Origin of the sequence: Methylobacterium litchii, assembly GCF_038442315.1 — a bacterium.
Lineage (GTDB): Bacteria > Pseudomonadota > Alphaproteobacteria > Rhizobiales > Beijerinckiaceae > Methylobacterium > Methylobacterium litchii.
This window is the reverse complement of the sequence record NZ_JBBXMY010000007.1, coordinates 1-57,671: the sequence shown is the minus strand read 5'-3', so window position 1 is coordinate 57,671 and position 57,671 is coordinate 1. Positions and strand designations below refer to the sequence as shown.

40 protein-coding genes and 4 pseudogenes (1 of these 44 running past the window's edge) are annotated in these 57,671 nt (G+C 66.3%); 30 read left to right on the top strand and 14 right to left on the bottom strand.

Features of this window, described 5'->3' with window-relative positions:
* The 4 genes from tssK to AAHF99_RS14295 form a co-directional block, all read right to left on the bottom strand.
* Nucleotides 1-554 carry the start of a type VI secretion system baseplate subunit TssK gene (gene tssK / locus AAHF99_RS14310; RefSeq protein ID WP_342165058.1) on the bottom strand. It extends 784 nt beyond the left edge of the window, so the window shows 554 of its 1,338 coding nt (coding positions 1-554); the start codon lies at nucleotides 552-554; its stop codon lies off the left edge, out of view.
* 203 nt (nucleotides 555-757) lie between these two features.
* Complete coding sequence (gene tagH, locus AAHF99_RS14305) at nucleotides 758-2,164, bottom strand: type VI secretion system-associated FHA domain protein TagH (RefSeq protein ID WP_342165057.1); 1,407 nt, start codon at nucleotides 2,162-2,164, stop codon at nucleotides 758-760.
* Nucleotides 2,165-2,398: 234 nt separating this feature from the next.
* Complete coding sequence (locus AAHF99_RS14300) at nucleotides 2,399-2,941, bottom strand: DUF6931 family protein (protein WP_342165056.1); 543 nt, start codon at nucleotides 2,939-2,941, stop codon at nucleotides 2,399-2,401.
* Between the two features lie 7 nt (nucleotides 2,942-2,948).
* On the bottom strand, nucleotides 2,949-4,778 hold the full coding sequence (locus AAHF99_RS14295) for a type VI secretion system Vgr family protein (protein ID WP_342165055.1): 1,830 nt from the start codon (nucleotides 4,776-4,778) through the stop codon (nucleotides 2,949-2,951).
* A 96-nt stretch (nucleotides 4,779-4,874) separates the two neighbouring features.
* Between AAHF99_RS14295 and AAHF99_RS14290 the strand changes: the two genes are divergently transcribed.
* From AAHF99_RS14290 to AAHF99_RS14230, 13 genes are all read left to right on the top strand, one after another.
* On the top strand, nucleotides 4,875-5,408 hold the full coding sequence (locus tag AAHF99_RS14290) for an OmpA family protein (protein ID WP_342165054.1): 534 nt from the start codon (nucleotides 4,875-4,877) through the stop codon (nucleotides 5,406-5,408).
* Between the two features lie 167 nt (nucleotides 5,409-5,575).
* A complete protein-coding gene (locus AAHF99_RS14285) occupies nucleotides 5,576-6,886 on the top strand; it encodes a type VI secretion system protein TssA (RefSeq protein WP_342165053.1) in 1,311 nt (436 codons plus the stop codon).
* A 248-nt stretch (nucleotides 6,887-7,134) separates the two neighbouring features.
* Nucleotides 7,135-7,674, top strand: coding sequence for a type VI secretion system contractile sheath small subunit (gene tssB / locus AAHF99_RS14280; protein ID WP_342165052.1), 540 nt, complete (start codon nucleotides 7,135-7,137; stop codon nucleotides 7,672-7,674).
* 113 nt (nucleotides 7,675-7,787) lie between these two features.
* Nucleotides 7,788-9,299 (top strand): type VI secretion system contractile sheath large subunit, encoded by a 1,512-nt coding sequence (tssC, locus tag AAHF99_RS14275; protein WP_342165051.1) that lies wholly within the window; start codon nucleotides 7,788-7,790, stop codon nucleotides 9,297-9,299.
* A 316-nt stretch (nucleotides 9,300-9,615) separates the two neighbouring features.
* On the top strand, nucleotides 9,616-10,101 hold the full coding sequence (locus tag AAHF99_RS14270; RefSeq protein WP_342165050.1) for an Hcp family type VI secretion system effector: 486 nt from the start codon (nucleotides 9,616-9,618) through the stop codon (nucleotides 10,099-10,101).
* Nucleotides 10,102-10,253: 152 nt separating this feature from the next.
* Nucleotides 10,254-10,760: a type VI secretion system baseplate subunit TssE gene (locus AAHF99_RS14265; protein WP_342165049.1), complete on the top strand. Its 507-nt coding sequence runs from the start codon at nucleotides 10,254-10,256 to the stop codon at nucleotides 10,758-10,760.
* A complete protein-coding gene (tssF, locus tag AAHF99_RS14260) occupies nucleotides 10,757-12,718 on the top strand; it encodes a type VI secretion system baseplate subunit TssF (protein ID WP_342165048.1) in 1,962 nt (653 codons plus the stop codon). The genes AAHF99_RS14265 and tssF overlap by 4 nt, the downstream gene beginning before the upstream one ends.
* On the top strand, nucleotides 12,715-13,782 hold the full coding sequence (gene tssG / locus AAHF99_RS14255; RefSeq protein WP_342165047.1) for a type VI secretion system baseplate subunit TssG: 1,068 nt from the start codon (nucleotides 12,715-12,717) through the stop codon (nucleotides 13,780-13,782). Before tssF ends, tssG begins: the two co-directional genes overlap by 4 nt.
* Nucleotides 13,763-16,441: a type VI secretion system ATPase TssH gene (gene tssH, locus AAHF99_RS14250; protein ID WP_342165046.1), complete on the top strand. Its 2,679-nt coding sequence runs from the start codon at nucleotides 13,763-13,765 to the stop codon at nucleotides 16,439-16,441. The genes tssG and tssH overlap by 20 nt, the downstream gene beginning before the upstream one ends.
* A 27-nt stretch (nucleotides 16,442-16,468) precedes the next feature.
* Nucleotides 16,469-17,329 carry a hypothetical protein gene (locus AAHF99_RS14245; RefSeq protein ID WP_342165045.1) on the top strand — a complete coding sequence of 287 codons (861 nt, stop codon included), beginning with the start codon at nucleotides 16,469-16,471 and terminating at the stop codon, nucleotides 17,327-17,329.
* Between the two features lie 80 nt (nucleotides 17,330-17,409).
* Entirely contained in the window at nucleotides 17,410-17,805 is a 396-nt protein-coding gene (locus AAHF99_RS14240; RefSeq protein ID WP_342165044.1) for a DUF4087 domain-containing protein, read from the top strand.
* 68 nt (nucleotides 17,806-17,873) lie between these two features.
* A complete protein-coding gene (locus AAHF99_RS14235; RefSeq protein ID WP_342165042.1) occupies nucleotides 17,874-18,173 on the top strand; it encodes a hypothetical protein in 300 nt (99 codons plus the stop codon).
* A gap of 4 nt (nucleotides 18,174-18,177) precedes the next feature.
* On the top strand, nucleotides 18,178-18,564 hold the full coding sequence (locus AAHF99_RS14230; RefSeq protein ID WP_342165041.1) for a hypothetical protein: 387 nt from the start codon (nucleotides 18,178-18,180) through the stop codon (nucleotides 18,562-18,564).
* Between the two features lie 78 nt (nucleotides 18,565-18,642).
* Here the strand turns inward: AAHF99_RS14230 and AAHF99_RS14225 are convergent, their stop codons facing one another.
* Nucleotides 18,643-18,930 carry a PAAR domain-containing protein gene (locus tag AAHF99_RS14225; RefSeq protein WP_342165263.1) on the bottom strand — a complete coding sequence of 96 codons (288 nt, stop codon included), beginning with the start codon at nucleotides 18,928-18,930 and terminating at the stop codon, nucleotides 18,643-18,645.
* A 297-nt stretch (nucleotides 18,931-19,227) separates the two neighbouring features.
* On the opposite strand from AAHF99_RS14225, the gene AAHF99_RS14220 reads away from it, so the two are divergent.
* From AAHF99_RS14220 to AAHF99_RS14205, 4 genes and pseudogenes are all read left to right on the top strand, one after another.
* Entirely contained in the window at nucleotides 19,228-20,457 is a 1,230-nt protein-coding gene (locus tag AAHF99_RS14220; RefSeq protein WP_342165040.1) for a M23 family metallopeptidase, read from the top strand.
* 166 nt (nucleotides 20,458-20,623) lie between these two features.
* Nucleotides 20,624-23,050, top strand: a complete 2,427-nt coding sequence (locus AAHF99_RS14215; RefSeq protein WP_342165039.1) for a caspase family protein — start codon at nucleotides 20,624-20,626, stop codon at nucleotides 23,048-23,050.
* Between the two features lie 152 nt (nucleotides 23,051-23,202).
* Nucleotides 23,203-24,236, top strand: a pseudogene (locus tag AAHF99_RS14210) (IS3 family transposase); the annotation flags it as partial.
* Nucleotides 24,237-24,258: 22 nt separating this feature from the next.
* Nucleotides 24,259-24,783 (top strand): annotated as a pseudogene (locus AAHF99_RS14205) (transposase); the annotation flags it as partial.
* Between the two features lie 30 nt (nucleotides 24,784-24,813).
* Here AAHF99_RS14205 and AAHF99_RS14200 read toward each other — a convergent pair.
* Nucleotides 24,814-24,942 (bottom strand): annotated as a pseudogene (locus AAHF99_RS14200) (transposase); the annotation flags it as partial.
* Nucleotides 24,943-25,260: 318 nt separating this feature from the next.
* Between AAHF99_RS14200 and AAHF99_RS14195 the strand changes: the two are divergent.
* The 6 genes and pseudogenes from AAHF99_RS14195 to AAHF99_RS14170 all read left to right on the top strand — a co-directional run bounded on the left by AAHF99_RS14195 (nucleotide 25,261) and on the right by AAHF99_RS14170 (nucleotide 31,347).
* Nucleotides 25,261-26,216 (top strand): IS630 family transposase gene (locus tag AAHF99_RS14195; protein ID WP_342165038.1). Its coding sequence is split into 2 segments (ribosomal slippage): nucleotides 25,261-25,600 and nucleotides 25,600-26,216, totalling 957 coding nucleotides; the frame shifts between segments, so codons are not numbered across the junction.
* An 86-nt stretch (nucleotides 26,217-26,302) separates the two neighbouring features.
* A protein-coding gene (locus AAHF99_RS14190) for an IS5 family transposase (RefSeq protein WP_342165036.1) occupies nucleotides 26,303-27,060 on the top strand; the annotation gives its coding sequence in 2 pieces (ribosomal slippage) (nucleotides 26,303-26,627 and nucleotides 26,627-27,060; 759 coding nt in all).
* Nucleotides 27,061-27,152: 92 nt separating this feature from the next.
* Nucleotides 27,153-28,454: an IS701 family transposase gene (locus AAHF99_RS14185; RefSeq protein ID WP_342165262.1), complete on the top strand. Its 1,302-nt coding sequence runs from the start codon at nucleotides 27,153-27,155 to the stop codon at nucleotides 28,452-28,454.
* Between the two features lie 468 nt (nucleotides 28,455-28,922).
* Nucleotides 28,923-29,594 (top strand): hypothetical protein, encoded by a 672-nt coding sequence (locus AAHF99_RS14180; RefSeq protein ID WP_342165035.1) that lies wholly within the window; start codon nucleotides 28,923-28,925, stop codon nucleotides 29,592-29,594.
* Between the two features lie 261 nt (nucleotides 29,595-29,855).
* Nucleotides 29,856-30,406: pseudogene (locus AAHF99_RS14175) on the top strand (IS5 family transposase); the annotation flags it as partial.
* Nucleotides 30,407-30,855: 449 nt separating this feature from the next.
* Nucleotides 30,856-31,347, top strand: coding sequence for a hypothetical protein (locus AAHF99_RS14170; RefSeq protein ID WP_342165034.1), 492 nt, complete (start codon nucleotides 30,856-30,858; stop codon nucleotides 31,345-31,347).
* A gap of 418 nt (nucleotides 31,348-31,765) precedes the next feature.
* Here the strand turns inward: AAHF99_RS14170 and AAHF99_RS14165 are convergent, their stop codons facing one another.
* From AAHF99_RS14165 to AAHF99_RS14155, 3 genes are all read right to left on the bottom strand, one after another.
* On the bottom strand, nucleotides 31,766-33,328 hold the full coding sequence (locus tag AAHF99_RS14165) for an ISL3 family transposase (protein ID WP_342165033.1): 1,563 nt from the start codon (nucleotides 33,326-33,328) through the stop codon (nucleotides 31,766-31,768).
* 645 nt (nucleotides 33,329-33,973) lie between these two features.
* Nucleotides 33,974-34,969, bottom strand: coding sequence for an ADP-ribosylglycohydrolase family protein (locus AAHF99_RS14160; RefSeq protein ID WP_342165032.1), 996 nt, complete (start codon nucleotides 34,967-34,969; stop codon nucleotides 33,974-33,976).
* A 101-nt stretch (nucleotides 34,970-35,070) separates the two neighbouring features.
* A complete protein-coding gene (locus tag AAHF99_RS14155; protein WP_342165031.1) occupies nucleotides 35,071-35,577 on the bottom strand; it encodes a hypothetical protein in 507 nt (168 codons plus the stop codon).
* Nucleotides 35,578-36,045: 468 nt separating this feature from the next.
* Here AAHF99_RS14155 and AAHF99_RS14150 point away from each other — a divergent pair, with 468 nt between their 5' ends.
* The 4 genes from AAHF99_RS14150 (at nucleotide 36,046) to AAHF99_RS14135 (ending at nucleotide 49,623) form a co-directional block, all read left to right on the top strand.
* Nucleotides 36,046-36,339, top strand: a complete 294-nt coding sequence (locus AAHF99_RS14150; protein ID WP_342165030.1) for a helix-turn-helix domain-containing protein — start codon at nucleotides 36,046-36,048, stop codon at nucleotides 36,337-36,339.
* A gap of 668 nt (nucleotides 36,340-37,007) precedes the next feature.
* Nucleotides 37,008-46,247 (top strand): beta strand repeat-containing protein, encoded by a 9,240-nt coding sequence (locus AAHF99_RS14145; RefSeq protein ID WP_342165029.1) that lies wholly within the window; start codon nucleotides 37,008-37,010, stop codon nucleotides 46,245-46,247.
* A gap of 275 nt (nucleotides 46,248-46,522) precedes the next feature.
* Nucleotides 46,523-48,280: a type I secretion system permease/ATPase gene (locus AAHF99_RS14140; RefSeq protein ID WP_342165028.1), complete on the top strand. Its 1,758-nt coding sequence runs from the start codon at nucleotides 46,523-46,525 to the stop codon at nucleotides 48,278-48,280.
* Nucleotides 48,280-49,623, top strand: coding sequence for an HlyD family type I secretion periplasmic adaptor subunit (locus AAHF99_RS14135; RefSeq protein ID WP_412759886.1), 1,344 nt, complete (start codon nucleotides 48,280-48,282; stop codon nucleotides 49,621-49,623). The genes AAHF99_RS14140 and AAHF99_RS14135 overlap by 1 nt, the downstream gene beginning before the upstream one ends.
* 216 nt (nucleotides 49,624-49,839) lie before the next feature.
* On the opposite strand, the gene AAHF99_RS14130 is transcribed toward AAHF99_RS14135, so the two are convergent.
* Entirely contained in the window at nucleotides 49,840-50,460 is a 621-nt protein-coding gene (locus AAHF99_RS14130) for a tyrosine-type recombinase/integrase (protein WP_342165027.1), read from the bottom strand.
* A 261-nt stretch (nucleotides 50,461-50,721) separates the two neighbouring features.
* Here AAHF99_RS14130 and AAHF99_RS14125 point away from each other — a divergent pair, with 261 nt between their 5' ends.
* From AAHF99_RS14125 to AAHF99_RS14115, 3 genes are read left to right on the top strand one after another with little or no spacing between them, the layout of a single operon-like run.
* A complete protein-coding gene (locus AAHF99_RS14125; RefSeq protein WP_342165026.1) occupies nucleotides 50,722-51,627 on the top strand; it encodes a hypothetical protein in 906 nt (301 codons plus the stop codon).
* 10 nt (nucleotides 51,628-51,637) lie between these two features.
* Nucleotides 51,638-52,111 (top strand): hypothetical protein, encoded by a 474-nt coding sequence (locus AAHF99_RS14120; RefSeq protein ID WP_342165025.1) that lies wholly within the window; start codon nucleotides 51,638-51,640, stop codon nucleotides 52,109-52,111.
* Nucleotides 52,112-52,124: 13 nt separating this feature from the next.
* Complete coding sequence (locus AAHF99_RS14115) at nucleotides 52,125-54,191, top strand: hypothetical protein (RefSeq protein WP_342165024.1); 2,067 nt, start codon at nucleotides 52,125-52,127, stop codon at nucleotides 54,189-54,191.
* A gap of 458 nt (nucleotides 54,192-54,649) precedes the next feature.
* Here AAHF99_RS14115 and AAHF99_RS14110 read toward each other — a convergent pair whose 3' ends face one another.
* From AAHF99_RS14110 to AAHF99_RS14095, 4 genes are all read right to left on the bottom strand, one after another.
* The gene (locus AAHF99_RS14110) at nucleotides 54,650-54,859 is read right to left on the bottom strand and encodes a hypothetical protein (protein WP_342165022.1); all 210 of its coding nucleotides are present in this window, start codon (nucleotides 54,857-54,859) and stop codon (nucleotides 54,650-54,652) included.
* A 221-nt stretch (nucleotides 54,860-55,080) separates the two neighbouring features.
* The gene (locus AAHF99_RS14105; RefSeq protein WP_342165020.1) at nucleotides 55,081-55,935 is read right to left on the bottom strand and encodes a hypothetical protein; all 855 of its coding nucleotides are present in this window, start codon (nucleotides 55,933-55,935) and stop codon (nucleotides 55,081-55,083) included.
* Between the two features lie 219 nt (nucleotides 55,936-56,154).
* Entirely contained in the window at nucleotides 56,155-56,433 is a 279-nt protein-coding gene (locus AAHF99_RS14100) for a hypothetical protein (protein ID WP_342165019.1), read from the bottom strand.
* Nucleotide 56,434: 1 nt separating this feature from the next.
* Nucleotides 56,435-57,625 (bottom strand): PGN_0703 family putative restriction endonuclease, encoded by a 1,191-nt coding sequence (locus AAHF99_RS14095; RefSeq protein WP_342165260.1) that lies wholly within the window; start codon nucleotides 57,623-57,625, stop codon nucleotides 56,435-56,437.
* Nucleotides 57,626-57,671 lie beyond the last annotated feature (46 nt).

Below are 57,671 nucleotides of genomic sequence, written 5' to 3'. Positions count from 1 at the left end.
GCGAAGCGCTCGTCCAGCACGATCGCCCGGTCGCGGACCTCGACCACCCGCCCGATCGCCAGCGCCACGTAGCCCGGCTTGGCGCCCCGGCCGAGATCGAAGGTGAGGCGGGGATGGGCGATCTCGATCTCCTCCTCGACGCGCAGCGCCGAGGTCGAGTCGATCAAGGTCTCGGTCGCGGGGTAGAAGCGGCTCGCGCTCTCCGCCTCGGCGGCCTCGACCTCCCGGCTGTTGGGCGTCGCCACCGGCATCATCAGCCAGAGGATCTTCTTGCCGGCATCCTGCGGCACGTCGAGGGGCGGCGGCAGGGGGGACTGCCCCGGGATGTCGAACGGCGTCCCGTCGGGCATGATCCCCGTGGCGCGGCGCACCGAGAAGCGGCTCTGCTGCGCCAAGTCGCGGTCGATCTCCAGATGGGAGAAACCCCACGGATAGGGCGTCAGATGCCGGACACGGCTCTCGACGAGGTTCTCGAGGTAGCGGTCGGCCTGCTGCAAGTGATGCGGACGCAGGAACAGGCCCTCAGACCAAACGATCTTGCTGTTCCAAGACATCCGCACTGCCCTTACCAAGGATGCTGTATAACCCACCCGGACGAAGCCTGTCAGCCAAGAAACCCGGCTTCCTCAGTAATCCTCGGGCCCGTAATCATGGCGCATCACCTGCCAAATGTGACGTGGGTCGAGGCCCGGTACGATCGGCAAATCCCGTCAATAAGAGCCTCTCACAAATTCGGGGATAGCGAGTGTTCGCCGCGCTACGTGTCGCCCCGATCGTAACATTCCGAGAAGAAGCGCATGAACGCATCTTCCATTCCATCGTCGTGGGCGGCCGTCATCGTGTCCCACCGCGTGGCATAGAGGTCCCACAGGCGCGCCTTGCGTGACCCGAGCAGGGCATTCAACCCCCGGTCATCGCCCAGGGACGCCTCGATGGCGTCCGGGTCGAGGTCCTGGAGCAGCAGGCGCACGGCGTGCTGCATCGCCGCGTAGACCTTGACCTGATGGGCCTTCAGATCGCGAAAACCCTCTTCCATGGCGCGGCGGGGCGGCAGGTAGCCGCTCGTGGGGCGGCCGAACAGGATGCGCAGCGCATCCTCGACGGTCGGCGTGAACTTGAGGGGGTTGTTGTCGAGGGCCTGGATCATGGTCTGGCTCGCCGCGCGGGCCGCCCGCTTCGTCTCGGCCCGCGCGACGAGCAACTGCTTGAGGTTCTCGATGGAGAGCCGCGTCAGGGCGCCGAGATCCTCGGCGAAATCGCCGGGGTCGCGCCAGTCGAACAGGTCGGCGGATACGCCCGCGCCCTTCGCGAACCGCTGCACGAACGCGTCCGCGGCAGCCTGTGGCCCCTGGGGCCCCTGGGGCGCGGCATTCCTGTCGAGGCCGGGGAGCGGCGCGAAGGACTCCTCGAAGGGCGGCGGGGGAGGAGGCGGGGGAGGGGGCGGCGGGCTCGGCATGCGCGGGGGCTCGGCGCGCCGGAGCGGTTCCGTGCCGAGGGTCGGCTGCCCCCAGGGATTGTCGGCCGGCGATGCCGGGCCAGGCCCCCGGCCGGAGGGCGGATCGCTCCAGGGTGATCCCGGTCCGGCAGGCGGGGCGGCCCAGGCGGGCGGCTCCACCGGCGCGGGACCCGGACGGGGCTCGGGGATCGGCGCGAAGGCCGGTTCGGCCGGCGGGGGCGGCAGGTCCATCCGCCAGTCGGGGTAGTCGGCCCGGGCCGGGCGGGGGTCGGCGGCGCGCAGGTCCCCCCGCGAGATCCGCGGCGCCGCGTCCTCGCTCGCCGACCAGGGATCCTGCAGATCGTGGCCCCGGACGCGCTCGGGGGCGGGGACGGGCGCTCGCGGCGCCTCGCCGTCGATCTCGACGCGGACGACGTAATGGCCGATGTAGAGCCGGTCCCCCGTCCGCAGGCAATGCGGCTCCTGGAGGCGATGCATTGTCTGGTTGACGAAGGTGCCGTTGCGCGAGACGTCGTGCAGCCAGTATCCCCCGTCCCGCCAGCGGACCTCGCAGTGGCGCCCCGAGATCGCCCGCGAGGAATCCGGTAGCGTCCAGTCCAAATACTGATCCCGACCGATATCGAGACCGCGCGTCCCGCTGGTCGTGAAACTCAGCGGGCCGCCATCCGGCAGGCTGGTCTCGTTCTCGATGATCAGGCTCAGCGGCATCGTGCCGGACAGGCTCCCGTTCCACCGCGCCGGTCCGGCCGCGGCTCGATCGATGTACCGAAAGGCGCGGGCGCGCGCATCCGGGCGTCTTGATCAGTCCTGATAAAATCTCATCAATCTTACCGCACAAGAAGAGCGGCGATCGATTCAAATCCCGCGCCGCCGACGGGAAAGGGCCGCGCCTACCGGGAAGACCCGCTCCCCGCGCCGGACCGGTATCCGGCTGCGGGCGGACTATGGGGCCTGCATGAGGCGCACGCCCCCTTCCAGGCACTGCCGCAGGCAGGCGGCGCGCTCGCGGGCGACGACCCGGGAGAGGCCCCCGAGGATGGCGACCCGCACCGCCTTGGCGGTGTAGTGGGGCGCGGCCATCACCGTCCCATGCCCCGGCCTCGCAATGTTGCCGCCGGACCAACCTGCGGCCAGGGCGAGCCACGTCGTGGGGCAGCGCCGGTCGCCGCCGGTGGCGCAGGCGAGGGCGGCCAGCCGCTGCTCCTCCTCGGGGTCGCGCACCCAGGCCTCGGCGGCTTGCAGGCCCTTGAACTCCGCCGCGCCCGGCACGAGGAGGCGCACGCACTGGCAGGCCCACCAGACCGCCTCCCGGCGTCCCAGGACATAGGCGCAGAAAGCGATGCCGTCCTCGGGCGTGCGGCTGTCGCCGAGGCGTTGCAGATAGGGGACCGGCGCCTCGTTCGTGGGCTCGGCCTCCATGTCGTCGCGCAGGGTGGGAAGCGCGTCGAAGACTTCCTGAACGGTGCTGAAGCGCAGCCTCGTCATGGACGCCTCAGTTGATCTTGATCAGCGGAGCGGTCTGCTCGATCTCGCTGACGGCCTCGATCTTGATCTGCCCGGATTCGATCTTGAGGGTCGAGACCGTCATGGTGATCTTGCTGGCGCCGACTTCGAGGACGATTTCGCTGCCCGCCTTGAAGTGGATCTTCTCGGCGACGTCCCCGTTCCAGTTCCCGCTCTCGACCTTCAGGGACTCGTCGCCGTTCTTGAGCGTCGTGGCGCGGGAGGGCGAGCCGACGGCGGTCTCGAAGGTTTCGCCGATGATGCGGGTTTCGGCGTGGCGCACCACCGAATCGTGATCCTTCTCGGCCCGGAAGCGGACGTTCTCCTCGTTCTTCTTGTCCTCGAAGACGAATTCGTTGTAGCCGTTATGCCCCTTGCTCGAATCCGATTTGACGCCGGACATGGTTTTGTTCTGGGGTAGCGAGTACGGATACTTGTAATCCTTGTTGTAGACGGCGCCCACGACGATCGGCTGATCCGGGTCTCCTTCGAGGAACTCGACGACCACCTCCTGGCCGACCCGGGGGATGAACTGCCAGCCCCAGGCCTTGCCGGACCACATCTGGGCGACCCGGACCGGGCGGGAGATGCGCTTCTTGTCCCGGTTCCAGTGGAACTGCACGAAGATGCGCCCCTCCTCGTCGACATCGATCTCCTCGCCCTTGGCGTTCTCGCGCGTCACGACGATGGCGGTCTGAGGGCCGCGAATCATCGGCTTCGGCGTGGCGAGGGGGGCCCTGAACGACCGCGAGCTTTTCAGGAGCTCGTAATGGCCCCTGTAGATTTCATCCGCGCCCGAGCCGGCGCCCGTCGCGTAGGCCTCCGCGACGATGCTGTGCACGGAGCGGACGACGAGGTACTCCGCGTCGTCGGTCGGATGCTTGTCCAGCGTGACGAGGCCGCCGGGATACAGGCTGATGGCATCGCCCTGGGCATGCTTGCGGTAGTCCAGCGCCTGCTCGGCCTCCAGCCGGATGCGGGAGAGCGTCTTGCCCCGGTCCCGCTCCGTGAAGCGCCCGGGGTAATCGTAGGCCTCCAGCTTCGCGTCCTTGTAGCCTTCGGAGCCCGAGGAATCGGATTTCAGGTCGGCGGTCGGCTTCATGTAGTCGAAGTCGTTGAGCGTATACTTGCCGGTGCGGAACCGGCGCTCGGCGGTCCACTGGTAGAGATGCTCCGACAGGCGGCGATTCTGGCCCGCCAACTCCACGTAAGGGAGCTTGCCCCCCGGCAGCTCGACCTTCTGGTGGCAGGATTTCGAGTCGGCGACGACCAGAATATGCTGCCCGTCGGAATGTTCGTAGAACGTGTAGAGGCCGAACTCCTCCATCAGGCGAGATACAAAATCCAGATCCGTTTCGCGGTATTGGACGCAGTATTCGATTTCCGGGTAGTCGCCTTCATTTGCCTTGATGTCGTAGCGACCGAGGCTCCCCTCATCGAGGACTTCGCGAAGGATCGCGATGACGGTCTTCTTGTTGAAAATCCGGCAATTGGACCGCCGGCCGAGCAGCCAGAGCCAGGGCCGCAGCACCAAGTGATAGGCATAGAGGCTCTGGCTCATGCCGGTCCACTGTGCTTCGACGAGGATGCCGTTAAAGTAACGGGTCGCCCCGCCATAGCTTCCCACGGTGATGGTGCAAAGACGCCCGATCGAATTGGTGAAATCAATATTCTTGGTGGGACTCAGCGAGTCGATACGATACTCGAACAACTCGCTCAGACCTTCGCTGCCATCCATTTTCAACAAGACTAATTCGTCGCCGGAATTGGGTGTTTTCAGGCGAGCTATCCGTTTTTCCTGCTTAGGAGAGGATTGCATTCGGCTGTCTTCCGGAGTCTTAAAAATTAGGCAACAGGCGTCTTGACAGTACATGAACTGCCACGCATAGTCGACCCACTCACGGTGGGCTTAACGATGTTCCGGTCAAATTTGATTTTTGGTGTCGTTTCGTGCCTGTTGACGACGGCGGCCTTGGCTCAATCGAAGCCGGCCTATACCGCGGCGGATATCGAAAAGCACTTCTCGCGCAAGGATCTCGGCGCATCGCGCTCGCTCTGCATCGGAGCCGAGAGCGAGTGCGCAAAGACGACCGGCACGCGGCCGAAGATCAGCAGCGGTTTCGACCTGATCGTCACCTTCAACTATAACAGCGATACGCTCACAGACGGCGCCAAGGCCAACCTCGACGAGTTCGCCAAGGCCCTGCGTGGGGCGAGCCTGGACCATTCCAGCTTCATGGTGGAAGGCCACACCGACGCGAAGGGCAGCGACGGGTTCAACATGGATCTGTCCTCGCGGCGGGCGCAGGCGGTAGTCCACTATCTGGAGGAGCGCGGCGTGCAGGCGAACCGCCTCCAGGCGAAGGCCTTCGGCAAGAGCCGTCCTCGCACGCAGGATCCCGCGGCCCCGGAAAACCGCCGGGTCGAGGCGCGGCTCCAAGGCGAGTGACGCGCCGCACCCGATCCGATCCGGCCGCGGGACGCGCGCCGGACGGGTCCTTTTCGGCCTGACCGCCTCAGCGGAGCGGTCGGGTTCAGCCCGGGTCGTGGGGAGGCACCGGTGCCGGCAGCGGCGCGGGCTCCCTGTCCCATGTGATCGGCTGCCCGATGGCCTCAATGGATCTTGCCGAGATTGCCAAGCCGGTGTCGCCGGACGATCTGTGCGGCCCGGATCTCGACATCGAGGACGACACCCAGTTCTCGCAGTTCATGGCGAGGGCGGGGTATTTCCTCCCGATCGCCTATTTCGAGCGCAAGCAAACGGGTGAACTCGTCGCCTTCGACCGGACGACGATCGACTTCAAGGCCGAGTTCCGCTCGCTCGACGCGCTCCTCAAGCGCACCCACGATCTTCGGTTGCTCTCGGTCGCGAGCCGCCTCATGGCGCTCGACCGTCAGTTCGCCGACTGCGCGCGCTGCCTCGACCTCGTGGCCGACCTGCTGACCGGGATGTGGGACGAGATCCACCCCCGGGGCGAGGACGGCGATTACGGCTACCGGGCGGTCGTGCTGCAGGAGTTCGACGATCTCCCGTCGATGATCATGCCGCTCCAGCATCTGCCGCTGTTCCAGCATCGCCGCTTCGGTCCGATCGCCTACCGGACGTTCCTCGTCACGACCGAGGCCGCGTCGCCCCGCGACGGGGAAACGGTGCTCGACCGCAGCGAACTCGAACGGGCCTTGCTCGAATCGGATTCCGAGATGCGGGAGGAGGCGCTGGCGGCGGCCCGTGTCATGGCCGGGGCGGTGGCGCGGATCGGCGCCCTCACCGCCGAGCGGATGGGGGACAGGAACGCCGTCCGGCTTCCGCATCTGGGCGAGGTGGCCCAGGGCATCCTGCGGTTCCTGGGCCCGGCCGACGTCGCCGTCGCGGCGCCCGAAGAAGAGGCGGACGAGGGCGCGGACGAGGGGGCACTCGCCCCCGCGCCGAAGCGGGGCGGACCCGTCGCGACCGCCGCCCAGGCCGCCGCGGCGCTGGCCGCCGTCGCGGACTACTTCCAGCGGTGCGAGCCCTCGAGTCCCGCCGAGCTTCTGGTGCGCCAGGCCCGGCGCCTGATCGGCTTGCCCTTCTCCGACATGCTGCGCACCCTGCTGCCGAATCATGCGGACGAAGCCACCCTGTACATCGGCCCGAAGCCGGAAGCGTCGTTCGAGCTGCGCATCGATCACATGATGAACGTGCTGGGCCGGGACGGCGCGAGCCCAGAGCGGCAGGACCTGAGCGGCGCCGAGGCCGGATTCACCGTCGAGTCCCGCGCCGTCGCGGTCGCTTTGTTGAAGGAAGTCAGCGCCTTCTACCGTGCGAGCGAGCCTTCGAGTCCGATCCCCCTCTTCACCGATCGCGCCTGCACGCTGGTGAACAGGGACTTCCTGAGTATCCTGGCGGATGTGCTTCCGGGCATTCGTTTGTCACGCGACGGAGATTGATGTTTGCCCGAGGATCGACAAGCTTGACATCGTAACAGGACTGGATTTTATCGTTTTTTCAGAAAGCGCTGCGCGGGCGAAAAGATAACAGACAAAGTAGAATTGAAATCTCGTTTTTGTGCGGTGCGCATGGTCTGGCAATCTCGGGTCCGTGCGGAATACGTACTCCGCTTCCAGCAAGTTCTCGGCACGAAGCTCAAGTTCTTCACGGTTCACGGCGTGGACTGCAGACGGCGCAGGAGATCGGAATGTCCGATTCGAGTCAGAAGTTCATCAAGCGCAACCGGCCGCCGCGCGTCCACATTACCTATGAGGATCCGTACGACGCCGAGAAGAACATCGAACTGCCGTTCGTCATGGGCGTGCTCGCCGACCTCTCCGGGAACGATCCCGGCGTGGAGAAGGAGAAGGTCGGGGAGCGCAAGTTCGTCGAGTTCGACATGGACAACTTCGAGCGTCGCCTGGCCGCGATCCAGCCGGGCGCGTCGTTCCGGGTGGCGAACAAGCTGTCGGACGACAAGGACGAGAAGCTGTCCGTCAAGCTGCGCTTCAACAAGATGGAAGACTTCACGCCCGGCGCGATCGCGCGGCAGGTCGAGCCCCTCGCCGAGATCCTGAAGGCCCGCGAACAGCTCGCGAACCTCCTGAGATACATGGACGGCAAGGCCGCCGCGAGCGATCAGATCCAGGCCCTGCTGAAGGATCCGGCCCAGATGAGCGCGTTGCTCCAGGCGGCCACCACGACGAAGCCGGCCGCGCCGGCGCCGCAGGACGAGGCGTCCGAGTAGCGGGAAACGGACGCGCGCAGCCCGGGGGCGGGCGCGCGCCGCAGGGTCGGTGGCGCGGGTTCGGTTGCGAGCCCGCGGGCCGGTAGACACCATTCGGGTAACGAGAGGCGACCATGTCAGCAGGATCGGCCGGCCTGGAGCAGCGGCAGGACCAGACCACCGCGCAACCCGGTGGCCTCGGAGAGTTCTCGGATCTGTTGAAGCAGAGCTTCAAGCCGCGCAACGACCGGGCCCAGACGGAAGTCGAGAACGCCGTCGTCACCTTGATCAACCAGGCGATGTCGAACGCGGATGTCGTGAAGAGCGACGTCCTCGACACGATTGAGGAGATGATCGCCCGGCTGGATCAGAAGCTCACGGCGCAGGTCAACGAGATCCTGCATGCCGACGAGTTCCAGCGCATCGAGAGCGCCTGGCGCGGGCTGAACTACCTCGTGATGAATTCCGAGACGGATTCCACGCTGAAGATCCGCGTGCTGAACGCCTCGAAGACCGAGCTGTACCGCGAGCTGCGCCAGTATCCCGGCGCCCGGTGGGACCAGAGCCCGCTGTTCAAGCAGGTCTACGAGGCCGAGTTCGGCCAGCTCGGCGGCGAGCCGTTCGGGTGCCTGATCGGCGACTACTACTTCAACCATCAGCCGACGGACGTGTCGCTGCTGCGCGACCTGAGCAAGGTCGCCGCCGCCGCCCATGCCCCGTTCTTCGCGGCCGCCGACCCCGTGCTCCTGGGGATGGACAGCTACACGGAACTCGCCAACCCGCGCGACATCGGCAAGATCTTCGACACGCCGGACTACGCGGCCTGGAAGTCCCTGCGCGATGCTCACGACTCCCGGTACATGGGCCTCTGCCTGCCCCGCGTGCTGTCGCGGGTCCCCTACGGCGCGAAGACCGAGCCGGTCGAGGAATTCGCCTTCGAGGAGGATACGGACGGGCACCAGGGCGACAAGTACGCCTGGATGAACGCGGCCTACGCCATGGCCGTGAACATCAACCGCGCCTACAAGGATTGCGGCTGGACGGTGCGCATCCGCGGCGTCCAGTCCGGCGGCGAGGTCATGAACCTGCCGACCCATACCTTCCCCACCGATGACGGGGGGATCGACCTGAAGTGCCCAACCGAGATCGCGATCAGCGACCGGCGTGAGGCGGAACTGGCCAAAGCCGGCCTGATCCCGCTGATCCATCGGAAGAACACGGACAAGGCCGCCTTCATCGGGGCGCAGTCCCTGTACAAGCCGAAGAGCTTCTTCGGCGAGAAGGGTGTGGAGGCCACGGCCTCCGACAACCTGTCCTCGCGCCTGCCCTACATGTTCGCGGTCAGCCGCTTCGCGCATTACCTGAAGTGCATGGTCCGCGACAAGGTCGGCTCGACCATGGAGAAGGATCAACTGACGCGCTGGTTGCAGGATTGGATCGTGCAATACGTCGATGGCGATCCGGTCAATTCGTCCGAGAAGGTCAAGGCAAGCAAGCCGCTGGCGGCCGCAAAGGTCGAGATCTTCGAGAACGAGGAAAACCCGGGCTATTACGCGGCGCGCTTCTACCTGCGGCCCCACTTCCAACTGGAGGGAATGGACGTCGGCATGAGCCTCGTCTCGCGTCTGCCGGTCCCGAAATCCTGAGAGCGGTGAGGGTGTCGCCGTCGTCCGGGGATGCCGGACCGGACGGCGCCCCCCCCCTCTCGCGGCGACGAGACCATCGGAGGGGAGGCACGGCCGAGCCTTACCGGGCGCCGGCCCCATCCCTTCCCTCCCCGGCGAGGGGAGGGGACCCGCGCAGTCGGTCCTGCCACTGCTCGCGCGGGCCTCGTTCACACCTTGGCGGAGGGGAGCGACCGGTTCGCGCCCCGTCAACGAAAGTGCAGTCGTCGTCCGGGGTCACGTATCTCGACCCGGTCGGCATCGGTTCTGCGGATACTGAAGAAGGGAGTGACGTGCCATGGCTGTCGATATGTTCCTCAAGCTGGAAGGCATTGAGGGAGAAACGCAGGACAAGGATCAGAAGAGCAAGAAGTCGATGGACATTCTTGCCTGGAGCTGGGGCGGCTCGCAGTCCGGCACGTCCCACATGGGCTCCGGCTCGGGTGCCGGCAAGGTGGCCGTCCAGGACATCAGCCTGACGAAATACGTCGATCGCGCGTCCCCGACCCTGTTCAAGTTCCTCTGCAACGGCAAGGCCATCAGCAAGGGAACGCTCACCGTCCGCAAGGCCGGTGAGAAGCCGGTCGATTACATCACCATCGACATGGAACAGATCATCGTCACCAGCGTCTCGGTCGGCGGGTCCGGCGGCGAGGATCGGCTGACGGAGAACGTGTCGCTGAACTTCCGCAAGTTCACCTACAACTACAAGCCGCAGAAGCCGGACGGCAGCGCCGATGGCGACGTCAAGGTGATCTGGGACATCGCCGAGAACTCGGATTGAGGCTGCCGGCCGGAGCGCACAGGCCCCTCGCATCCCCCCGGGTGATGCGAGGGTGAGGCGTGTCCGGCCGCCGGGCGGCCCTGCCGCCGGTCGGGAACGGGGGCTCGCAAATCGAGGAACCGAGTGTGGCGGTCCGTGTCCGATCCTCAGTCATGGATGTGTTCCGCACCGCCTTCCAGGATCGCGACCGGGGTAACGAGGCTCCGGCCGCCGATCTGGACCAGCGGCGCCCGATCGTGGGCCGCAAGTCCACCGTGGCCGGCGTCGTCTCGGATGGCGAGCTGCTCCAGAGCGTGTGTCGCGATCTCGGGACCCTGCTTAATGCCGTCAACTTCGCGGGCGGCACCGATCTCACGGCTTTCCCCCAGGTCCGTAGTTCGATCCTCAATTTCGGGTTCCCCGACTTGGCCCACCGTTCGATCGACAAGGGAACGATCACCCAGATCGGCGCGGAGCTGGCGGCGGCCCTCTCGATGTTCGAGCCGCGCCTGGCCCGCGATTCGATCCGCTGCATCTGCGACGAGCGCGTCGAGGCCGACATGCTGCGGATCCGCTTCATCGTGTCGGCGGATCTCGACTGCGATCCGCTGAACGTCCCGGTGACGTTCTTCGCCGACCTGGAGCGGGACACCGGCAAGATCCTGGTCCAGCGCCGATGAACCAGGAATTCCTCGACCTCTACAATCGCGAGCTCGGCGTTCTGCGGGAGCAGGGCCGGGAGTTCGCGGAGGAGTTCCCGAGTCTCGCCGAGCGCCTCGGCGGGCTGCTCGAAGAGCGGTCGGATCCCATGATCCTGGGAATGCTGGAGGGCGCGGCGTTCCTGGCCGCCCGCGTCCAGCTGAAGCTGAAGCACGAATTCCCCGAATTCACCGGCAACCTGCTCGAACAGCTCGTCCCGAACTACCTCGCGCCCACACCCTCGGCGCTGCTGGCGCAGGTGAAGCCCGTCTTCGGCGATGCCGCCCTGCGGGAGGGGCGCCGCATCCCGGCCGGATCGCACCTCGATTCCATCTACCGGGAGGCGCAGCGGCAGATCTCGTGCCGGTTCCGTACGACCGCCGACCTGACGATCTGGCCGTTCGAGCTTGTCCAGGCCGAGTATTTCGCCTCGCCGGGCCCGCTCCAGGCGCTCGGCATCCCCACGGGCTCCGAATGCGTCGCGGGGCTGCGGCTGAAGTTCCTCCACCGCACGGCGCCGCGCCGGGAAGAGGAGATGCCCGACAAGGTCGCGGCGCAGGAGCCGGCGAGCTGGGCCGCCGGCTGCCAGATCGAGCGCCTGCCGATCTATCTGGTCGGCCCGGAGGCCGAGGCCGTAGCGATCCTGGAACAGCTCCTGGCGAACCGCATCGGCCTGTTCTTCCGCATCCTCGACTCGACCGGCGACCCTGTGGTGATCCCCGGCTCCCCGGACGCGATCCTGCCGGTCGGCCTCGGCGCCGAGGAGGCGCTCGTCCCGAACGACCTGCGGGTCTTCGAGGGGTTCGACCTCCTGCGGGACTACTTCCTGTTTCCTCGCAAGTTCATCGGTTTCGAGGTCGCCGGCCTCGCCGCGGTCATGCCCCGGCTCCGGGCCCGCACCTTCGAGATCGTCGTGACGTTCGACGAGGCGAATGCCCGCCTCCCGGCGGCCGTGAAAACCGAGGCTTTCGCGCTCTACGCGGTCCCCGCCGTCAACCTGTTCCAGATGTCCCTCGACCGGGTGCCGGTGGTCGCGCGCCAGCACGAGTTCCACCTCGTTCCCGACCGCAGCCGCAGCCTCGATTTCGAGGTCCACCAGGTCCTCGAGGTCCATGCCCACCGGACCGGCATGTCCCACAAGGTCGCGGTGCCCCCCCTCTATGCCGCCTCCCGCGAGGCGGGCAGGGAGCCCGGTCTCGCCTACGCGATCCGCCGTCTCCCGCGCCGGAGGACGGGGGCCGAGCGAAGCTACGGGCATGTCTCGGACTATGCCGGGACGGACGTGTTCCTGTCCCTCGTCGAGCCCGATCGCCTGGACGACGAGCGCGGTGTCGCCGAACTCAGCGTCCGCGCCCTCTGCTCGAACCGGCACCTGCCGGAGCAGCTTCCGGTGGGCGAGCGCCCGGTCGACTTCCACTTCCTCGACGATGCCTCGCTGACGGTCGTGTGCCTGAACGGGCCGACCCGTCCGCGTGAAGCCGTGGTCGCTCCCCTGCGCAGCCGCACCGAGACCGCCTTCACCGGCTCGGTGGCCTGGCGGCTGATCAACATCCTGAGCCTCAACCATCTCGGGCTGGTCTCGCGGGGAGCCGGACGCGGCGCCGAGGCCCTGCGCGAGGTGCTGATGCTGTTCGCCGACCTCAGCCAGGGCTCCACCGAGCGCCGCATCCGGGGCGTGCGGGTCATCGACAGCCGGCCTGTGAACCGGCGGCTGCGCCGCCGGACCGGGACGGGCACCGCCCGGGGCACCGAGATCACGGTCCTCCTGGAAGAAAAGGCGTTCGAGGGGACGGGCTGCTTCATGCTCGGCCTGATCCTCGATCGGTTCTTCGCCGAATATGCCGGGGTGAACCACTTCACGCAGACGGTGCTTCGCACGGTCGAGCGCGGCGAGATCATGCGCTGGCCGCCCCGGGTCGGCGCGAGGCGGCCCCTGTGAGCTACGCGCCCGAGACCCTCCGCGCGGCCCTGGAGGCGGAACCCTACCGGTTCGACCTCCTCTGGGCGATGCGCGTGATCGAGCGCAGCTTCCCGGACAAGCCACGGATCGGCGACAGCGCCAGCCGCGACCAGGATTACCTCGCCCTCGGCGAGAACCCGTTCCTGGCCTTCCCGCCCTCGACCATCGAAGCCGTCGAGACGGATGCGCAGGGGCGCCTGCGCCTGTTCGTCCGGTTCCTCGGGCTCCTGGGGCCCCAGGGGCCGCTCCCGCTCCAGACCACGGACGAGACCTATGGCTGGTGGAGCAACGGCCATGCCGGATTCCCGCGCTTCCTCGATCTCCTTAACCACCGCTTCATCCAGCTCTACTACCGGGCCTGGGCGGATGCCCGGCCGGTCGCGCAGGCCGACCGGCCCGATCAGGATCGCTTTGCCACCTATATCGGCAGCGCCATCGGCCTCGGGTCGCCGATCTTCCGGGAGCAGGATACGGTCTCGGACGCGGCGAGGCTCAACTTCGCCGGGCTGCTCGGGCCCAAGGCCCGGTCCGCGTCGCGGTTGCGCCAGGCGGTCGAGGGCCTATTCGGCATCCGCTGCGAGGTGGAGGAGTTCGTTGGCACGTTCCTGCCCTTCGATCGCGCCGACCAGACCCGGCTCGGAATGGCCTTCGCCGGCCTCGGCGTCGATTGCCTGGTCGGCGCGAGCGTCTTCAGCATCGAGGACACGATCCGGCTGAGGCTCTATGCCCGCGACCGCGACGAGTTCGAGGCCTTCCTGCCGACCGGGCCGCTCTGCACGCCGTTGGCGGACCTTCTCTACTTCTATCTCGGCTGCGAGATCGACTGCGAGGTCGAGATCGCCCTGCCGAGGCGGGCGGTCCGCCCGCTCCAGCTCAACCGGGAGGCGGGGGGGCGACTCGGCTACACCACCTGGATGGTGAGGACGCAGGACGCGGACGCCGAGGGATACCGCTGCGATGCGAGGCTGAACCCGGCGGAGCGCGCCCGGCGCCCCGCCGATGCAGAGCCACAGGGGGATCGACATGGCCGACATCAGTCTTGAGACTGTCACCGGCAAGCTCAACCGCGTCGGCTACGAGGCCTTCTTCCAGGCCTTGCGCCACGCCAAGGGGGCCGGCAACCGGAATGTCGAACTCGGCCACTGGCTGCTCCACCTGCTGCAAGGCAGCGGCACCGACATCGCCCTGACCGCCGATGCCTACAAACTCGACCGGGCCCGGCTGCTCGCCGAGATCGAACGGGCGGTCTCCGCCCTGCGCCGCAACGAAACCGAGATGCCGGGCATCTCGAACGCCGTGGTCGACCTGCTCGACCGGGGCTGGCACTACGCCACCCTGTTCTTCGGCGAGACGCAGATCCGCACCGGCCACATCCTGCTGGCCGGGCTGAAGGCCCCCGAGCTGCGCCGGGCCTTCCTCACCCTCTCACAGGAATTCGCCAAGATCCCGGTGGAGGCGCTCAGCGCCGAGCACCGGGGCATCTGGGGCCGGTCGGACGAGGAAACCCTGCGGCCGATGGATGGCTCGGGCGTGGTCGCGGCCGGCACGCCCGGGGCGGCTGCCGCCGCGGCCAAGGGCCAGACCGCGCTCGATCGCTTCTCGCAGGATCTCACCGCCCGCGCGGCGAGCGGCGAGATGGATCCAATCCGGGGACGCGACGAGGAGATCCGCCAGCTCATCGACGTGCTGATGCGCCGCCGCCAGAACAACCCGATCCTCACGGGCGAGGCGGGCGTCGGCAAGACCGCCGTGGTGGAGGGGTTCGCCCAGCGGATCGCCGCGGGCGACGTGCCGCCCTCGCTGAAGGGCGTGCGGCTCTGCGCCCTCGATATCGGGCTGATGCAGGCCGGGGCCTCGATGAAGGGCGAGTTCGAGCAGCGGCTGCGCTCGGTCATCGACGAGGTGCAATCCTCGCCCCAGCCGATCATCCTGTTCATCGACGAGGCCCACACCTTGATCGGCGCCGGCGGCGCCGCCGGGACGGGGGACGCCGCCAACCTGCTGAAGCCGGCCCTCGCCCGGGGCACCCTCAAGACGATCGCGGCGACCACCTGGGCCGAGTACCGCCAGTATTTCGAGAAGGACCCCGCCCTCACGCGCCGGTTCCAGGCGATCCAGATCGGTGAGCCCGACGTGGCCCGCTGCTGCGACATGGTGCGGGGCCTGCTGGGGCCGATGGAGAAGCACCACGGCGTCCGCATCTCCGACCGGGCGGTGGTGGCCGCCGTCGAGTTCTCGCACCGCTACATTCCCGCCCGCCAGCTCCCCGATAAGGCGGTGAGCCTGCTCGACACCGCCTGCGCCCGCGTCGCGATCAGCCAGAGCGCGACCCCGGCGGCCATCGAGGACGCGCGGGTGGCCATCGCCGCCCTGGAATCCGAGCGCGCGGCCCTCGTGGCGGACCGCGACCTCGACATGGCGGACGAGGAGCGCGTCGGCGAGATCGACGCCGAATTGGAGGGGATGCGGGCCAAGCTGACGGAACTCGACGGGAAATGGGCGTCCGAGCGCGGCCTCGTCGACGAGATCCGGGCGCTGCGCGAGGCCCTCGGCCGCGCGGAGCCCGACGCGCCGGGGCAGCGCGACACGCTGCGCGACCGCTCCGAGGCCCTCGCCGCGATCGACCCGGAAGGGCGCATGATCTACGCCCATGTGGACGAGCAGGCCGTGGCCTCCGTCGTCTCCGACTGGACAGGCATCCCCGTCGGCCGGATGGTGCGCGACGAGATCGAGACCGTGCTCCGCCTGCCGGAGATCCTGAACAAGCGCGTGGTCGGCCAGTCGCACGGCCTGTCGATGATCGCCAAGCGCATCGAGACCAACCGGGCGAGGCTCGAGAACCCGAACAAGCCGATCGGCGTGTTCATGCTCTGCGGCCCCTCCGGCGTCGGCAAGACGGAGACGGCGCTCGCCCTCGCCGATGCCCTCTACGGTGGCGAGCAGAACATGATCACTATCAACATGAGCGAGTTCCAGGAGGCGCACACCGTCTCGACGCTCAAGGGCGCCCCGCCCGGCTATGTCGGCTATGGCGAGGGCGGCCGGCTGACCGAAGCGGTGCGCCGCCGCCCCTACAGCGTCATCCTCCTCGACGAGGTCGAGAAGGCGCACGGCGACGTGCACGAGATCTTCTTCCAGGTCTTCGACAAGGGGGTGATGGAGGACGGGACCGGCCGGCGCATCGACTTCAAGAACACGCTCATCATCCTGACCTCGAACGTCGGCACCGACCTCATCATGCAACTGGCGCAGGATCCTTCTTATCGGAGCGACCCCGCCGCGATGGCGGCGGCCCTGCGGCCGCAACTCTTGAAGGTCTTCCCGGCCGCACTCCTCGGCCGGATCGTCACGATCCCGTACTTCCCCCTCTCGCCCGAGATGCTCGGCGGCATCGTCCGGCTGCAACTCGACCGGATCGGACGCCGCATCCGCGACAACCACGGTGCGGGTTTCGCCTACAACGATGAGGTGATCGCCCACATCGTCTCGCTCTGCAACGACCCGGATTCGGGCGGCCGGATGATTGACAACGTGATCACCAACTCCCTCCTTCCTGACATCTCCGTGAAGATACTGGGTTACGTGCTCCGTGGCGACACAATCGAATCCGTCGAACTGACGATGGGCGACGCGGCGATCGAGTGTCACGTCTCCGGCGGTGCCGGCTCCGCGCCCGCGTCCCCGCCCGCGGATCGATCGTGAGCATCCGCCCAAGCGAGGAGGCAGGGTATGGCGTCCCAATCGCTCCAAGTCGGCCACTACAACGCGAACACCTTCCGCAGGAAATTCGTGGAGACGTTCGCTGGCAGTCCGAAATACGACCCTAAGGCGCTGACCGATGTCCTCGTCCTGCTGGACATGATCGGCCGCGATCCCGGCATCACGGACCGGCGGTGGGCGGCCTATATGTTGGCGACGGTCATGTGGGAGACGACCTCGCTGGAAACCCACCATGTTCAGGCGAAGGACAAGAAGGGCCGCCCGCTCTTCAACAAATCCGGCCACGCGATCGTGTTGAAGCGCAAGGCTTGGGTCTACAAGATGGCGCCGGTCGATGAGGTCGGCCACGGCAAGGGCCGGCGCTACCACGAGCCGGTGAAAGTCCTGCCTCTCGACAACGGCGGGGCGCAGATCACCGAACAGGACGGTGATCAATTCAGTATCTCGAAGACCGGCGTGATCAAGAAACTGACGCAATTCGCGAAGATGGGCTCCAAGTACGGGGGGGCGCATCACAAGGCCTTCGACGAGGATGCAGGGCAGGAACACGCGTATTTCGGCCGGGGCTACGTCCAGCTGACGTGGTGGTCCAACTATGCCCAGATGAGTATCGCGCTGAAGCGTGGATTGGAACTGTTGCTCGCGCCCGAAATGGTCAAGACACCGCAAGTGTCGTATGAAATCATGTCCTATGGGATGCGCACTGGCTTCGGGTTCACCAACGGGCATAAGTTTGATGATTACTTTCGTGGGGGACTCTGTGATTATAAAAGCGCTCGAAGGATGGTCAACGGACAGGACCATGCCGACGACATCGCGGACATCGCGCTGAAATTCGAAGGGATCTTGAAGGAGGCGTCCGCAGGCTGAGCGGGCGCGAGCGAAGGCGCTCGGTCCGTAGGTGTCCGAAGTGCCCAGGTGGGCGGTCTACCCTCGAAGGAACGTCGGGAATGAAGCGTCATCGTCAATGGGGCGTTCTCGGTTGCGCGATAGCCGCAAGTGGTCTGAGCCTGTCGCCCGGTCTCGCGGCTGCAGCGAAGGACGAAACCCGATGCGGCTGGTTCGATAACCCGAGCCCGGGCAACGCCTCGTTCTACGATCGGGATGGCGAATGGACCATCGCAATCCAGGGCGGGCATCAGGCCAAGGGGGATTGGCCGCCAACCTTCCCGCCGGCCCAGTACGTGAAGGCGGGAACCGGCAGCTACGGGCGCGGGTGTGCCTGTTTCGAGGCGAGCTTCGACGCAGCCGAACACGTCGTGGTGGCGATCAAAGCGGCCAGGTCCCGCACCCTGAAGGAGTGTCGCGCGGATCGAAAACTCAAAGAGATCGAGGGGCAGCTGTAGCTAGGCGTGCCGGTAGTACCTGCCAGGATTGATCGAAGAACTTCACCGCGAGCGATGGAAGGCGTGTCATGTCGGAAGGGAACCGGTTCGAACAGGTCGATAATGCGCCCGACGATGCGATGGCTCTGGTGTTGCGCCGCGAAGGAGACCGCTTGAGCGGGTGCATCGCTTGCCCCGCTTCAGCCACGGGGGGGCGGTTGCCGAAGGATTTCCAGGGTGCCGAGTTGCCGTTGAAGGAGGCTTTCCGCGCCGCGATCAAATTCGCGAACGATTGGAAGGTGCCGCTCGTGGTAATTGATCCAGATGCGCTATGGCAGCCGGCCTGGGGGACGCTGTATCGCGACGACCACGACGACGGAGCGGCCTAGCAGCATGTTCGAAGCCCTGAACACATGGATCAATCTAGGTCCGTTTAGGCCGCATTTCGCCGTCCGCTCTACCGCGATGGGGTTCGTGTTTCACCACATCCGTCCCGTCAAGAAGCAGACGGTCGTCCTTGATGACGGCCGCTGGCTACAGATAATGCCGAACGAGGTCTCGCTGATCGGGGGCATCGGTGGCGACGCCTTCATCTGCTTCAAGCGGAAGGGAGATCCCGGGGCGGGCGAACTCGTTAGGCTATATTCTGCCGCCGAGATCATGCGCTACAACGAAGGGTTCTTCATTCAGTGGCGCTTGGCTCAGAACAACTTGTACACTTCCGCTTGGGAGGTGTTTAACGGACCCAATCGCATTACAATCACTTCGGCCCGGGCATAATCGTCACCGGTGGGCCACGCCCCCGCGCCTGAGGGGGCGCTCAACCTGTCGCCCGGTCCGGGCGCCGGCTTGGTCCTTTCACCCGCCGATTAGCACGGTCGGGAGACCCGTTGTGATCACGCCACCGTGGGTGGTCGGATCGCCGATCCGCGCCGCGGGCTGGCCGCCGATCAGGACGGTGGTGGAGCCCATGAGGATGGAATCGACGGGCCCGGTGCACTGGGCGAGATCCCCGACGCGCGCGGCGGCGATGCCACCGATCAGCACGGTCGGCATGCAGGGCGGGAGGATCGGCCCGCCGACATGCGGCACCAGCACCGTGACCATCGGGCAGGTGTGAAGGTCGGTGATGCGGGCGGCGGGCATACCCAAGACTAACTCTCCCACAGAAAGCCGGTTTCCGGACACTATCCCCGCATCGGTCGGTTCGGCAACACCGGCTTCGCCACGCGAATGCCGTTGTCGATAAGCCATACCGGCTTGGAAATGCCCGAATGGCCATCCACACGCGGTCGCTGATCTGGTAGGCTCAGTCGTCCTTACAGGATGGCGGGTCGTTCTGTAGATTTATGGGGAAGGGTGGCGGTGAGGCAGGCGTCGACGAGGATCGGCCGGGCATCCGTCGGCGGTCGCCGGACGGCTTCTGCGCGGTCGTCGTCGCGCTTGGCGGCCTACCTCCTTGCACCGCTCCTGGTCTGGGCGGCGGTAGCGTCCTGGTTCGCTTATGAGGGGAACAGAGAGAACAAGCGGCTGGCCGCCGAGCAGACGAACCAGAAGACGGTTTACGAGGACAAGGTCCGTGCGCTGACCCGGCGCCTCGTCGGCGTCGCGAGTCACCAGGTTCTGGAGCAGGACGGTCTCGCCGGGCGGATGGCGGACATCGTTACCCGCCAGGTTGACCTTGAGAATCGCCTTGCGACTCTTAGCGGCTACGCCCAACGCATGGCGGAGCCTGTCCGGCCGCAGGCCGATGGGTCCTCCCGCGAGCCGGTCGCCGCCGCTGCCGCTGGACGGCGCGGCAGCGAGCCCAACATCCTGCAACTCGGGCGCACCCGCGATCTTGGGCAGACCGGAGTCGGACCGCGCTCGGAGCTCGGCGGATCTCCCGCCGATGCCGAGAGGGATCGGGTGAGGGCACTTCTAACATTGCCGACGCGGGAGCAGTTCGCGGCGCTCGAAGCTTCGCTCGACGGAGTCGACCGCACCGAGGTGCGCGTTCTGGGCGGCTTCGCCCAGCGTGTGCGGGACGCGATCGGCTCTTTGCGGGGAGCCCTCACGGGGATCGGCGTCGCTGTGACACCGCCACCAGCCCCGTCGCCGCCGATGGCCACCGCCCCGAGGGACGCCTTCGAGGCGGCCGCCCGCGCATTCGAGGCCGCGCTCGCCGAGCAGCAGCGGTGGCGGTCCGCGGCCGATCAGGTCCCCTTGCGCCGTCCGATCGAGCAGGCCGAGCGGCATCTCACGAGCAATTTCGGCCAGCGCAAAGACCCCTTCACGGGCGTCGCGACTATGCATGCTGGTATGGATTTCCGCGCGCCGGTCGGCACGGAGGTCCGAGCGACCGCCGCCGGCCGGGTCATCACCGCATCGCCAACTGGCGGATACGGCAACCTTGTGGAGATCGACCACGGGGGCGGTGTGGTAACGCGCTACGGCCACTTGTCCGCTTATGCCGTCTCCGCCGGGCAGACGGTGCGGTCGGATACGGTGATCGGACAGGTCGGCTCGACCGGGCGGTCGACCGGGCCGCATCTCCATTACGAGACACGGGTTCACAGCGTGGCCGTCGATCCGCTGCGCTTCCTCCTAGCTGGCTCAACCCTGCCGGGCATCGGTGCTGTCGCCGAGACAGGGGGCTCCCAAGACTCCGCTGACGAGGGGTCGGACGATTGATGCCCTCCGCGTGCTCCCCGCCCGCACGACAGGCGCCCTCCGCGGGATCCGCGGGCACGACTGCGTTGCACGGTCCTGCCTTTGCCGGCCCCTGCGTCGGGACGGCGCACAGCGCCACGGGCTAGCCATGCAGGCACGCAGGCTCCTCGTCCTAATCGTAAGTATCGTGCTCGCGCTGGCCGTGGAGGCCGCGCGCGCCGCGCCGGTGGAGCGTCGCGTCGCCTTCGTCGTCGGCAACGCTGCCTATCAGCGCTTCCCTTCCCTGCCCAACCCGCGCAACGACGCCGAGGATGTCACGTCGTCGCTTAAGAAGGCAGGGTTCCAGATTTTCGGCGGCACCGATCTAACCCGGGAGGCCCTCCGCGATCAGCTACGGCAGTTCGCCCGCGCGGCGCAGGGAGCCGATGCGGCCCTCGCCTACTATGCTGGGCACGGCCTGCAATACAAAGGCCGCAACTACATCGTGCCGATCGATGCCAAGCTTCAGGACGAGTTCGATCTAGAATACGAGACCGTTCGGGTAGACGACATTGTCGGCGAGCTCAACCGCGCCGACGGAGCGCGGATCCTGATCCTCGATGCTTGTCGCAACCTCCCGCTGAAGGAACGTAGTAACCGCAACCCGTTCGACACGGGACTCGCCAAGATCAGCGGCCGCGGCCTCGTCGTGGCCTACGCGACCCAAGCCAACGCGCTGGCCTATGACGGCGCCGGCCGCAACAGCATCTTCACGAGTGCCTTCCTGAAGGTCATGGATGAGCCGGGGCTGGATCTCCCGCAGTTCTTCCAGCATGTGAGCATCGCCGTCGACACGCAGAGCGGAGGTCGGCAGACCCCGGAACTGTCCTTGTCCTATCCGGGGAAGTTCACGTTCAACCGTAGCGAGACAGACCGCGACGTCTGGCACAAGATCCGCGGCACCAGCGACGCGGTTGTGCTGCGTGACTTCATTGCGCGCTACCCGGAGAGCGACTTCGTCGAGCTCGCGAAGCTCCGGCTCAAGCTTCACGACGATTGGAACGCCCTGGGCGAGCAACTCGAGCGCCGGAAGAAGGACGCCGAGGCACGGCGCATCGCCGACTTGGCCGCCCGGGACTCCGAGGCCAAGCGACGTGCCGACGAGGCGCGCCAGCGCAAGGCAGTAGAGGAGCAGGCCGAGGTAGAGAGGCGCGTCGCGGAGGCCGCACGGCAGGCTGAAGAGGCTCGGCTCGCCGAGGATGCGCGGCAGCGCAGGCTGGCCAACGAACAGGCCGAGAAGGCCAAGCGTGCTGTTGAGGCCGCACGGCAAGCCGAGGAAACGCGCCAGAGGGTATCTGCCGAGCAGCAGGCTGCCGAAGCCCGGCGTGCGGAGGCTGCGGTCCGCGAGGCGGAGCAGGTCCGGCAGGCCGCCGAGGCGCGCCAGCGCAGGGTCGCCGAAGAGCAGGCCGAGACTGCCCGGCGTGCGGCTGACGCCGCGCAATTGGCGGAAGAGACGCGTCAGAGAGTTGTCGCCGAACAGAAGGTCGCGGAGGCCCGGCGGGCCGAGATCGCCGCCCAGGAGGCCGAACAGGCACGTCAGAGGAAGGTGGCCGAGGAGCAGGCGGAGAGGGCTAGGCGCGCCGCCGAAGCCGTACGCCAGGCCGAGGAGGCGAGTCGGCGGGCTCGCGCCGAGGATCTCGCTGCGGAAGCCGAGCGAGCTGCGCTCGCCGCCCGGGACGCGGAGCGGGAGAAGGCCGCCGCAGAGACGCGCCGCCGAGCGCTCGCCGACGCGGAACGCAATGCACAGGAACTCCGGAGGCCGGACCTCCTCGCGAGTGCCGCAGTGCCAAAACCCATGGGTTTCGATGAGCACGAACCGGCAGTGCCAGAACCCGGCCTTAACGGATCGGATAGCGTGGCATCCACAGGGGAAGCGGCTCGCCCGGTCGGGCGCCTCGCGTCGTTCGAGACGCCCGACGGGAATGCCAGCCCGGCTGCGGGCCGGCCCCTCGGGGAGGCACGCTTCGCCTACAACGCCCTCCAAACACCCGATCCGATTCCAAAGTCCGGCGCTGACGGCGCTTTCCCCAGCGATACGATCGTGCGCGACCGCCTCGTGCGCGAGACGAAGGCCGAGCTCGGTCGCATCGGCTGCATTGACGAGATGCCGGATCAGGTCTGGAACGGGGCATCCAGAAACGCGCTGGCGCGTTTTGCACGGCAGGCAAAGCTGCGCCCAGTTCCGCTCGAGCCGACTCCGGATCTTCTGAAGGATCTGCGCGACCGCCCCGCCCATTTTTGCCCGCTTCTATGCGGGGTCGACCACCATGCCGACGGCAACCGCTGCGTTGCCAACGAGAAGCCGAAGGCGCCGGAGCCCAAGCCTGTCGCTCGCCGGCCGAAACCGGAACCCAAGCCCGTTGTTCAGAAGCCGAAGCCAACGCACGAGGTGAGCCGGCCGAAACCGGAACCCAAGCGCGTTGTTCAGAAGCCGAAGCCGATTCAGGAGGCCGTGCGGCCTAAGCCGGCCCCCGTTGTCCGGGCACGCCCTACGCCGACCCCGGCGCCGCCGCAAGCGCCCGTGGCAACGGCAGCCCGGCCGATCTCGCGCCCGATGATGGGTGTCGGATTCTAACGAACGAAGCGCTGATTCGCGGCTGCCGTTCGTGTGGTATTCCATCCTGTGAAGGAATGACGGTCCGACCTTCTTTGCAAGGCAGCAGACTCACTTCGTAACTAAAGGCTTGGCTGTTAGAAATCTGTGGCGATTTGAGAGGCCTGTCTGGGCACCCGCCGGCCGAGCAGCAGGAGGACATGGTCGCAGAGCTCAAGCGGCTGCGGCGCGAGAACGAAGTGCTACGCCAGGAGCGAGGGATCCTGAAGCGGGCTACGGCTTTTTTCGCCAAAGAGGGAAGTCAATGAGGTTCCGCCTCGTCGATGCGGCGAAGAAGGACTTCCTGGTCGCGCGCCTGTGTAAAGTCCTCGACGTCAGTCCGAGCGGCTACTACGCCTGTAAGAACCGCCCGGCATCGACGCGCCAGCGCGAGGATCTCGTGCTGCTCGCCCATGTCCGGTCCGCCTTCACGCCCTCGCACGAGACGTACGGCAGCCCCCGTATGACGCACGAGTTGCGCGAGCAGGGCTTGGCGGTAGGCCGAGGGCGCGTGGCCCGGCTGATGCGGGAGAACGGGCTCGAGGCTCGCCACCCGCGCCGCTTCCGAAGCACGACGGATAGCGGCCACGCTTTCCCGGTCGCGCCAAACCACCTCGATCAGAACTTCACAGCGGCGGGGCAAGATCGGAAGTGGGGCGCGGACATCTCCTACGTCTAGACGCGGGAAGGGTGGCTGTACCTGCCGGTGGTCCTCGACTTGTACTCTCGGCGGGTCGTGGGCTGGGCGGCGGGCGAGCGGCCTCACAAGGAACTCGCGCTGACCGCGCTGCGACGCGCCCTTGTGGTTGGGCGGCCATCGTCAGCTTTGATGCATCATTCTCATTGCATCAGTCAGTATTGTGCAAATGAGTATCAGGCGGAACTACGAGGTCATGGCATCGTGATCTCGATGTCCAGCAGGGGCAATTGCTATGACAACGCGATGGTCGAGACGCTCTTCAAGACGCTGAATAGCGAGGTGGTCTGGCGCACCGCGTTCTGGACGCGATCCGAAGCCATCGACGCGCTGGCCCGTTTCATCGACGGGTTCTACAATCCCCGTCGCCGCCACTCGGCGATCGGCTTCACTAGCCCCCTCCAGTTCGAAAGGGGCATCACCCACCAAACCGCTCTCCATCAAACTGAATCAAGTCCACAGCAGGCCTAGCGCTGGCTGTCTCGAGAAGCTGGCCAAGGATCTGCGCGCGGTGCTGCGCATGGCGTCGGGTCGGGCGCCAGAGCCAACGGCGACCATGCTCGACAGTTGGACCTTACGGTCCTCACCTGAGAGCGGCGAGCGGACCGGCTACGATGGTACCAATCGTAAGAAGGGCTCGAAGCTGCACTTGGTGGTGGACACGCTTGGCCGTCTCCTGGCGCTGCACGTCACGCGGGCCGATGCCGACGACTTGTCTAAGGTCGGCCGCTTGGCCGAGGCCGTGCAGGCCGCCACTGGCGAAAGCGTCGAGGTTGCCTTCGTTGATCATGGCTACACCGCAGAGAAGCCGGCCACGGCAGCACGTGAACACGGCATTGCGCTGGAGGTGGTGAAACTTCCCGAGGCCAAAGGCGGCTTCGGGCTACTGCCACGCCGTTGGGTCGTGGAGCGCTTCTTAGCCTGAGCCACGAGTTTCCGCAGGCTCGTCAAAGATTACGAACGCTACGCCAGCACCTTGGCAGGCCTGCACCTTGTCGCCTTCGTCTGCATGGTGGTCCATCTCCCGCTCGCGCCGGCCATCGATCTAGTTGCGCAGCGTCGAGAGCCCGACGCCGAGATCAGCGGCGACCTCCCGGCGGGAGCGCCCGCTCGTCTGTTCCAACCGCACCGCCTCGGCGCGAAATTCGGGCGTAAAGGTCTGCCTCCGGTCTGCCAACGGAACCTTCCTTCTTCAGGAAAGGAGCTCTCCACTTTCGCGAAGCAAGTTCAGCTCAGAGTTGTAGCCTATCTACCCATGCCAACGAGCGGTCGCCTAAGATGTGCGCTGCTGAAGCTTGGTCAAAGATTGCAGGTGCTATGGTAGCACGCTGGCAGGGATGCTTATGATACGTTCGTCTGTCTCATGTTCAAGAGGCAAAAAGAGTGATGATCAGTTCAGCTGGGCTAGAGCGGTCACCGACCGGATTGAATCGTCTGGGGTTTCGGTCGCAGCGGTGATGTGATTCGATGGACGGCTTTCCGAGGAGGAGAGCCGATGGCGTCTGCCCTGTCCGTTGATCTGCGCGAGCGTGTCGTAGCCGCAATTGAGGCGGGGGCTTCGCGCCGGGAGGCGGCGCGGCGCTTCGAGGTCAACCCGGCCAGCGCCGTGCGCTGGCACGGGGCCTTCGTGCAGGAGGGTCGGACGCAGGCCAAGCCGATGGGCGGCGATCAACGCTCGCATACGATCGAGGCGCAGGCCGACTTGATCCGGCAGACCTACGAAGCGCAGCCCGAACTGTTCCTGCACGAGTTGCGCGACCGTCTGGCCGAACGAGGTCTGCGGGTCGGGGTCAGCAGCCTGTCCTGCTTCTTCAAACGCCACGGCATCACGCGCAAAAAAACACCGGCCACGCCGCCGAGCAGGAACGGGAGGACGTGAAGGCCGCGCGCCTATCCTGGTTCGAGCGCCAACTCGATCTCGAACCGGACAGCCTCGTGTTCCTCGACGAGACCGCCACCAACACCAAGATGGCAGGTCGTTATGGGCGAGCCCCGCGCGGCGAACGCTGCCGGGTCGCGGTGCCGTTCGGGCACTGGAAAACCATCACCATCACTGCCGGTCTGCGTACCAGCGGCCTGATGGCCACCGCACTCTTCGATGGACCGATGACCGGCGCGTGCTTCCGCGGCTATGTCGAAGAAACTCTCGTCCCAGCCCTCAGGCCCGGCGATACGGTCGTGCTCGACAATCTGCCCGCCCACAAGGTCAGCGGCATCCGCGAGTGCATCGAGGCGGCGGGAGCGAGGCTGCTCTACCTGCGGGCCTATTCCCCCGACTTCAACCCCATTGAATTGGCCTTCGCCAAGCTCAAGGCCATTCTTCGTGCCGAGGCTGCTCGCACGATCAGCGACCTCTGGGACACTATCCGACGAACCTTCAGACGCTTCACGCCAGCCGAATGCCGCCGCTATCTCGCCGCCACAGGCTACGACGCATATGATCCAACCTGATCGGATAGCGCTCTAGGTCGCGAACCCATAACGGCTGGCACGGTTGAGGTGCGGCGCTATTAGCCCTCTGAGCAGGAGGGACTTGGATGGCTCGGTTTGATCTGATGGATGCGGAGTGGGCGGTGATCGAGCCGCTGTTGCCGACGGACGTGCGCGGCAAGGAGCGCGTGGATGACCGGCGGGTGCTCAACGGTATCTTCTGGCGGCTGCGTACGGGCGCACCCTGGGCGGACATCCCGGCGCGCTACGGCCCGCATACAACCTGCGGCAACCGCTTTCGACGCTGGCGCAAGCGCGGCATCTGGGATCGGCTTCTGGACGCCGTGTCAAAGGCTTACCAGGGCGACCTGCAGATGATCGACGCCACCAGCGTGCGGGTGCACCAGCACGCCGCCTGCGCCCAAAAAAAGACGGCCGATCCGGTAGCATGGGTCGCTCGCGCGGCGGCCTGACGAGCAAGATCCACGCGCTGGTGGATGCCGAGGGCCGTCCCGTGGCCCTCAAGATCACGGAAGGCCAAGCGCATGACGGACGCTCAGCGGCCGACATGCTGGGCGGGTTGGGTGCAGGTCAGATCCTGCTGGGTGACCGGGCCTACGACAGTGACGCGCTGCGAGCACGGATGGCCGAGCAGGGGGCGTGGGCAAACGTGAGGCCGATACCCAACCGCAAGGAGGTGCTGGCCTTCAGCCCCTTCCTGTACAAGTACCGCAACCTGGTTGAGCGTTTCTTCCGCAAGATCAATCACTTCCGTGCCGTCGCTACCCGCTACGACAAGGATCCCGACAACTTCCTGGCCAGCGTCAAACTCGCAGCCCTGCGTGTCTGGCTGCGTGCCTTATGAGTCCGCGACCTAGCACTACTTTGGCAGATTGAGGGAACGAGGTAGGATCCTTGCGGATTCGCGTGCCATGGCGACGGTCATGGGGGATCACGATGCCCGGTGCTGGCGGATGGCGTGAGGATCTGGAGCGGTGGCTACAGCCGTTCCTCGAGGGCCTGTCGCATCCGGCGCGCCGAGCGATGTGCCCGCTGTACGTGGCGGGGCTGATCGGCCTCGGAGATCGCAAAAGCATCCAGCCGATGGCGGCACGGGCCGAGGGCGTCCCCTACGACCGGCTCCACCACTTCATCGCGGCCGGGATCTGGGATGAGGCGCCGCTGCAGCGGGCGCTTCTCGGCGAGGCCGATCGCCTTGTCGGAGGTGCGGATGCGATCTTGGTCGTCGACGACACCGCCTTGCCGAAGAAGGGCGACCGCTCGGTGGGGGTGGCGCCGCAATACGCCACGACGCTGGGTAAGACCGCCAACTGCCAGACGTTGGTGTCGCTCACGCTGGCGCGTGGCGAAGTGCCCGTAGCGGTCGGCTTGGCGCTGTTCCTGCCCGAGAGCTGGACGAGCGACCCGGATCGGATGGTCTCGGCCGGCGTACCCGAGAGCCTGCGTGCGGCCCGGACCAAGCTGGAGATCGCGGTCGCGGAGATCGACCGGGTCCGGGCGGGTGGCGTGCGCTTCGGCTGCGTGCTGGCCGATGCCGGGTACGGGTCCGCCCCGTTCCGGCAGGCCCTGAGCGCGCGGGGCCTGAGTTGGGCCGTCGGGATCTCGGGACGCAGCAAGGTCTACCCAGCCGGCGTGACGATGATCTTCCCCGTGGCGGGGCGTGGGCGACCGCGCAAGCGTCACGTCCCGGATCAGGTCTCGGTCGCGGCGGAGACGATCCTGGCGGACATGACCGGCCGAGCGGTGATCTGGCGGCGCGGCACCAAAGGCCGGCTGCGCGCTCGCTTCTGTGCGTTACGCGTTCGGATGGCCGATGGCCCGACCCAGCGGATCGGCACCCAAGGCAACCAGCACCTGCCCGGCGACGAGGTCTGGCTGGTGCGCGAGGAGCGCGGCTCGGGCGAGCGCAAGTTCTACCTCTCGAACCTGCCCGCCGACGCGACCCTCAAGCAGCTCGCCGCCATGATCAAGGCGCGCTGGATCTGTGAGCAGGCCCACCAGCAGATGAAGGAGGAACTCGGCCTCGACCACTTCGAGGGTCGCTCATGGACTGGGCTGAACCGACACGCGCTGATGACGATGATGGCCTACGCCTTTCTGCAATCCCGGCGCCTGGCAGCAGCAGGGCGGAAAAAAAAGAATCGGCTGCCCACCGCCTCAGCCCTCGATGCCGGCGATCCGGCAGGCCATCCTCGAATACCTCAGCCGGCCATCACCGCGCCGATGTCCACACTGTGACGCCGCCCTCGATCTGCCGCCCTGACATCAATCTGCCAAAGTAGTGCTAGTGCTCCGACGCACTCACTCCGTTCATGCGAGCAAGCACTAGACATTTCATTTTGCATCAATTTTTCAAGACGCGGCTGAAGCCTTCGTCTGGATCGATGCACTAGATCCAATTGAAATGCATGCTTCCGCTACGTAGCGGAGTGTGATTCTCAGCCATCCGGATTGATGGCCGTGGAGCCTGAGGATGGCCAAGCCGAGATGCAGTGAAGATATCTGGCATACACGAATGCAGTTACCCCTTGGATCTCGAGAATAAACTGATAAGTCCAGAAGGAGCGGATTGCAAAACGCCACAGCTCGGGGCGATCATCAGCTTTGGACACGAGCGGGCACTTGGATTAAAATTGGAGTTCTTTACCATTTCAGCTCCATTTGGGGGAGCGCGTGCCGTAGCACAGTCAAAGTGGGAAGGGGCAAATGACACTGAAGGCGTCAATCAGCGAGATGGCGGTGTCCAACCGGCTCAGCCAGGCTCGGTCACGGGTCAAAACTGCGGACATCGCGTTCGCCCAGATTAGTGACATCGGGCCTGAAGACGTGGCCGCCCTCAAGGAGGCGACCGAGCGCCAAGGCCTTCTCGTCGTAATGCGCTGCCCGAAGCCGGGCGCGGTTGCTTTTCAGGGCGTCTTTCCTGCGAAGCGCGCGGTCGACGGGTATGACAGTAAAGGAAGTGTTGTGAAGTCAGGTGAGAGCGGGCTTGGGGTTCATCCGGAGCGACGCAACTTCTTCGTTTCCGACTACGACATGATGAGTCTCTGGGCCACCGCGGGGGGGGGGCGCTACCGAAAGCTTTTCGCCTCCGCCCTGACACCCACAAGCCGTTCCTGGAGTCGCCAAGCAATGGATGCGGTGCGACTGCTGAACATGGCGCTGCAAAGCAAGCTGCAGCACGGGGCTCAGGACGATTACACTCCACCATCGGGCAAAACGCACCCGGGTGTCTCCCCGTATACCCGCTTTGCAGCTTTTCGCGAGGGCGAGGCGACCTATTTGCGTTCCATGGGCGAGTGCAAGGCTTACTATGGCCGATGGAATCTCTACTGGCCGTACAACGATGCCGGAGAGTTTCTCGAGGCCGCGAAGCCATAACGCGGGAGGAGCCGGATGTTAGCCCTGACCTTGCCCCCTGAAATGCCCTCAGTCTGAAGCTAGGGGCCGTCACGAGGAGATACGGACTATGAGGTAGAGCCGTAAGCGCTCCGTGGCGGCCGCCTTGTGCAGGTAGTGCTTTGCTCCGGATACAAGACCTGGCGTCGGATGGCGCTGTATCGGCCCTGTGTCTGGATCTATGACCCATCCTCCTCACATCGTCGTAGCCAGCACGCGCCGCACGTGGTCGCCCGACACGCGCTGCTCGACCGGTTCGGCCGTCAGAATGGGATCGACTTCAGTCGAACTTCCCTCGACAGCGCCTCGATCGCCGCAAAAAGGGGGGCGCTTCGACGGGCCCGAACCCGACCGACCGGGGCAAGCCGGGCGCGAAGCGCCACACCCTCACTGACGCGAAGGGCATCCCCCTCGCGCTGATGCTGACGGGTGCAAACGTGCACGACAGCCGGATGCTAGAGGCGGTCGTGGATGCCGTCCCGCCGATCCGCTCATGCTGGGGACCGCCGCGCAAGCGTCCCGTGAAGCTGCACGCCGACAAGGCCTACAACCACCGCCGCTGTCGTCAGGCGCTGACCCGCCGGCGCATCCAGACCCGCATCGCCCGGCGCGGGATCGAGAGCAGCCAGCGGCTGGGACGGCACAGGTGGGTCGTCGAGCGCACGTTGGCGTGGTTCGCCCAGTTCCGTCGCCTCGCCATCCGCTACGAGCGACGAGCCGACATCCATCTCGCCTTCTCGACGCTGGCCGCAGCCTTCATCGTCTGGCGCTTCATCGAACGATGGCTTTGTTAGGCGCTCTAAGGGCTCGCCGAGGCGCGTCACTGCCTTCATCGGCCCTGACGGCGCCCCAGGACCGTCCCCGCTTGCCAAAAAGCCGCCGCGCACTGAGTTAGGAAGACTATTCATCTGGCCCGTGCTGCCGTGAGTTCGAGGCAGACAGACGCCCGTCGGTGATCGTGGGACGGCTTGGCTGTCGCAAACTTTCGTCAGCTCATGATGAGACCCTATGCCTGCGTCCCATGATGCAGGGCCCAGCGCGCGCCAATGCGGTCGAGAAAGGCTGGAAGTTGTCAAGGATACGAACTTCGCTGACCGCGTGGTTATTAACACCGCGGGAGTAGGTTAACGCAACTAGATTGCGGAATTTGATAGTTTCGTATCTCATGCCCATTAGACAGAGTGATTCGGCCTGATGGCTACGATACATAAATTAAACATAATCAATATACTGAAGGAATGGCATGATGGGTAGTGCTTTAGAGTGGAAATCGATGCCCACAGGCGGAACATCGACATATAAAGGCGGGCTTTACTGCGGGCCTGGCTGGGGTTTTACCTACAAAGACATTTTAGATGGGAAGATAAAGTCAATGCCAAAAGCGCTGGATGCCATCGACGAGGCCTGTAAAGGCCATGATGAGTGCTACGATGACAATGGCTATATCACTGCAGGTTGCAACTTAGTGCTGACGTCCAAAATGGTCGAAGTCATAAAGAGCGACAGCACGACAACCCAACAAAAAGTCGATGCAGCAGTAATGGCTGCGATATTTTTCACTGAAGGTTTTCTTGTTGACCCTATCGCAAACCCAAAAAAGAATACCAAAGAATTTAGGGACCAAGTTGCAGGCCTCTTTCGTCAAGGCAAATACACGATGGAGCAAGCTATAAATAGGGCAATTCAATTCACTGATAACGGAGTAAAAGAAGCGCTGGGGCGAGGTGGTCTGTAGAGGATGATAATCCTAAGTATGTAAGCGTGCGATTGCAGGAATATAGCTCGGGCAGATTGCTATTATGCTGCGACTCAAGCGCCGAGGGCCCACGAAGCCTTTTTGGTGCTCGCTTTCGGATGGCGATTTTTTTAGCGTTCGCACACGACTGTTGTCCGCCTCGGCGCCAGACACATGGCGCAGACCTCGTAGAAGCTGCTGCCGGTCATCCGACCAGTTTTCAGGCTGATGTAACCGCCCTGCTGGATGCGCGTGGTCACTGCGGTGGCTACACCGTCCATGACTTCGAACTTCCGGCAGGTCCACTACAGGTGATATAGCGGGCGCGCGGGCTTCTCGGCGCGGCGGATGTCGGCCATTAGGTAGTGGGCTCTCTGTGTTTCGGCGTGCAACTTTGGCTCTGACCCACTTTCGCTGATCATCCGGAGGTCAATCCGATCAGGGGAGCTTGCAACAGGTCGATCTTGCCGCGGCCATACATCTGGCGCTTCACCAGCTTGAGTTTGGTGATCTGCCCCTCTGTCTGGCCGTTCGACCATGGCAACGTGATCGCTGTCTGAACCGCAGCTCGGTCCTGACCGACTCCGCGGGCGAACGAGGCGACGAGGCCTGTGCCAGCACGCGAGAGCCACCCTTCGAGCCTGTCCGGTGCCATCGCCCGGACCATCGTCTGGAAAGCGCCCACCACCTCGCGCGCCTCGACCAGCGCCGGCACGCCGTCCTTGACGGCAGCCACGGTCAGCGTCTCCGCCTTGGTCAAGCGGTCGCGACCTGTCGTCAGCCATCGCGCCAGGGTTCGTGCCGACGGCACACGCTGCAGCCGTTCGATCTTGGCCTGCTCGGCTCGTCGACGCCGCGTCGCCCATTCCCCGACCACGCGAAGCGATCCCCGGAAGCCTTGTCCCTTCGCCCTTCGCCAAAGTTCGGTCGCGTTGCGACTGCCAGCATCCCACCGGGCATCGAGCCATGGTAGATAGACGTCGAGCGAACTCTGGCGGACCCGGAAGACGTCGGTACGCTCCCCACGTAGGACCGCACGCACCACCTTGCGGCTGTGGCCAAGACGTTGGCAGATCCGGCGGATCGGAACGCCTGCCTCGCCGAGCGAGCGGATGGCTGCGTCCGCCTCCTCCCGCCGCAGGTAACCCTCGTACTGGATGCGCTCAGCTGCAGTGAGTAGCGCCGGATCGATCTTGGCTGCGCCGACGACCTCGCGAACCTGTCGCATCGACCTGCGCACGGCATCGAGGAAGCCACGGCTGGCATTCTCCATGAGGTGCCATCGGTCGGCGACCTGGATGGCCTGCGGCAGAGCACGGGCGATGGCCTCGCCATATCCACCCCCGCGGTCGCGGGCGACGATCTGGATCGAGCCGTTCATCTTCAGCCAAGTCTGTGCGGTAGCCTGCTCGCGGTCGGGCAAGAGCGATACGATGCGGCGGCGTTCGAGATCGCAGACGAGGGTGCCGTAGCGGTGGTTGCGCCGCCAGGCGAAGTCGTCGATGCGGATGACGCTGAGTGGATCGGAGTGTGTCGCCGCCCGACGGCAGATCATGCGCAAGAGCGTGTCGCGGCTGACCGGCAGCATCAGGCGCTGAGCGAGGCCTGCACCGGGCCGACCACCGAGTGCGAGCCCGAGGTGATGGACGATCTGCTCCAGCCGCGAGGTGCGTCGTGCGAAGGTAGGCAGGACGTCCTCGGAGAAGCGCTCGGCGAAGATCTTCCGCCCACAGGCCGCTGTGTCACACCAGAAGCGTCTCACCATGACTTGAAGTTCGACGCGCCGACCACCGAGCGGCAGGTCGGCGGCGCGGCGCTGGTAGCGGCTTTGAATGCGACGTGACGAGGTCCGGCAGTCTGGGCACGTCGCCGTCGCAGATCCAGACCTCACGACCAGACAGATCCGATCGGTGCCGACATCGAGGTGATCGGCGACGAATCCGGCAAGTACGAGGCTCGACGGTCTGAAGCGAGGGCGCATGCTGCGGCTCCATCGTGGATATCCGCAACCTCAACGCCGCCGGCATCAGCGAAAGTGAGTAAGAGCCAAAGTCCAACGCAGATCCAGGGTCAAAGTTCAACGCCGTTTGACAATCAGTCCCCCGTCGCCTGCCGCCGAACGCGGTCGCGCATTCCGCAGGTCCGGGCTGCCCCCGTCACGAACGAGAACTCCGCGGGAGCGTCGCGCGCACGTGCAAGCTCGGCTAGGGCGAGCGGATGGAGATCAGCGGATGCGGTAGTGGCCGTCGCTGCGTACGACTACGCGCGCGCCCGCTAGGCCAAGGCGGCCACAATCCCTGCTACGATCGCGGGGGCCTGCAGCCAGCGGTTGGCGTGGAGCGTGAACAAGTCTGCGCCTGGATCGTAGACAAGCCGCCCGCGCGGGTGCTCGTCGTACTCGCTCCACGCGAAAGCCTTCGGCAGGCCCTCCCCCGCCGCAGGCCCTCCGCGCCCAGCCGGCTCCACCCCTCCCACACCTCGTAGTGCCCGCGCGGATGAGTCAGCATTGCCCCGTAGGCTTCGGCTTGCGCGAGCGGCGTGGCGTCGGTGATGAGCACAGGCGGTCCCCCGTCGTCGCCCGGCACCCGCCAGAAAATACCAACCGATAGGCCCGCGGGGGATGCGCTCAGCACGCTCTCGCTCCAGCCTTCGAATCACGCCGGACCAGCTGGTCGGCGAGGTCGGTGATGCGTGCGCGCCAGGAAAGCGGCGCGAGCCAGCGGTCTGGGATGGCCGAGGCCCCGTACACCGCCCCGGCGAGCTGACCGGTGACGGCCCCGACCGTGTCGGCGTCGTCCCCGAGGTTGACCGCCAACACGAGCGCGTCCTCGAACGTCGCGGTCGTGCCCACCGCCCACAAAGCTGCCTCCAGCGTGTGCACGACGTAGCCGGACGAACGGATCTTGTCCCGGCCCTTGCCCCGCCACGAGCCCCGGGCGAGCGCGTCGATCGCCGCCTCGCCGTCCCGCGCCACCGGCATCAGCGTGTCGTCCATCCCGCTGAGGTAGTGCCTCGGGCGCAGGCCGTCGGTGTCCGCCCCGATCCAGGGGCGCGGACGCAGCACATCGGCCTCGCCCCGGATCGCCCCGCGTAGCAGCTGCACGAAGTAGGCGCAGGCCTCGACCGCCTGGGGGGCGCTGTGCGTCGTGCGGCTCTGGTCCCCCGCGATACGCTCGGCCTCTCCCGGGTCGTCGAGCGTCACAAGAGCTACGGGGGCCAGCCGCATCAGCGAACCGTTGCCCGCCGTGTCCGGGGCGGGCGAGCCGGCGAACGGCTCGCCCGTGCGCTCGTAGCGCACCAGCGCAGCCCGCGTTGCGATGCCGATGTCGAAGCACGAACCAGTACACGAGTACGTCCCCTGCCGGTACCAACTGATGAACCGGTCCATCAGGTCGCGCGGGTCGAGAGCGGGGTTGGTGGCGAGGCTCTCTGCCAGCGCCAAAGCCATGCTCGTATCGTCGGTCCACTCCCCGGGCCGCAGCCCGAACGGGCCGTCGCCTAGCATCTCGGTGTGGCGGGGGTGGGTGTCGCGGCGGGTGAACTCGAGGGTGGTACCGAGCGCGTCGCCCACAGCGAGGCCGAGCATCGCCCCGCGGGCGCGGTCCAGCACAGGGTCCGACATGGTGGAAGGCGTGATGGCGTGGGACAGGGGGCAGCTCCTGGGATCAGGGGGGTGTGCGGCCGACGATACCGCCGGCGGCCGGTGAAGGTGGGGGGAGCGAGCTACTGCGCGGCCACGGCCTCAAGGTACACTTGGTCCCGGGCGGGGGACGTCCAGCTTAGCCCGTAGCCGTACAAGCGCACGCCGCGGGAGGTGTAGAGCCGCGCCGAGTAGGAGCGCACGGCCTCCGCGTTCTCGCGCATCCCCCGCACGGTGGCCGCGAACTGCTCCGGGGGCGTGCCTTGAGCTGGGCGCAGTGCGTCGATGCTCCGGCGGACGGTCTCAGCGTGGTCGGTCATCTCGGTGATCGCCTGGACGCGGATCGGCCCGGTGAGCGCGGTGGCTTGATCCTCGACCGCCTGGCGCAGCAGCCGCTGAGCCAGGGCGGAGTCGCAAGCCGGCAGCTGACCCGGCACGGCGCCTGGGGCCGACACGGAACCGCCGTCGGCGCGGTGCCACAGGCGGTAGCCACCGAGCAGGACGAGGGCGGCCAACCCGCCGATCGCCGCGGCGCGGCGGGTGCGAGCACCGTCGGGCGCGGCGGCGTTGGCCCTGTAGCGGGCCCGCATCCGCGCGAAGAGGCGGGGGGTCGGGGTCTCGGGTCCCGTCTCGGGGGGGCTCGGGCGAGGTTGGGTGCATCGGGCTCTCCGGGTGCCGGCGCGCCTGCTGCGCCGGTCCGGAAGATTCAAAGGAGGCCTCCAGAACTTGCGGCTTCAGAGTGTTGCAGGCGGCACGGTTGTGGAGTCGTCAGTCCTCCCGAGGACCATGTCCGCACTCGCCGGTTGCAGGTCGGTGACGAACAGCGCCACGAATCACCCGAGCTGGCCGCCCTTGTCGCCGATTGCGGCCCCGCGTAACCGCGCGCCGTCGGGGCGCGTGGCGGTAATCGCGTAGGGCGTGAGGAGCTCGCCATCGCTTATGGCGTCGTAGTCGTCGATGTGCACGCCGGTGGCGGCCGGCGCCTCCCGCAGGGTGTGCCGGTGTGCACCACGCCCGGGTGGTTCGACGTGACGCCAACGCTCTCAACCGGCACGTCGGTGAGTGCGTTCGAAGGACGGCCGGGCGACGCGCTGAGCGGGCGCGGTCTCGTCACGTGGAACCTGCGGCGGGTACGGGTGGCGCAGAGAGTAAGCCAGGAGCGACTGGCGGCGGACGCGGGGGTCGACCGGGCCTATCTCGGCGGTCTGGAGCGTCTGACGCGGAACCCGACAGTCGATTTGCTCGACCGGGTGGCGGGCGCGCTCAGCGTGCCGCTGGGCGAGCTGTTCGTGGCGCCGCGGCTGGGGGAAGCGCCGCCGTCGCCGTTGCGGGGCGGCCGACGGAAGGGGTGATCGTCCAGGCCGGAACCGCTGGCTAGCTTAGGGAACGAAGCTACTGCTTTGCGCCAAGAGCAGACATAAGCTCGCTGCCCGAAACCAGACGTTCGGCTTCGCGCCAAATCAGACATTCAAATTTGCTTGAGATCTTCTTGGAAACGGACGTCAGCGATCGCTCCTTAAGCTTAGAGATTTGGATCACATCCATCAACCAATCGGCTACTCCGATATGTATATATTTTTTATATCATTAGTCCGTAATATACTTAGAAATGTTGGCCGTGAACACGTTCTGTTTGTGTGATATATTTAAGATAACTTCATGAAATGATTAACATGCGGAAGATTTCATAAAATTTTTTGTGAGAGCCGTTATACTCATTCGTTCTGGCAGGCTGATCGGGCAAGTAGCGGCTGGATGGCTTCTTTCTAGAACGCCACATACATGACCGGGATAATTTAGCAACTTTGCTTTCCTAAATATCATCAAAGTATCTCACCTATTTGTGATGAGTAAAAATCAAGGGTGAGATTGCAATAGATTGTGCGCAAGATTAATACCCGCTTAAAGCGAGCTCTAAAGCCGCTACTTAGGGGGGTGGCTCGTGGCCGATAACTCAATTTCGACGGCTCGCACCGCTGGCTATACGCTTAAAAGCAATAATAGCGGTGCTGACGATACGTTGACTGTCGCGGCCAGCGGCTCCCTCAAGACCGCAACCACCGCTGTAGGCCTTGATGCGACGAACGCGCCGGCAGGAGCCGGGATCGTCATCAACAACAGCGGTACAATTAGCGCGACGGGCAAGCGCGCCCTCGATGTGACCAGCACGACGGCAGCTGTCGGTACCAAGATCACGCTGAACAATTTCGCCGGGGCTGTGATCTCAACGAGTGGTGGATCGAGCGATAAGGACGACGTTTTCCGCATCGATCCGGATCTGCCGCAGGGCGTGGTCACGGTCTACAACGCCGGCACGATCCAGACGACGGGCACGAGCAACGACAGCCAGGGCCTGCGGTTCGGCAAGGTCTACAGCGACGCCAGCATCACGATCACCAACACCGCGACCGGGCTCATCAAAACGGCGAATGCCGACGCGATTCGGGCTGGCAACAACAGTACCATCACGAATGCCGGCACGATCATCGCGCAAGCTTCGACGGATCCTTCGCCGGGGCCGCTTTACTCGGCGCACAACGCGATCGACATCAGCATCGGCCAGAACGCCACCGTCATCAACACGGGCACGATCACTGGTGACGAGAGCGCGCTCGGCACCGAAGTTAGCTACAACGGTCTCAAGACGGCAGCCACCGATCTGCCTGCCAACTACACGGTGACGAACCGGGCCGGCGGCACCCTCACCGGCAACAATTCCGGGGCCATCGTGTCCACCGGGACGGCGACCGTCGTCAACGAGGCCGGCGGGACCATCAAGGGGCTCGGCGCCGGCAGCTACAACGGCGGCGCCACCGCCTCCAGCAAAGCGAATTACGACGGCGACGGTATCGACGTCGCGGGCCTCGCTCAGATCAGCAATGCCGGCCTGATCCAGGGCGTGCGCTCGGCGGGCATCAACAACACTGGGCGCAACAACTATTCCGAAGGCCTCGACATCGGTGGCGGCACGGTCGTCAATTCCGGGAAGATCGAGGGCGGTTCGTTCGGCATCACCGTCAACAACACGAGCAACAGCGATCAAACCCGTAGCGGTACCGGCGCCCTGACCCTGACCAATCAGGCCGGGGGCGTCATCGTCGGCGACACAGGCTACGCCATCCGCTCCGAGAACAAGACGCCGGACGGAAGCGCCAAGGCCGCGCTGACCAACGATACGGTCACGAATTACGGCACGATCATCGGCAACGGATCGGTGCCGACAAGGACCGTGTACCTCAACGGCGGCACGACGACCGCCGACCCGAACACCATCGGTACCCTGAACGGTGCGACCTATACGAGCGCGGGCAATGCCGGCAGCGCACGCTTCATCCTCGGCGACGGCGCGGCGATCCAGCTCGGCGAGGGCGACGACACGCTCACGAACTATGGGACGATCACCGGCAATTCCGGCCGCGCGATCAGCCTCGAAGGCGGCAACGACACCCTCAACCTGATGACGGGCGGCACCGTCACCGGCCTGATCGACGGCGGCACCGGCACGGACACGCTCAACCTCGGCCTCGGCACCGCCTCCGCGAGCGGCACGCTGGTCAATGTCGTCAATTTCGAGGTGCTGAACGTCACCGGGGGCACCTGGACGGCCGCCGATGCCGAGAGCTTCGCCAACGGCGTCACCATCGCGGCGGGGGCGAAGCTCGTCGTCGGGGCGGCGGGCTCCGTCACGGGTTCGATCACGGACAACGGCACCCTGGCCTTCGCTCACGCCGACACCTTCACCGTCTCGGGAACGATCGGCGGCAGCGGCAGCGTCGTCCAGGCCGGCTCGGGCACCCTGGTGCTCTCGGGGGCCAACACCTATTCCGGCGGCACGGCCCTCAACAGCGGCAGCCTCGACATCGCCGCCGCAGGCGCGGCCGGCAGCGGGGCGATCACCTTCGGCAGTGGCGCCGAGACCCTGCACATCGAGGCGGCCGCCCTGACGCAATCGGGCGGGGCCGCGAGTTTCGGCAACATCCTCGCCAACTTCAACGCCCAGGACACACTCGACATCGGCGGCATCGGCACCGCCACCGGCGTCGCCTACGACGCGACGGCCCATACCCTCACCGTGACCGGCGGCACCGAGACCGTGACGCTTCAGCTCGATGCCGCCGCGACGCCGGGGGCGGGCTATGCTTATGGCGTGGTCTCGGATGGAAACGGCGGCAGCACCATCGCGATCGAGGCAATGCCCACCGTGACGGGGCTCAGCGCCAACCCGGCGAGCGGCGCGCTCAAGGCCGGCCAGATTGTCAACTTCACCCTCACGACGAGTTCGGCCGTCACCGTGTCCGGCGCCGCGCCGGTCCTGCACCTCAACGACGGCGGCACCGCGACCTACGACGCGGTCCATTCCACCCCGACGAGCCTCGTCTTCACCTACACCGTCGCGGGCGGTGAGAACGCCGCCTCCCTCTCCCTTACAGGCGTCGACAACGCGGCGAGCGTGCAGGACGCGGCCCATGTCGGCCTCGACTTCGGTCACGCTTTGAACCAGGCCGGCATCGGCCCGCAAATCGACACGACGCCCCCCGTCGTCGGCTTCACCAGTGCCGGCGGCCTGACCAACCAAGCGACGCAGACCATCTCGGGGACCATCGGCGCGGTCGATGCCGGCGCAACCGTCACGCTCACCGAAGGCGGCACCGTCCTCGGGACCGCGATTGCGGGCAGCGACGGCTCATGGTCCGCCGCAGTGATCTTTACCGGCAACGGCGACCACACGGTCATCGCCTCCGCCACGGACGAGGCCGGCAACACCGGCACAAGCGGCGGCCTGACCTACACCGTCGACACCACGCCGCCGACCGTCACCTTCACCAGCGCTGGCGGCCTCACCAACCACGCGAACCAGACCGTCTCCGGCACGGTCGATTCGGGCCACGCCGGCCTCACGGTCACGATCGCCGAGAACGGCGCCGCCATCGGGTCCGCGACGGTCCAGGCGGACGGGTCCTGGAGCACGGGCGTCTCCCTGTCCGGCGACGGCGTCCACACGCTGCTCGCCTCCGACACCGACCTCGCCGGCAACACCGGCACGAGCGCGCCGCTGCGCTTCACCCTCGACACGGCTGCGCCGGTCATCGCGCTGACCTCGACGGGCGGCCTCACCAACCAGCTGAACCAGACGGTGGCGGGCACGGTCGGCACACAGGATGCGGGATCGACGGTCTCGATCAGCGACAACGGCCAAGTCGTCGGCACCGCGACCGTCCAGACCGACGGGACCTGGAGCACGAAGGTCGTTCTGTCGGGCGATGGGGCCCATACCCTCGTCGCTTCGGACACCGACCAGGCCGGCAATACCGGCCACAGCGCGAACCTTACCTATACCCTCGACACGACCGCGCCGACGGTCGCCGTGACCTCGTCGGGGGGGCTGACGAACCAGTCCGGCCAGACGATCACCGGCACGGTCGGCGCCCAGGACGCTGGCAGCACCGTCACCCTCACGGATGCCGGGCAGGTCGTCGGCACCGCGACGGTCCAGACGGACGGGACGTGGAGCACGAAGGTGACGCTCGCCGGCGACGGCACGCACAGCCTCGTCGCGACGGACACCGACCAAGCCGGCAACACCGGGACGAGCGCCACCGTCTCCTACACCCTCGACACCACGGCCCCGACGGTCACGCTGACCTCGGCCGGCGGGCTCACGAATCAGCCGAACCAGACCGTCACCGGCAAGGTCGGCGTCCAGGACGCGGGCAGCGTGGTGACTGTGACGGACAACGGCCACGCGATCGGCACGGCGACCGTGCAGGGCGACGGGTCCTGGAGCACGAAGGTGACGCTTGCCGGCGACGGCACGCACAGCCTCGTGGCGACGGACACCGATCAGGCCGGCAATACCGGCCACAGCGCCACCGTGACCGCCACCCTAGACACCACGGCACCGGATATCGACTTCACGAGCTACGGCGGCACGGTGCACAGCGCGACCCAGACCGTGCGCGGCACGGTGGGCGTGGAGGACGCCGGCGCGACCGTCACGATCTTCGAGAACCAGCAGCTCGTCGGCACGGCCGTCGTGCGCGGCGACGGGCGGTGGAGCTCCACCGTGACGCTTTCCGGCGACGGCACCCACACTCTGACGGCCTCGGCCACGGATGCCGCCGGCAACACCGGGACGACGGACGAGAGCCTGAGCTACAGCCTGTCCGCAACGTCGCTGACCTTCGACACCGGCAACCTCGTGCTGAGCGTCTACGGCAACAGCGACGGCAGCGGCCCCTACGGCGACAACAACGCCACGCCGATCACCCTGGAGCAGATCACCACGGGGGGCGACCTCGTCAGCCGCTTCGTGCTGCCGCAGACGACGACCGTGACGAACGGCGTTACCAACTCGGTCATCTCCGGCGAGTACGGCTCGTCCTCGGAGGGGTCGCTCCAGCTCTCGGGCGACGGCCACTGGCTGGTCATCGGCGGCTACGGCATCAACGCCGACACCTACAACGACGGCGGCGCGGCGATCTACGGCGACGCGCGCCTCGCCCAGTCGACGAGCGTCCAGGGCGGCCAGTACACCGCCGTCCCACGGGTGATCGCCAAGATCGGCGCGGACGGCAGCGTCGATACCAGCACCATCCTCTACAACGTCTACAACACCAACAACCCGCGCAGCATCGCGACGGTCGACGGCAGCGACTTCTACATCTCGGGCCAGGGCAAGAAGGGCGACACCACGCAGGGCGTCTTCCTCGTGCACGACGGCGGCACCACCGCGACCTCCATCGACCACAGCACCGACACCCGCACCATCGAGATCGTCGATGGCCAGCTCTACGTCTCCCGCGACAGCAAGCAGGGCACGGGCGGCACCTCCAACCTCGGCACCTACGGCGCGCTGCCGACCGGCGCCACGGTGGCGACGCCGCTCAACGGGATCAGCACGAGCGTGCAGCTCGGCACCGGCCAGGGGAACAACGTCAACGGCAGCGCCGTCGGCACGAAGGTCGCCCTCAGCCCCGAGAACTTCTTCTTCGCCAACGCCACGACGCTCTACATCGCCGACAGCGGCAACCCGAAGCAGGGCGGGCTCGGAGACGGCGGCCTGCAGAAGTGGGTGTACCAGGGCTCGCAATGGGTGCTGCAATACACCCTTTCGGATGGGCTCAACCTCGTGCCCAACTCGGCGGCTGAAGGCACCACCGGCCTCATCGGTCTGACCGGCCGGGTCGTCGGAGGGACGGTGGAACTCTACGCCACCAACTCCACGGTCGGCGACACCGACCAGACCTACGTCTTCGGGATCCACGACCAGCTCGCCGCGACCTCCGGGGCCGGGGAAAGCTTCGTCACGCTCGTCACCGCCGACGAGAACACCAACATCCGGGGAATCTCCTTCGCGCCGACCCCCGTGGGCCCGCAGGTCACGCTCACCGCGACAGGCGGCCTGACCAACCAAGCCGCCCAGACCCTCGCCGGCACCGCCGGTAAGGCGCTCGCCGGGACGATCGTCTCGATCCTCGACGGCAACACAGTGATCGGCACGGCGACCGTGCAGGGCGACGGGACCTGGAGCACGAAGGTGACGCTCGCCGGCGACGGCACGCACAGCCTCACCGCCACGGATGCCGACCAGTACGGGACTGTCGGCACCAGCGCCGCCGTCACCTACACCCTCGACACCACCGCGCCGACGATCACGCTCACCTCGGCGGGCGGGCTAACCAACCAGGCGAGCCAGACGATCTCCGGCACGGTCGGCGCTCAGGATGCCGGCACCACCGTCACTGTGACCGAGAACGGCCAAGCCATCGGCACCGCCATCGTCCAAGGCGACGGCACGTGGAGCACGAAGGTGGCCCTGTTCGGAGATGGTACCCACAGCCTCGTGGCGACGGACACCGATCAGGCCGGCAACACCGGCACGAGCACGACCGTCTCCTACACCCTCGACACCGCCGCGCCGGTCGTCACGCTGACTTCGGCCGGTGGGCTGACTAATCAGCCGAACCAGACAGTCACCGGCAAGGTCGGTACGCAGGATGCCGGCACCACGGTCACGCTCTCCGACAACGGTAAGGCCATCGGCACCGCCATCGTTCAGAGCGACGGCACCTGGAGCACCAAGGTGGCTCTGTCCGGCGATGGGACCCACACCCTCGTCGCGACGGACACCGATCAGGCCGGCAACACCGGCACGAGCACGGCCGTCACCTACACCCTCGACACGGCCGCGCCGACGGTCTCGCTGACCTCGGCGGGCGGGCTGACCAACCAGCCGAACCAGACGATCACGGGCTCAGTCGGTGCGCAGGATGCCGGCAGTACCGTTACGCTGACCGACAACGGCAAGGCCATCGGCACCGCCACCGTCCAGGCGGACGGGACGTGGAGCACGACGGTCGCGCTATCGGGCGACGGGGCGCACAGCCTCGTTGCCTCCGACACCGATCAGGCCGGCAACACCGGCACGAGCACGGCCGTTTCCTACACCCTCGACACCGCTGCACCGGTCGTCACGCTGACCTCTGCCGGCGGGCTGACCAACCAGCCGAGCCAGACTATCACCGGCAAGGTCGGCATGCAGGACGCCGGTACCACGGTCACGCTGACCGACAACGGCAAGGCCATCGGTACCGCCACCGTCCAGGGCGACGGCACGTGGAGCACGAAGGTCGCGCTGTCGGGCGACGGCACGCACAGCCTCTTCGCATCCGACACCGATCAGGCCGGCAACACCGGCACGAGCTCGGCAGTTTCCTACACCCTCGACACCACCGCGCCCGTCATCGGGCTGACCTCGGCGGGCGGCCTGACCAACAAGCCGAGCCAGACTATCGCGGGATCGGTCGGTGCGCAGGATGCCGGCTCCACCGTCACGCTGACCGACAACGGCAAGGCTATCGGCAAGGCGGTCGTCCAAGGCGATGGCACATGGAGCGCCAAAGTCACGCTGTCGGGCGATGGCCAGCATAGTCTCGTCGCCTTCGACACCGACAAGGCTGGCAACACCGGAACGAGTGCCGCCGTCACCTACACCCTCGACACGGCCGCGCCGACGGTCTCGCTGACCTCGGCGGGAGGGCTCACCAACCAGACGAACCAGACGATCTCCGGCAAGGTCGGCGTGCAGGATGCCGGCAGCACCGTCACGGTGAACGACAACGGCAAGGCCATCGGCACCGCCACCGTCCAGACGGACGGGACGTGGAGCACGAAGGTCACGTTGTCGGGCGACGGGGCGCACAGCCTCGTCGCGACGGACACCGATCAGGCCGGCAATACCGGCACGAGCTCGGCCGTCACATACACCCTCGACACGGCCGCGCCGACCGTCTCGCTGACCTCGGCGGGCGGCCTGACCAACAAACCGAGCCAGACGATCACCGGCAAGGTTGGGGCGCAGGATGCCGGCACCACCGTCACGCTGACCGACAACGGCAAGGCGATCGGCACGGCGCTCGTCCAGAAGGACGGGACGTGGAGCATCAAGGTGACCCTGTCGGGCGATGGTCCGCACAGTTTCGTCGCCTCCGATACCGACAAGGCTGGTAACACCGGCACGAGTGCCGCCGTCACCTACACCCTCGACACGGCCGCGCCGACGGTCTCGCTGACCTCGGCGGGCGGGCTGACCAACCAGCCGAACCAGACGATCTCCGGCAAGGTCGGCGTGCAGGATGCCGGCAGCACCGTCACGCTCACCGACAACGGCAAGGCCATCGGCACCGCCACCGTCCAGGCGGACGGGACGTGGAGCACGAAGGTCACCTTGTCGGGCGAGGGGACGCACAGCTTCGTCGCCTCCGACACCGACAAGGCCGGCAATACCGGAACGAGCGCGCCCGTCACCTACACCCTCGACACCACCGCGCCGACGATCACGCTGACCTCGGCGGGCGGGCTGACCAACAAACCGAGCCAGACGATCACCGGCAAGGTTGGGGCGCAGGATGCCGGCAGCACCGTCACGGTGAACGACAACGGCAAGGCCATCGGCACGGCGCTGGTCCAGAAGGACGGGACCTGGAGCACCAAGGTGACCCTGTCGGGCGATGGCCAGCACAGCCTCGTCGCCTCCGATACCGACAAAGCCGGCAATACGGGCGTGAGCGCGCCCATCACCTACAGCCTCGACACCACGGCGCCCGTTGCTCCGAGCCTGCTGATCGCGGCTCCGGTGGGCAACGCGCTGCCCCGGCCCGCCTTGACGGGCGTGGCCGAGGCCGGGACGACTGTCTCGCTCTACGATGGCAGCGTCGTGGTTGCGACGGCGGTGGCCGATGCCGCCACCGGAGCCTTCTCCTTCGCGACGTTGCCCGCCTTGAGCGCGGGGACGCACACCCTGACGGCCCGCGCCCAAGACGCGGCGGGTAATCTTAGCGTCAGCTCGATCGCCGAGACCGTCACGGTGAACGGCGCTGGTACGCCGACGGCGGTGACGCAATTCCACGCCGACAAGTCGAAGGACGTGTTCCTGTTCAACGTGACCGGCAAAAGCTACGCGGCAGAGCACGACGTCTACAACGCAGCTCAAACGATCACCGAAGTCACGCGGACCCACACGGACGGCACCTTCGACTACCACTTCGTCCTCGCCGCCGACGGGACCAAAACCACCGATCAGTACGATGCGGGCGGCGTGCTCAGCTCGCATGTCGTTGTCAGCCCCACCGGGCTGTCGGACAGCGTCTCCTACGCCAATGTCGGTGGAAAGGCCGTGCTGGCCTCCAAGACGATTAAATACGCCCCCGGCGGCTCAGAGGTCTCCAACGTCAAGGTCTACGCGACCGCGAGCGGCCAGCCGGTCCTGACGAGCGAGACACAGGTTCACGCCGACCAGTCGAAGGACGTGTACCTGAGCCACATCACCGGCAAGACCTACACCGCCGAGCACGACGCCTATAACGCCGCGGGCAAGCTCGCCTTCGTCGACCAGACGAACGGCGACGGATCCCACGCGCAGACGGCGTCCCTGACCGGTGTGACGCTGACCTCGACGGCCACGGCGAGCGATCTGTTCAAGAGTGTCGGCAGCGATACCTTCGTCTTCGCTGCTGGCTTCGGAAAGGACACGATCCTCAACTTCCGCCCCGGTTCGGCGAGCGGGCACGACACGCTGGTTATCGACCGGTCCGAGTCGTCGAGCTTCGCCGACCTGCAGGCTTCGCACATGAGTATGTCGGGGAACGACACGTTGATCACGCTGAGCTCGACTGACAGCATTTTCTTGAAGAACGTGAAAATCGGCCAGCTCTCATCGGACGACTTCCACTTCCAGGATCACGGCCTCTTCCACGCATAGCGGAAGGTTTCCAGGCGCGCCGGCCGTGGTCCTGTGACCGCGGAAGACGCTCCTGGCGATGACCCCAACGGCGCGTCCCGCCCTCACCTACCCGCCGCCGGACACAGCGTCCGGCGGCGTCCTCCGGGCGCCGGGCTCGCCCGTCGATCTGCCCGGCTCGGGACGGATACCTCGTCCGTCGCCGAGCCCTCATCATCCCTCCACCGCGCGACACCATCGCCCCTTCTTCGCGCGCCGGAGGATCAGCCGCATCCGGGATCCTCGGAGAACACCCCGTGCCGCCCACGACCGAATTGCACCGCGCCCTGCGCACCGTGCGCGCGCCGCTCATCGGCATGGCCGGCCTCAGCGCGCTGGTGAACCTGCTCTATCTCACCGGCTCGTTCTTCATGCTCGAGGTCTACGACCGCGTCGTGCCGAGTCGGTCGCTCCCGACCCTCGTCGGCCTGTGCGTGCTCGCGCTGACGCTCTACGCCTTCCAGGGGGCCCTGGAGACCTTCCGCGCCCGCATCGCCGGCCGTCTCGGGCTCGTCCTCGACGAGCGTCTGGCGCGCTCGGCGTTCGCGCTCACCCTTGAGGCGCCGCTGCGGATGGGGGCCGCCGGCGATGGCCTCTTCGCCATCCGTGACCTCGACCAGATCCGCGTCTTCCTGGCCGGCGGCGGCCCTTCGGCCCTGTTCGACCTGCCGTGGATGCCGGTCTACGTGGCGATCTGCTTCCTGTTCCACCCGCTGATTGGAGCCGCCGCGATCGGCGCGGTCGCGGTGCTGGCCACCCTGACGGCGGCCACCGAGATCGTCACCCGTGCCCTCCACCGGGCTTCGACAATCCACGGCGCCCGGCGGATGGGGCTGGCCGAGGCCGGACGGCGCAACGCCGAGGCGGTGGCGGCGATGGGCATGCAGGGGGCGCTCTTCGCGCAGTACGCCGCCGCCAGCGCCGACTATCTGCATGCTCAGCAGCGCCTCGCCGACCTCACCGGCGGGTTCGGCTCGGCCTCCAAGGTGTTCCGCATGGCCCTGCAGTCGGGGGTGCTGGCGCTCGGCGCGTGGCTGCTGATCGAGGGGCAGGCGTCCTCGGGCATCATGATCGCCGCTTCGATCCTGGTGTCCCGGGCGCTGGCCCCAGCCGAGGTGGCGATCGCCAACTGGAAGGCATTCGTGGCCGCCCGGCAGGGCTGGGCCCGGCTCGCGGCGGCTCTTGCGCGGCTGCCGGCGGAGGCCGACCGCCACGCGCTGGAGCCCCCGCGCAAGAGCCTGACGGTCGAGGCGGTGAGCGTTGCCCCTCCGGGCACGCAGCGCCTCGTGGTGCAGGAGGTCGGCTTCACCCTCGCGGCGGGGCAGGCCCTCGGGGTCATCGGCCCTTCCGCCTCCGGAAAATCAAGCCTCGGGCGAGTGCTCGCCAAGATCTGGACCCCGGCCCGGGGCACGGTCCGCCTCGACGGCGCTGCCCTGGATCAGTGGTCGCACGCCAGCCTCGGGCCCCATCTCGGTTATCTGCCTCAGCACGTCGAGCTCTTCGCCGGCACGATCGCTCAGAACATCGCCCGGTTCGATCCCGCGGCGTCGGCGGAAGCGGTCACCGCGGCGGCTCGGGCGGCCGGCGCGCACGAACTGATCCTGCGCCTGTCGGAGGGCTACGACACGCCGATCGGTCCGGACGGGGCCGGCTTGTCCGCCGGCCAGGGCCAGCGCATCGGCCTCGCCCGCGCGCTGTACGGAAATCCCTTCCTCGTGGTCCTCGACGAGCCCAACGCCAACCTCGACGGCGAGGGCGAGGCGGCCCTGACCCAGGCGATCGCCGGGGTCAGGACGCGCGGCGGGATCTGCGTCGTGATCGCCCACCGCCCAAGCGCGCTCGCCGCGGTCGACCTCGTCCTCGTCATGGGCGAGGGACGCGCCGTGGCGTTCGGTCCGCGCGACGAGGTGCTCCGTCAAGTCATGCGCCCCGCCCCCGTGCCGTCGCCGACAGCGAAAGCTGCCCCGACCGCCAATTCGGAACGTCCCGGCCATCCCCTCAAGGAGAGCGCCTGATGCCCATCGCCCTGTCCTATTTTCCGCCGTCGCCGGCCCCCGCCGCCGGGGCGATGGCCTCCGTGCGGCGCCAATTCGCCATCGTGGCCGGACTCGCCAATGTTCTCGTGGTCGGCATCGGCGGCTGGGCGATCTTCACTACCTTCACCGGGGCAGTGATCGCCCCGGGCCAGCTCGTCGTCGAAAGCGACGTGAAGAAGGTCCAACATCCCACCGGGGGCGTGGTCGGCGCCCTCCTGGTCCGCGAGGGCGACAGGGTGAAGACCGGCGATGTGCTGATCCGCCTCGACGAGACGCAGACTCGGTCCAACCTCGACATCGTGAGCAAGGCCCTCGACGAACTCGCTGCCCGGCGCGCCCGCAACGAGACCGAGCGGGATGGCGCCGCCCAGGTGACCTTCCCGCCCGATCTCCTCGACCGGCGCGAAGGCAGCCCCGAGATCGGCATACTCCTCGATGGCGAGAGCCGGCTTTTCGCCGCGAGGGTCGCCGGCCGTGAGGGCCAACGTGCCCAATTGGCCGAGCGTGCCGCGCAACTGGAGCAGGAGATCAACGGACTGTCCGAGCAGGTCGGGGCGAAGGGCCGCGAGATCGCGCTCATCGGTAGCGAGTTGAAGGGAGTGCGCGATCTCTATGCTAAGAACCTCGTGCCGCTGTCGCGGGTGACGGCGCTCGAACGCGACGCCGCGCGGCTGGAGGGCGAGCGCGGGCAACTTGTGGCCGCCATCGCCTCCTCACGCGGCAAAATCGCCGAGACGCGGCTGCAGAGCCTGCAGGTCGATGCCGAGATGCGGGCCGAAGTGGGCCGCGACCTCGCCGAGATCCGGGGCAAGTGGTCGGAACTCGTCGAGAAACGCGTGGCGGCGCTGGATCAGCTCAAGCGGGTCGAGATGCGGGCGCCGCAGGACGGCATCGTCCATCAGATGAGCGTCCACGCGGTGGGTGGCCTGGTTGTGCCCTCTGAGCCAGCGATGCTGATCGTTCCAAATGCCGACCGGCTGATGGTCGAGGCGCGGATCCAGCCGCAGGATATCGAGAGCGTGCGGCTGGGCCAGCCGGCGCTGCTGCGGCTCAGCGCCTTCAACGCCCGCACTACGCCGGAGATCGACGGCACGGTTGCGCGGATCTCGGCCGACGTGAGCACGGATCCGAAGACAGGGCAGAACTTCTACACGGTGCGGGTGGCGATCCCGCCCGAGCAGATCGCCCGCCTCGGTATGCACGATCGCCTCATTCCCGGCATGCCAGTGGAAGCGCACCTGCAGATCGGCGAGCGCACCGTGATGAGCTATTTGACGAAGCCGCTCACGGATCAGGTCACAAAGGCGTGGCGAGAGCGATGACGGCAAATGTCGCCGTCTTCGCCGACAGAGTTTGCTGCAGTCATGATACTCTGACTGAGCTAAATCATTAAAGTATCGACCGCTCTTCCGCTCGGCGATCATCAAGGCAGACCAGCCGCTTTCGGCCAGTCAAAGTCATTCGTCGCCGATGAACTATGTCTGCTTTTGGACATAGAATTTGGGCCGCGACAGCTTGAGAAACCGTCGCGGCAGTCGTCAAATGTCAGTCTGCTCAGACATCACCAGGGCATCGTCTGCTTCGATGCCGAGGTAGCGCACCGTGCTTTCAAGCTTGGTATGCCCGAGCAATAGCTGACAGGCGCGCAGATTGCCGGTCCGCCGGTAGATAAGCGCAACCTTGGTCCGGCGCAGGCTGTGCGTGCCGTACCCTGCGGGGTCGAGCCCAATCAGCGCCACCCACTCATCGACGAGTCGGCCGTACTGTCGTGTCGTCAGATGTTCGCCAGGACGGCTTCGGCTGGGGAATAGCCAATCCCCAGCACGTAGACCCCGAAGCTTGAGCCAGGCGGCCAATGTCTCTCGTGTTGTCTCTGTCAATTCGAACGGGACCGGTCTGCCCGTTTTCTGTTGCACGATGGTAGGGCGTAGCCGCATGCCATCCCCAAGATGAACATCAGCCACGCGTAGGCGGACGAGGTCGCACCCGCGCAGCTTGCTATCGATTGCGGTGTTAAAAAGGGCGAGGTCGCGTATGCGGCCCTCGTGCTGCAGACGGGTGCGGATCGCCCAGATGTGCTTAGGCTTGAACGGCGGCTTGGGTCCGATGAGGCGTCCAAGGTTCCAGGGCCGGCGGGAGGTGTCGATAGTCGAAGACATGCTGATACTCCGGTTGAGAAGCCATCAGCATCCCTCTCAGACCAGCGATTCGCCCCCACCGCAGCGGTCCAGAAGCCGAAATGGGGTGCTTGCCCGGAAGCGGGCCTTCGCGGCCAGTCTCGATCTCCTCCTTCTCGCACGTATGTGCGCTGCTATATCGTCCTCACCATAAGCTCGATCCGCTTTATCTGTGACAGCCCAAACACATCGTGTTGCAAGGCTTGAGTTGAGCCTGCAGGGTGTATGCACGGGAGACCCTGCATGCATTCTCGATATCAGCGAGCTTGGGGCGGCATCGAGTGGCAGGAGTATGCCTTTCGGCTCGTGCAGATTCGGCACGGAGCGACGAATGTTCAAAGGGTCCCCGACAGGGTCCGAGGAGACGGCGGCCTAGAGTTCTTCACGACTGACGGCTGCTTAATACAGTGTTATGCACCAGAGGAGACCTCTGATACCGCGAAAGCTGCCAGTCGAATGAAAGCAAAGGCGACGAGGGACCTGCTGAAGCTGATTAGTAACCGCAATGTCATTGATAGCATGCTCGGCGGCATTAAGGCGAGTCGTTGGTTTCTTTTATGCCCGTTCCTGGACGACAAATCGGTAATCACTCACGTCCGAAAAAAGGCTAGCGAAGTTGCGGCGAAGGGACTGCCATTCCTCGACGCTGACTTTCAAGGCTTGGTCCATTGCCAGGAGGACTTTGCCTCACAGATAGACCTCCTTCGGGCGCAAGCAGTGGGGCCGCCGATATCTGTGCACCTACCAGACCAGGCCGACGTCGACCGAACGGCGACGTCGGCCGCTTCAGAGACTCTGCTGAGAAAACTTTCGCACGCATTCCCCGGCGCATCTGCTGAGGAGCTTGAACGTAGGAAGATGGAGTTTGTAAAAAGCCTAATTCATCACGAGAATACTTTAAATGCGTTGAAAAATGATCATCCGACGGTTTGGGAGCAAGCCTACCGAACCATAGCATCGGAGGAGAAGCATCTCCTGTTGGTAGGCGCGTCTGGCAACGCCCCACGCGAACAGCTTGTTCGGAGCCTCGACAGGATCACGGAGGGGCTGAAGCACGACTTGCCGACCCTATCGCACTCCATGAAGCAGGACCTCTCCCAGGGGGCTTTGAGCGATTGGTTGATGCGCTGTCCTCTCGACTTCCACTGAGCCTCGCAACATGGCCGACATTGGCAGCGCCGAAGCGTTCTCATTTCGCGAAAGGCCTACCCCGGTACCGGGCGATCTCCGCATCCGCTGGCGGGTCGCCCTACTCTTGCTGCTGCTCATGAGCTCCCGTGGCAAAAAGGCATCCCTCGCAAAGCTCTATGTCCTGTCAGACTCCGTGCAGTCGGCGGAAGCACAATCCGATCTCGTTGCCATTCTCCACCATCAACGCTCGGAGTTGACCTGGCGCCTTCGCGTCGAGCCAGCCCTGGCGCGTGCGCTCGACCTGATGGTTGGCGACAAGCTGGCGGATTGGACGACTGTCAGCGACCGCGTGGGCGTCTGCCTGACCCCTAAGGGCGTAGCGGCAGCGAAGGCAGTCGACGAATGGGAGGATGTCCTGGCGGAGCAGAAGGCGGCCCTGGAAGCGGTTCGGTCCGCCATCACCGAGGCCTTTGTAACCCGCCTCATCTCCGCGAAAGCGTGACGACATGCTTTTATTGGTCGAGCTGAACCTCGTGTCCCGAACGGCAAGCCAAGTCTACTCGGCGCACATCCCGTTCCTCCCGGGACTGAACGTGGTCTTGGCGCCCAACTCAGCCGGGAAATCAACGTGTCTCCAGGCGATCATCTACGCATTGGGACTAGAGCGGATGCTAGGCCCCCGACTCGAAGTTCCTCTCCCCCATGCGATGCGGGAAAAGATTCACGCCGTCCCCGATACGCCCTACGAAGCGGTGGTGGAGTCCTTCGTGGAGCTTACCATCGAAAATACGGCGGCGCGCGTCCGTATCCGTCGGGACATCGTTGGGGGAACGGACAGGAAGCTCATGCGCACGGCTCTCGTGTCCGGTACGTCCGACGATTTCCAATCCGTGACGGAACGGGACTTTTTCCTTCATGACGGCGGGTCCGCCCGAAGGGATGCCGGCTTCCATCGCTTCCTGGCCAAGTTTGTCGGCTGGTCACTGCCGATGGTCCCGCAGTTCGACGGCGGCGAGGTGCCCCTGTACCTCGAAGTCATCTTCCCGCTGTTGTTCGTGGAGCAGAAGCGTGGCTGGTCGGCCATTCAGGGACCGTTACCGACCATGTTCGGCATCCAGGACGTGAACCGCCGCGTCCTGGAGTTCCTGCTAGACCTTCAGATCGGGCACCTTAGGCGTAAGCATGCGGAGTTGAGGACCGTGGTCGCGCAACTCCAGCAGCGCTGGAAGGAGCTCCGAAAGGAAGCCATCGAGAGAGGGGGGCCCGGGACGCGGGTCACGATCCTCGAAGACGAGCCGACCCAGGAGTTCGTCGATGACCCGCGATTGAACGTGGAGACTTTCTCCGACCAGGAATGGGTGCCGCTGGAGGTCGACCTGGACGAGACGCGGAAGGAACTCGCTCTTCGCGAAGCCCAGGAGCTTCCCCAGACCGAGACAGTCGCCGCGGAGCTGGAGACGGAGCTCTCGAAAAAGAGGTCCATCCTTGAGGATCTCACAGCGAACATGGAGGTCTTGCGCCAGGAATGGATGGCCAACCGCGACGACGTCGAGGCCATCCTCCAGCGAATATCGACCCTCCAGACCGACCTTTCGAGAAACCAAGATGCGAAGAAGCTTCGTCGTCTCGGATCGATCCTCGGCTCCGCCGCCGACGAACACAAATGTCCGACCTGTCACCAACATCTCGACGCGGAGTTGCTGCCAACGGTTCCGGTCAGGGCCATGGCCCTCGAAGAGAACATCAGCTTCATCAAGTCCCAGCTCGACCTGTACAAGGTCAGCCTTTCCGTGAGCCGCACGCAGCAAGGCGACATGGACCGACGCTATGCGGCGATCTCCACGCAGGTAGCCGAGATACGCCAGCGCATCAGGGAATTGAGGCAGGCCCTGGTGCAACCGTCCTCAGCCCCGTCCCGGACCTTGATCGAACGCATCGTTCGACTCCAGTCGCGCATCGACAGGCTCACGGCTGTACGGGGCAGCATCGACGCGCTCTTGGACGAGGCCCGGTCCGTGGCGCGCCGGCTGTTGCAGGCGCGGGCGGAAGTGACTGCCCTCAAGCACCAGGACCTAGGAGCGGACGACAAGAACAAGCTCGACACGCTCTTAAAGATTATTCGCGAGCAGTGCAGGATATTTGGCTTCAAGAGTTACAGCCCGAGCGAGATCGAGTTGTCCGATGATAATTTCAGGCCGATACGCGAGGTCGAGGAAAATGGCGAGGTTCGGCAGCGGGAGCTCGGCTTCGAGCTTTCCGCCAGCGACGGCATCAGGCTCAAGTGGGCTTACTATCTCGCCCTCATGGCCGTCGCCGTCGCGCCCCGCGGCGAACATCCCGGTTTGGTGATCTTCGACGAGCCCGGACAGCAAGCCATGGAAGCCGATAGCCTAAGGGCATTTTTTATGTGCGCCGCCGCGATCGGCAAGAAGGGACAGGTCATCACGGCTATCACGACTGAGAAGGCCGAAAGTTTCATCGACGAGGTGGAAGCCAATGGCGCCCACGTCAAGCGGTTTGACGGTCTAGTCCTCCAACCGGTGGACGGCACCTCCCGTCTTAACGAAAGCCTGTTCGACTGACCGCCTCTCTTCGCGTTTCAAACTGTCGTTGCCCGATTCAGGCTGCTGGCACACATTCGACAGACGCAAGCAGACGTTGCGAGGGACTGCTTTGGGTCAGGTTCGGCCTTCACAACACAGCTCACGAAGGGCCGGTGGCGGCCTAAGCGGAGACAGGAACGTGCGGGACCTCAACCGTGCTGCATTGAGCTGAGGTAGTACGTGTTTTCCTTATTTGGGGCCGCCGGGGGATCCTTTGCGAGCTGCTCGCGAAATAGCCGCCCGAACGCGTGAGGAGGCATGCCTGCCACCGCGGCACGGAAGTACTCGACCTCCTCGTCGCGCAGCTGGTCCTTGTCGGGGTCATCGGGGCGCGCACCCCGACACACCCGCAGGTCGGAGGCCGCTTACTGGGACTGCACCGCGAGCGCGGACAGGGTGTGCGTCCACAGCCTGGCATCGGTGCTGCGGAGCATGGCCTAGTCGATGACGTGCTGGGTGTAGGCGGCCACCCAGGTGGCTAGGCGCAGGATGAAGTGACGGGAGTCCGTGTCGAGGTCGGGGGCGAGGCGGGCGAGGAGCGCATCGATGGCCGCGGGGGTGGTGGCGCCCTCCGCGACCACCGTCTCGTGCAGGCGGATCGCGGCGGGGAGAAGAACGTCGAGGAATTGGGTGTCGGTCGCGAGCATGGGCGGGGTGTCCGGACGGCTGTAGGGATCGGTGATGTGCGGCGGGCAGAAGGCGTCGTCGGTCCGGCGTGAAGGGTGCGGGGGGCTGAGCCCGCGGGATCAGTGCGAGCGGTAGGGCAGCGTGTCGTCGTCGGGGGCGTCGATGAACATTGCCGACAGCGGGATTTCGGTGCCAGAGGCCAGCCGCGGGTTGTGGTCCGGCTCACGGGGTGGCGGTGCGGTTAGTTAAGGCACTTGATGCGTTCCCGGCGGATCCTGTCGTTCCCAGCCTCGGTGCCGGCGATGAAGGCGCGCGCGGTGGCGATGCACGCGGCGAGCAGAGCCGCCGCGGCATCGTCGGAGGCTCCCGGCCGACCCTGGGCCTGCTGGCGGGCGACCAGCCGGGCCAGCCGGGCGCGCGCGGCGGCGGTCGACTGCAGGACCCGATCGAGGGGGATCGCGGGGTCGCCGGCGGAGATAATCTCGATGGGGTGGGGGAACGGCGCGTCGTCGTCCTCTTCCTCCTCACCGCTGAGCTTCATGAAGCTTTGGTCGGGTTCGTGGCGGTAACGGGGGTCCTCGCCGTCGCGGGACGGCGCGAGGGCGAGGGCGCGGAGGTCGGCGAGGCAGGCCGTCGCGATGGCCGCGGAGCCGGCCTGAACGGCTTCATAGAGCGCATGGGCGAGGGTCCACGCCTGGAACGGCAGGAGGTCGGCGTCCTGGCGAAAGCATCGGGCGAGCGCGGAGTGAAGCGCCTCGCGCATGCGCGGCGGCGGCGCGAGGTCGAGATGCGCGGTGGCGATGACGACGGGGGCGTAGAGCAGGTCGGTGAGGTCACGGGCGAGCGCGTCGGGGCGGCCGAAGTCGTCGAGGCACGCGTTCATATCGTAGAACGCGCGCTCGAGCTGGTCGTCCACCGGGAGGCGCCCGCGGATGCAGTGCACGAGGGCGGCCGCGACGGCGTCGAGGCAGCAGTCGGCGGCGACCTGCACGTCGTCCGGCGACGCAGCGAACACCGTGAGGGCTGCCGCGAGCGACTCGTGCGGCGTGTCGTCGAGCGGGACGAAGCGAGTGGGATGAACCGTGATGTCCGGCATGGTCTGACCTTTGAGCGCCTCCGAGGTGGGAGAGGTGAGGCGCCGTGTAATATAATCGGTCAAGTTCAGAAGTAATACTGGCGTTTTGCAGAGTCATGCCAGCGTTATGTATTACTGGTTCATCGTAAAGTTTTACTGGCGGCTCGGCCTGTACTGCTGGAGCGAGACGAAAGTAGGGTGTGGTGGTATGCTTGCCCGGAGGGCGGCACGGGAGCGCCCTCAGACGACGCCGAGGCGACGCAGCCACGTGGGGTGGCCGTGCGCGCAGACCCCATCCGGCTCAAGCGGGAAGCAGCCGTCGGTGGCCTCGGCGCAGGCCTCGATGAGCTGGCCGGCCAGCGCGACGAAGTCCGGCTCGCGGCTCGTGAGGTCGGGGTAGGCGCGGCCGATCGCAGGGTCGTGGGTGACGTGCGGCACGGGGGCGTCGTCGGGGTCGTCCCAGATGGTGGTTGGGGATGAGGACGCTGCCGTGGCGGGGAGGACGGATGTACGGGGCATGTCAGCGGCCCTCCGCTGCCGTGTCCCCAGTCGGATTGGCGGTGATGCTGGACGTGGCGGTAGTCGACCTTGCGCGTGCCCGGCGACCGCGGGACGCGGGTGAGGCGCTCGTCCGTGGTGCGGACGTCGGCCGACCGGGCGCCGTCGCGGGACCGGGGCGTGGCCGGGCGGTCCGGCGGCGGGATCGAGTCGGGGCGGGCGCTGATGAAGCCATGGCGGCCGTTGGTGCCGCCGATGTCCCCGGAGATGCAGGCGGGGATGAACGCTGGGGTGGTGGCAGGAGGAGCGGCGCGGCCGGGCCGTTGGGCGGCGGGGACAAAGGGGTGCCGGAGGCGTCCGGCCCGAGGGCGAGCGCTGCGACCCGGTCGAGGTCGAGGTAGCGGGCGTGGAAAGCGCGCGCGGTATCGGTCGCGCCGGCCGCGGCCAGGGCGGTGACGATGGCATCAAGGGTGAGGTGGCTGAAGCCGACGCCGCCCCGGGCGCCGGTGGGGTCGACGAGGTAGGCGCGGTAGGCAGTTGCGGCGGCCGCGACGCGGGGGTTCAGGGCGGGCCCGAGCAGGATGAAGTGCGCGCGGCCGGCGAGCCCGCGGGGGAGGGCGAGGTGGAGGAGAGTATGCTCGCGGCGGAGCTGCTCGAGCCCGGGGCGGTAGAGGGCGGGGGCGTCGGGGTCGACGAACAGGCCGCTGGCGCGGGCGACCTCGTAGTAGCGGTCGCGGTGGGAGGCGCCCGGACCTTGAAGGTTCTCGACGTACTTGCATTCCAGGCCGATGAGGCCGGGGATGCCGTCGGGGTCTACGAAGTCGATCCGGGCATCCCAGGCGGTGCCGTCCCCGAGGAGGGTTGGGTCGTCGCGACCTATGCTGCTCTCAAGCGTGATGCCGGTGATCGTGTGCACGGTATCCGGCATCAGAGTGCGGAACACTGTGGTGGCGAGATCTCGGTCGCGGGCTAGCGGCGCGAGGAGGTTGATCAGGAGACCTTGTGAAGACAGCAGGTGGCCTTGGATCTTGGGGACATCCCAGGCTGAGCCCGGCTCTCTCAGAACGAGGGCGCGATGAAGGAAGGCGCGGGTGGCGGGCTCGAGGAAGGCGGCCCCGGCGCGGGCGGTGTCTGTCAAACAGCGTTGAATTTTGACCCTGGATCGGCGTCGAACTTTGACCCCTCTGACGTGTGTGCCTCGACGCCCCCTGATCAGACCGGCGTAGCGGGTCGGGGTAGCGCAGCCGGGCTGATCAGGG

What these genes read in the sequence shown, in the direction of transcription:
- tagH (WP_342165057.1), bottom strand. Translation starts at nt 2,164, where the DNA reads ATGCCGCTGAGCCTGATCATCGAGAACGAGACCAGCCTGCCGGATGGC.
- AAHF99_RS14300 (WP_342165056.1), bottom strand. Translation starts at nt 2,941, where the DNA reads ATGACGAGGCTGCGCTTCAGCACCGTTCAGGAAGTCTTCGACGCGCTT.
- AAHF99_RS14295 (WP_342165055.1), bottom strand. Translation starts at nt 4,778, where the DNA reads ATGCAATCCTCTCCTAAGCAGGAAAAACGGATAGCTCGCCTGAAAACA.
- AAHF99_RS14290 (WP_342165054.1), top strand. Translation starts at nt 4,875, where the DNA reads ATGTTCCGGTCAAATTTGATTTTTGGTGTCGTTTCGTGCCTGTTGACG.
- AAHF99_RS14285 (WP_342165053.1), top strand. Translation starts at nt 5,576, where the DNA reads ATGGATCTTGCCGAGATTGCCAAGCCGGTGTCGCCGGACGATCTGTGC.
- tssB (WP_342165052.1), top strand. Translation starts at nt 7,135, where the DNA reads ATGTCCGATTCGAGTCAGAAGTTCATCAAGCGCAACCGGCCGCCGCGC.
- tssC (WP_342165051.1), top strand. Translation starts at nt 7,788, where the DNA reads ATGTCAGCAGGATCGGCCGGCCTGGAGCAGCGGCAGGACCAGACCACC.
- AAHF99_RS14270 (WP_342165050.1), top strand. Translation starts at nt 9,616, where the DNA reads ATGGCTGTCGATATGTTCCTCAAGCTGGAAGGCATTGAGGGAGAAACG.
- AAHF99_RS14265 (WP_342165049.1), top strand. Translation starts at nt 10,254, where the DNA reads ATGGATGTGTTCCGCACCGCCTTCCAGGATCGCGACCGGGGTAACGAG.
- tssF (WP_342165048.1), top strand. Translation starts at nt 10,757, where the DNA reads ATGAACCAGGAATTCCTCGACCTCTACAATCGCGAGCTCGGCGTTCTG.
- tssH (WP_342165046.1), top strand. Translation starts at nt 13,763, where the DNA reads ATGGCCGACATCAGTCTTGAGACTGTCACCGGCAAGCTCAACCGCGTC.
- AAHF99_RS14245 (WP_342165045.1), top strand. Translation starts at nt 16,469, where the DNA reads ATGGCGTCCCAATCGCTCCAAGTCGGCCACTACAACGCGAACACCTTC.
- AAHF99_RS14240 (WP_342165044.1), top strand. Translation starts at nt 17,410, where the DNA reads ATGAAGCGTCATCGTCAATGGGGCGTTCTCGGTTGCGCGATAGCCGCA.
- AAHF99_RS14235 (WP_342165042.1), top strand. Translation starts at nt 17,874, where the DNA reads ATGTCGGAAGGGAACCGGTTCGAACAGGTCGATAATGCGCCCGACGAT.
- AAHF99_RS14230 (WP_342165041.1), top strand. Translation starts at nt 18,178, where the DNA reads ATGTTCGAAGCCCTGAACACATGGATCAATCTAGGTCCGTTTAGGCCG.
- AAHF99_RS14225 (WP_342165263.1), bottom strand. Translation starts at nt 18,930, where the DNA reads ATGCCCGCCGCCCGCATCACCGACCTTCACACCTGCCCGATGGTCACG.
- AAHF99_RS14185 (WP_342165262.1), top strand. Translation starts at nt 27,153, where the DNA reads ATGCCCGGTGCTGGCGGATGGCGTGAGGATCTGGAGCGGTGGCTACAG.
- AAHF99_RS14180 (WP_342165035.1), top strand. Translation starts at nt 28,923, where the DNA reads ATGACACTGAAGGCGTCAATCAGCGAGATGGCGGTGTCCAACCGGCTC.
- AAHF99_RS14170 (WP_342165034.1), top strand. Translation starts at nt 30,856, where the DNA reads ATGATGGGTAGTGCTTTAGAGTGGAAATCGATGCCCACAGGCGGAACA.
- AAHF99_RS14165 (WP_342165033.1), bottom strand. Translation starts at nt 33,328, where the DNA reads ATGCGCCCTCGCTTCAGACCGTCGAGCCTCGTACTTGCCGGATTCGTC.
- AAHF99_RS14160 (WP_342165032.1), bottom strand. Translation starts at nt 34,969, where the DNA reads ATGTCGGACCCTGTGCTGGACCGCGCCCGCGGGGCGATGCTCGGCCTC.
- AAHF99_RS14155 (WP_342165031.1), bottom strand. Translation starts at nt 35,577, where the DNA reads ATGCGGGCCCGCTACAGGGCCAACGCCGCCGCGCCCGACGGTGCTCGC.
- AAHF99_RS14135 (WP_412759886.1), top strand. Translation starts at nt 48,280, where the DNA reads ATGCCCATCGCCCTGTCCTATTTTCCGCCGTCGCCGGCCCCCGCCGCC.
- AAHF99_RS14130 (WP_342165027.1), bottom strand. Translation starts at nt 50,460, where the DNA reads ATGTCTTCGACTATCGACACCTCCCGCCGGCCCTGGAACCTTGGACGC.
- AAHF99_RS14125 (WP_342165026.1), top strand. Translation starts at nt 50,722, where the DNA reads ATGCATTCTCGATATCAGCGAGCTTGGGGCGGCATCGAGTGGCAGGAG.
- AAHF99_RS14120 (WP_342165025.1), top strand. Translation starts at nt 51,638, where the DNA reads ATGGCCGACATTGGCAGCGCCGAAGCGTTCTCATTTCGCGAAAGGCCT.
- AAHF99_RS14110 (WP_342165022.1), bottom strand. Translation starts at nt 54,859, where the DNA reads ATGCTCGCGACCGACACCCAATTCCTCGACGTTCTTCTCCCCGCCGCG.
- AAHF99_RS14105 (WP_342165020.1), bottom strand. Translation starts at nt 55,935, where the DNA reads ATGCCGGACATCACGGTTCATCCCACTCGCTTCGTCCCGCTCGACGAC.
- AAHF99_RS14100 (WP_342165019.1), bottom strand. Translation starts at nt 56,433, where the DNA reads ATGCCCCGTACATCCGTCCTCCCCGCCACGGCAGCGTCCTCATCCCCA.